This is a genomic window from Acinetobacter sp. MF4640, assembly GCF_002018895.1.
GTDB classification, from domain to species: Bacteria; Pseudomonadota; Gammaproteobacteria; order Pseudomonadales; family Moraxellaceae; genus Acinetobacter; species Acinetobacter johnsonii.
In genome coordinates this window covers 1-53,390 of record NZ_MVOM01000028.1, presented here as the reverse complement: position 1 = coordinate 53,390, position 53,390 = coordinate 1, and the positions used below count along the sequence as shown (strand labels likewise).

At 42.9% G+C, this 53,390-nt stretch carries 55 protein-coding genes and 3 pseudogenes; 27 read left to right on the top strand and 31 right to left on the bottom strand.

The features are described from left to right. A pseudogene (locus MF4640_RS10810) lies at positions 1–127 on the bottom strand (IS5/IS1182 family transposase); the annotation flags it as partial. A gap of 192 nt (positions 128–319) precedes the next feature. On the opposite strand from MF4640_RS10810, the gene MF4640_RS10805 reads away from it, so the two are divergent. The 4 genes from MF4640_RS10805 to msrA all read left to right on the top strand — a co-directional run bounded on the left by MF4640_RS10805 (position 320) and on the right by msrA (position 3,107). Further along, positions 320–832: a dihydrofolate reductase gene (locus tag MF4640_RS10805; protein WP_005400837.1), complete on the top strand. Its 513-nt coding sequence runs from the start codon at positions 320–322 to the stop codon at positions 830–832. A 26-nt stretch (positions 833–858) separates the two neighbouring features. Next, positions 859–1,911 carry a DUF4105 domain-containing protein gene (locus MF4640_RS10800; RefSeq protein WP_078389566.1) on the top strand — a complete coding sequence of 351 codons (1,053 nt, stop codon included), beginning with the start codon at positions 859–861 and terminating at the stop codon, positions 1,909–1,911. A gap of 95 nt (positions 1,912–2,006) precedes the next feature. Further along, positions 2,007–2,465 carry an META domain-containing protein gene (locus tag MF4640_RS10795; RefSeq protein ID WP_078389565.1) on the top strand — a complete coding sequence of 153 codons (459 nt, stop codon included), beginning with the start codon at positions 2,007–2,009 and terminating at the stop codon, positions 2,463–2,465. Positions 2,466–2,579: 114 nt separating this feature from the next. After that, a complete protein-coding gene (gene msrA / locus MF4640_RS10790; protein ID WP_010325870.1) occupies positions 2,580–3,107 on the top strand; it encodes a peptide-methionine (S)-S-oxide reductase MsrA in 528 nt (175 codons plus the stop codon). A 55-nt stretch (positions 3,108–3,162) separates the two neighbouring features. On the opposite strand, the gene MF4640_RS10785 is transcribed toward msrA, so the two are convergent. From MF4640_RS10785 to MF4640_RS10765, 5 genes are all read right to left on the bottom strand, one after another. Continuing rightward, positions 3,163–3,567 carry an ExbD/TolR family protein gene (locus tag MF4640_RS10785; RefSeq protein ID WP_004692473.1) on the bottom strand — a complete coding sequence of 135 codons (405 nt, stop codon included), beginning with the start codon at positions 3,565–3,567 and terminating at the stop codon, positions 3,163–3,165. After that, positions 3,567–4,190 (bottom strand): MotA/TolQ/ExbB proton channel family protein, encoded by a 624-nt coding sequence (locus MF4640_RS10780; RefSeq protein ID WP_078389564.1) that lies wholly within the window; start codon positions 4,188–4,190, stop codon positions 3,567–3,569. Before MF4640_RS10780 ends, MF4640_RS10785 begins: the two co-directional genes overlap by 1 nt. A gap of 19 nt (positions 4,191–4,209) precedes the next feature. Further along, a complete protein-coding gene (locus MF4640_RS10775) occupies positions 4,210–4,977 on the bottom strand; it encodes an energy transducer TonB (protein WP_078389563.1) in 768 nt (255 codons plus the stop codon). A 216-nt stretch (positions 4,978–5,193) separates the two neighbouring features. Further along, positions 5,194–6,060, bottom strand: coding sequence for a formyltetrahydrofolate deformylase (gene purU, locus MF4640_RS10770; protein ID WP_004692478.1), 867 nt, complete (start codon positions 6,058–6,060; stop codon positions 5,194–5,196). 71 nt (positions 6,061–6,131) lie between these two features. Further along, positions 6,132–6,833 carry a TetR/AcrR family transcriptional regulator gene (locus MF4640_RS10765; RefSeq protein WP_005400842.1) on the bottom strand — a complete coding sequence of 234 codons (702 nt, stop codon included), beginning with the start codon at positions 6,831–6,833 and terminating at the stop codon, positions 6,132–6,134. A gap of 116 nt (positions 6,834–6,949) precedes the next feature. Between MF4640_RS10765 and MF4640_RS10760 the strand changes: the two genes are divergently transcribed. The 4 genes from MF4640_RS10760 to MF4640_RS10745 all read left to right on the top strand — a co-directional run bounded on the left by MF4640_RS10760 (position 6,950) and on the right by MF4640_RS10745 (position 10,822). Then, entirely contained in the window at positions 6,950–8,398 is a 1,449-nt protein-coding gene (locus tag MF4640_RS10760) for a coniferyl aldehyde dehydrogenase (RefSeq protein WP_078389562.1), read from the top strand. Between the two features lie 159 nt (positions 8,399–8,557). Beyond that, a complete protein-coding gene (rpmB, locus tag MF4640_RS10755) occupies positions 8,558–8,794 on the top strand; it encodes a 50S ribosomal protein L28 (RefSeq protein WP_000048256.1) in 237 nt (78 codons plus the stop codon). A gap of 12 nt (positions 8,795–8,806) precedes the next feature. Next, positions 8,807–8,962, top strand: coding sequence for a 50S ribosomal protein L33 (gene rpmG / locus MF4640_RS10750; RefSeq protein WP_003654787.1), 156 nt, complete (start codon positions 8,807–8,809; stop codon positions 8,960–8,962). Positions 8,963–9,106: 144 nt separating this feature from the next. Then, positions 9,107–10,822 carry a cation:proton antiporter gene (locus tag MF4640_RS10745; protein ID WP_058868887.1) on the top strand — a complete coding sequence of 572 codons (1,716 nt, stop codon included), beginning with the start codon at positions 9,107–9,109 and terminating at the stop codon, positions 10,820–10,822. A 57-nt stretch (positions 10,823–10,879) separates the two neighbouring features. On the opposite strand, the gene MF4640_RS10740 is transcribed toward MF4640_RS10745, so the two are convergent. The 6 genes from MF4640_RS10740 to MF4640_RS10715 all read right to left on the bottom strand — a co-directional run bounded on the left by MF4640_RS10740 (position 10,880) and on the right by MF4640_RS10715 (position 15,903). Next, a complete protein-coding gene (locus MF4640_RS10740; protein ID WP_004692486.1) occupies positions 10,880–11,158 on the bottom strand; it encodes a hypothetical protein in 279 nt (92 codons plus the stop codon). A gap of 105 nt (positions 11,159–11,263) precedes the next feature. Beyond that, positions 11,264–11,767 carry a DUF6586 family protein gene (locus MF4640_RS10735; protein WP_004978994.1) on the bottom strand — a complete coding sequence of 168 codons (504 nt, stop codon included), beginning with the start codon at positions 11,765–11,767 and terminating at the stop codon, positions 11,264–11,266. A 75-nt stretch (positions 11,768–11,842) separates the two neighbouring features. Next, positions 11,843–12,205 carry an ASCH domain-containing protein gene (locus MF4640_RS10730; RefSeq protein ID WP_202970032.1) on the bottom strand — a complete coding sequence of 121 codons (363 nt, stop codon included), beginning with the start codon at positions 12,203–12,205 and terminating at the stop codon, positions 11,843–11,845. A 40-nt stretch (positions 12,206–12,245) separates the two neighbouring features. Continuing rightward, positions 12,246–12,506: an RNA recognition motif domain-containing protein gene (locus MF4640_RS10725; RefSeq protein ID WP_078389568.1), complete on the bottom strand. Its 261-nt coding sequence runs from the start codon at positions 12,504–12,506 to the stop codon at positions 12,246–12,248. A gap of 98 nt (positions 12,507–12,604) precedes the next feature. After that, the gene (locus tag MF4640_RS10720; RefSeq protein WP_005400847.1) at positions 12,605–14,593 is read right to left on the bottom strand and encodes an ATP-dependent helicase; all 1,989 of its coding nucleotides are present in this window, start codon (positions 14,591–14,593) and stop codon (positions 12,605–12,607) included. A 149-nt stretch (positions 14,594–14,742) separates the two neighbouring features. Then, complete coding sequence (locus MF4640_RS10715) at positions 14,743–15,903, bottom strand: glycerate kinase (protein ID WP_171263876.1); 1,161 nt, start codon at positions 15,901–15,903, stop codon at positions 14,743–14,745. Between the two features lie 302 nt (positions 15,904–16,205). Here MF4640_RS10715 and MF4640_RS10710 point away from each other — a divergent pair, with 302 nt between their 5' ends. Then, a complete protein-coding gene (locus tag MF4640_RS10710) occupies positions 16,206–16,655 on the top strand; it encodes a carboxymuconolactone decarboxylase family protein (RefSeq protein ID WP_078389559.1) in 450 nt (149 codons plus the stop codon). An 83-nt stretch (positions 16,656–16,738) separates the two neighbouring features. Here the strand turns inward: MF4640_RS10710 and MF4640_RS10705 are convergent, their stop codons facing one another. The 7 genes and pseudogenes from MF4640_RS10705 to MF4640_RS10675 all read right to left on the bottom strand — a co-directional run bounded on the left by MF4640_RS10705 (position 16,739) and on the right by MF4640_RS10675 (position 23,626). Further along, entirely contained in the window at positions 16,739–17,308 is a 570-nt protein-coding gene (locus MF4640_RS10705) for an HdeD family acid-resistance protein (RefSeq protein WP_004978978.1), read from the bottom strand. Positions 17,309–17,427: 119 nt separating this feature from the next. Next, complete coding sequence (locus MF4640_RS10700) at positions 17,428–18,186, bottom strand: hypothetical protein (RefSeq protein WP_078389558.1); 759 nt, start codon at positions 18,184–18,186, stop codon at positions 17,428–17,430. 283 nt (positions 18,187–18,469) lie between these two features. Beyond that, positions 18,470–18,916: pseudogene (locus MF4640_RS10695) on the bottom strand (NYN domain-containing protein); the annotation flags it as partial. A 96-nt stretch (positions 18,917–19,012) separates the two neighbouring features. Beyond that, positions 19,013–21,655, bottom strand: a complete 2,643-nt coding sequence (topA, locus tag MF4640_RS10690; RefSeq protein WP_078389556.1) for a type I DNA topoisomerase — start codon at positions 21,653–21,655, stop codon at positions 19,013–19,015. 36 nt (positions 21,656–21,691) lie between these two features. Next, entirely contained in the window at positions 21,692–22,141 is a 450-nt protein-coding gene (locus MF4640_RS10685) for an ammonium transporter (RefSeq protein ID WP_004692510.1), read from the bottom strand. A 70-nt stretch (positions 22,142–22,211) separates the two neighbouring features. Continuing rightward, complete coding sequence (locus MF4640_RS10680) at positions 22,212–23,201, bottom strand: hypothetical protein (protein ID WP_078389555.1); 990 nt, start codon at positions 23,199–23,201, stop codon at positions 22,212–22,214. A gap of 179 nt (positions 23,202–23,380) precedes the next feature. Beyond that, a complete protein-coding gene (locus MF4640_RS10675) occupies positions 23,381–23,626 on the bottom strand; it encodes a SlyX family protein (RefSeq protein ID WP_004692513.1) in 246 nt (81 codons plus the stop codon). A 35-nt stretch (positions 23,627–23,661) separates the two neighbouring features. On the opposite strand from MF4640_RS10675, the gene MF4640_RS10670 reads away from it, so the two are divergent. After that, entirely contained in the window at positions 23,662–25,557 is a 1,896-nt protein-coding gene (locus MF4640_RS10670) for an ATP-binding cassette domain-containing protein (protein ID WP_078389554.1), read from the top strand. A gap of 253 nt (positions 25,558–25,810) precedes the next feature. Continuing rightward, a complete protein-coding gene (locus tag MF4640_RS10665; RefSeq protein ID WP_078389567.1) occupies positions 25,811–26,749 on the top strand; it encodes a lauroyl acyltransferase in 939 nt (312 codons plus the stop codon). Between the two features lie 289 nt (positions 26,750–27,038). Here the strand turns inward: MF4640_RS10665 and MF4640_RS10660 are convergent, their stop codons facing one another. After that, a complete protein-coding gene (locus MF4640_RS10660) occupies positions 27,039–28,148 on the bottom strand; it encodes an endonuclease/exonuclease/phosphatase family protein (RefSeq protein ID WP_078389553.1) in 1,110 nt (369 codons plus the stop codon). A gap of 185 nt (positions 28,149–28,333) precedes the next feature. Between MF4640_RS10660 and asd the strand changes: the two genes are divergently transcribed. The 5 genes from asd (at position 28,334) to truA (ending at position 34,162) form a co-directional block, all read left to right on the top strand. Continuing rightward, the gene (asd, locus tag MF4640_RS10655; protein ID WP_004692521.1) at positions 28,334–29,452 is read left to right on the top strand and encodes an aspartate-semialdehyde dehydrogenase; all 1,119 of its coding nucleotides are present in this window, start codon (positions 28,334–28,336) and stop codon (positions 29,450–29,452) included. A 141-nt stretch (positions 29,453–29,593) separates the two neighbouring features. Then, a complete protein-coding gene (locus tag MF4640_RS10650; RefSeq protein WP_078389552.1) occupies positions 29,594–30,961 on the top strand; it encodes a FimV family protein in 1,368 nt (455 codons plus the stop codon). 65 nt (positions 30,962–31,026) lie between these two features. Then, positions 31,027–32,334, top strand: a complete 1,308-nt coding sequence (locus MF4640_RS10645) for a hypothetical protein (RefSeq protein ID WP_078389551.1) — start codon at positions 31,027–31,029, stop codon at positions 32,332–32,334. Positions 32,335–32,383: 49 nt separating this feature from the next. Further along, entirely contained in the window at positions 32,384–33,352 is a 969-nt protein-coding gene (locus MF4640_RS10640) for an asparaginase (protein ID WP_078389550.1), read from the top strand. 12 nt (positions 33,353–33,364) lie between these two features. After that, positions 33,365–34,162, top strand: a complete 798-nt coding sequence (truA, locus tag MF4640_RS10635) for a tRNA pseudouridine(38-40) synthase TruA (RefSeq protein WP_078389549.1) — start codon at positions 33,365–33,367, stop codon at positions 34,160–34,162. Positions 34,163–34,219: 57 nt separating this feature from the next. Here truA and MF4640_RS10630 read toward each other — a convergent pair whose 3' ends face one another. Further along, positions 34,220–35,227 (bottom strand): AraC family transcriptional regulator, encoded by a 1,008-nt coding sequence (locus tag MF4640_RS10630; RefSeq protein ID WP_004692528.1) that lies wholly within the window; start codon positions 35,225–35,227, stop codon positions 34,220–34,222. A gap of 230 nt (positions 35,228–35,457) precedes the next feature. Between MF4640_RS10630 and infA the strand changes: the two genes are divergently transcribed. From infA to MF4640_RS10615, 3 genes are all read left to right on the top strand, one after another. After that, a complete protein-coding gene (gene infA / locus MF4640_RS10625) occupies positions 35,458–35,679 on the top strand; it encodes a translation initiation factor IF-1 (RefSeq protein WP_004692529.1) in 222 nt (73 codons plus the stop codon). Positions 35,680–35,835: 156 nt separating this feature from the next. Further along, complete coding sequence (locus tag MF4640_RS10620) at positions 35,836–36,210, top strand: hypothetical protein (protein WP_227518646.1); 375 nt, start codon at positions 35,836–35,838, stop codon at positions 36,208–36,210. Positions 36,211–36,327: 117 nt separating this feature from the next. Next, the gene (locus tag MF4640_RS10615; protein WP_078389547.1) at positions 36,328–36,756 is read left to right on the top strand and encodes a hypothetical protein; all 429 of its coding nucleotides are present in this window, start codon (positions 36,328–36,330) and stop codon (positions 36,754–36,756) included. Between the two features lie 54 nt (positions 36,757–36,810). Here the strand turns inward: MF4640_RS10615 and leuB are convergent, their stop codons facing one another. From leuB to leuC, 4 genes are all read right to left on the bottom strand, one after another. Then, complete coding sequence (gene leuB / locus MF4640_RS10610; RefSeq protein WP_004692535.1) at positions 36,811–37,890, bottom strand: 3-isopropylmalate dehydrogenase; 1,080 nt, start codon at positions 37,888–37,890, stop codon at positions 36,811–36,813. Between the two features lie 37 nt (positions 37,891–37,927). Then, positions 37,928–38,488, bottom strand: a complete 561-nt coding sequence (locus MF4640_RS10605) for a hypothetical protein (RefSeq protein WP_078389546.1) — start codon at positions 38,486–38,488, stop codon at positions 37,928–37,930. 99 nt (positions 38,489–38,587) lie between these two features. After that, entirely contained in the window at positions 38,588–39,238 is a 651-nt protein-coding gene (gene leuD, locus MF4640_RS10600) for a 3-isopropylmalate dehydratase small subunit (protein WP_004692538.1), read from the bottom strand. Between the two features lie 21 nt (positions 39,239–39,259). After that, positions 39,260–40,693, bottom strand: a complete 1,434-nt coding sequence (gene leuC / locus MF4640_RS10595) for a 3-isopropylmalate dehydratase large subunit (RefSeq protein ID WP_039890271.1) — start codon at positions 40,691–40,693, stop codon at positions 39,260–39,262. Positions 40,694–41,189: 496 nt separating this feature from the next. Between leuC and MF4640_RS10590 the strand changes: the two genes are divergently transcribed. Both MF4640_RS10590 and MF4640_RS10585 read left to right on the top strand, forming a co-directional pair. Next, positions 41,190–41,426 (top strand): DUF2061 domain-containing protein, encoded by a 237-nt coding sequence (locus MF4640_RS10590; RefSeq protein WP_004692541.1) that lies wholly within the window; start codon positions 41,190–41,192, stop codon positions 41,424–41,426. A gap of 160 nt (positions 41,427–41,586) precedes the next feature. Further along, complete coding sequence (locus MF4640_RS10585; RefSeq protein ID WP_010325840.1) at positions 41,587–42,444, top strand: LysR family transcriptional regulator; 858 nt, start codon at positions 41,587–41,589, stop codon at positions 42,442–42,444. Between the two features lie 57 nt (positions 42,445–42,501). Here MF4640_RS10585 and MF4640_RS10580 read toward each other — a convergent pair whose 3' ends face one another. The 3 genes from MF4640_RS10580 to MF4640_RS10570 all read right to left on the bottom strand — a co-directional run bounded on the left by MF4640_RS10580 (position 42,502) and on the right by MF4640_RS10570 (position 44,154). Next, positions 42,502–43,008 (bottom strand): DUF2628 domain-containing protein, encoded by a 507-nt coding sequence (locus MF4640_RS10580; RefSeq protein WP_078389545.1) that lies wholly within the window; start codon positions 43,006–43,008, stop codon positions 42,502–42,504. A gap of 70 nt (positions 43,009–43,078) precedes the next feature. Next, positions 43,079–43,324 (bottom strand): DUF2789 family protein, encoded by a 246-nt coding sequence (locus tag MF4640_RS10575; protein ID WP_004978928.1) that lies wholly within the window; start codon positions 43,322–43,324, stop codon positions 43,079–43,081. A gap of 179 nt (positions 43,325–43,503) precedes the next feature. After that, positions 43,504–44,154 (bottom strand): HAD family hydrolase, encoded by a 651-nt coding sequence (locus MF4640_RS10570; protein ID WP_058868868.1) that lies wholly within the window; start codon positions 44,152–44,154, stop codon positions 43,504–43,506. A 182-nt stretch (positions 44,155–44,336) separates the two neighbouring features. Between MF4640_RS10570 and MF4640_RS10565 the strand changes: the two genes are divergently transcribed. Beyond that, positions 44,337–44,819, top strand: coding sequence for an RNA pyrophosphohydrolase (locus tag MF4640_RS10565; protein ID WP_004692547.1), 483 nt, complete (start codon positions 44,337–44,339; stop codon positions 44,817–44,819). An 81-nt stretch (positions 44,820–44,900) separates the two neighbouring features. Next, the gene (gene ptsP / locus MF4640_RS10560) at positions 44,901–47,198 is read left to right on the top strand and encodes a phosphoenolpyruvate--protein phosphotransferase (RefSeq protein ID WP_078389544.1); all 2,298 of its coding nucleotides are present in this window, start codon (positions 44,901–44,903) and stop codon (positions 47,196–47,198) included. A 6-nt stretch (positions 47,199–47,204) separates the two neighbouring features. Here the strand turns inward: ptsP and MF4640_RS10555 are convergent, their stop codons facing one another. Both MF4640_RS10555 and MF4640_RS10550 read right to left on the bottom strand, forming a co-directional pair. Next, positions 47,205–47,393: a hypothetical protein gene (locus tag MF4640_RS10555; RefSeq protein WP_004978921.1), complete on the bottom strand. Its 189-nt coding sequence runs from the start codon at positions 47,391–47,393 to the stop codon at positions 47,205–47,207. 188 nt (positions 47,394–47,581) lie between these two features. Continuing rightward, positions 47,582–48,196 carry a LysE family translocator gene (locus MF4640_RS10550; protein WP_078389543.1) on the bottom strand — a complete coding sequence of 205 codons (615 nt, stop codon included), beginning with the start codon at positions 48,194–48,196 and terminating at the stop codon, positions 47,582–47,584. Between the two features lie 150 nt (positions 48,197–48,346). On the opposite strand from MF4640_RS10550, the gene MF4640_RS10545 reads away from it, so the two are divergent. Both MF4640_RS10545 and MF4640_RS10540 read left to right on the top strand, forming a co-directional pair. Continuing rightward, complete coding sequence (locus tag MF4640_RS10545) at positions 48,347–48,799, top strand: Lrp/AsnC family transcriptional regulator (protein ID WP_010325833.1); 453 nt, start codon at positions 48,347–48,349, stop codon at positions 48,797–48,799. 281 nt (positions 48,800–49,080) lie between these two features. Further along, entirely contained in the window at positions 49,081–50,217 is a 1,137-nt protein-coding gene (locus tag MF4640_RS10540; protein WP_078389542.1) for a DUF389 domain-containing protein, read from the top strand. 6 nt (positions 50,218–50,223) lie between these two features. Here the strand turns inward: MF4640_RS10540 and MF4640_RS10535 are convergent, their stop codons facing one another. Then, positions 50,224–51,876, bottom strand: coding sequence for an acyl-CoA dehydrogenase family protein (locus tag MF4640_RS10535; protein ID WP_078389541.1), 1,653 nt, complete (start codon positions 51,874–51,876; stop codon positions 50,224–50,226). Positions 51,877–51,954: 78 nt separating this feature from the next. Between MF4640_RS10535 and MF4640_RS10530 the strand changes: the two genes are divergently transcribed. Next, positions 51,955–52,575: a TetR/AcrR family transcriptional regulator gene (locus tag MF4640_RS10530; protein ID WP_078389540.1), complete on the top strand. Its 621-nt coding sequence runs from the start codon at positions 51,955–51,957 to the stop codon at positions 52,573–52,575. A gap of 194 nt (positions 52,576–52,769) precedes the next feature. Next, a pseudogene (locus MF4640_RS10525) lies at positions 52,770–53,295 on the top strand (PAAR domain-containing protein). Positions 53,296–53,390: the final 95 nt, after the last annotated feature.

The following is a 53,390-nucleotide window of genomic DNA, read 5'->3' as shown; positions in this document are numbered from 1 at the left end:
CTGATTTCTTTTTGAGTGATTCTGCTTTTTCTAAAACCTCTACCATTTCAGTAAAAACATGTCGAGGTACGCCAACCAAGCGTTTGAATTCAGAATCTGAAAAACGATTTAATTTCTGATATCTCATGAAATTTATATTGAGGTGGTTTTTACTTTCGCAAGAGGTCTAATAAATATCTACTATTCTTAAGCGAACTTAAAAAATCGTAACTATTTAATTTCCTATTTTATAGTTACAATAACTAAATCCCATTTTATTAAGTTAAAGTGGGATTTATTTTGCTTTGCGTTGTTTAAATTTGGCTTGGATTTTAGAGTTATGACTTTCAGTAATTATGAAGTAGTACATGTGGTTGCTATGGACAACCAACAATGTATTGGTAAAGATAACGATCTTCCTTGGCATATTTCAGCAGACTTAAAACACTTCAAAGAAATTACGCAAGGTGGCGTAATTATCATGGGGCGTAAAAATTTCGACTCAATTGGGCGTGCTTTACCTAAACGCGTGAACTGGGTAATTACTCGTAATCCAAACTGGAGTTTTGATGGAGTCAAAGTTGCTCATTCAATTGAGGAAGCTTTAGAAAATTCTATTAAAGACGTTCAATCTTCCGAGAAACCTACAACTATTTTTATCATAGGTGGCGGCGAAATATTTCAACAAACCATTGATATTGCAGACCGTTTAGAGTTAACACATATTAATATAGATGCTATGGGGGATGTCTTTTACCCTGCCATTCCAGCAGCATTCAAAAAAGTGGCGTCAGAACAACATATTGATGACAAAACTGGAATTGCTTTTGAGTTCGCAACCTATCAAAAATAAAGCATATTCTTTTTGCTAAAAGCACGATGCACAACATGATCAAAATAGAATTTTGGCGGGCACTGGGCTTTGGATTACTCCACACCCTGTTTAGTATTTTTGTCTTGTTCAGTTCAATTTGGCTGTGTTTTGCATTGTGGATTCAAGAGCCTTTGGGCTGGTTGGTCAGCCGTATTTTTATTGGGATCTGGATTGCTTTTGCACTCAGCATTTTGGGTATCTATATCACCCAAAGCTTTTTTGGTCGTCGCCTCGATATCATTCTTTATCTCCTTGGCTTTTTACTGGCGTTGTCTTGGTATTTTATTTTAGATGCTCGCCAAGACCGCGACTGGCAACCTGAAGTAGCAAAAATCTTGCATTATGAAAAACAAGGCGACCATGTCACCCTTCATAATGTCCGCAATTTCACATGGCACCCTGACGGCTCCTATACTGAACATTGGGATACCCGCTCTTTCGATCTAAATCAAATCACTGGGGTCAATATCATTACCTCATACTGGATGGGGCCACAAATCGCGCATACTTTGGTCAGTTTTGATTTTGCCAATACCGCACCGCTGACCTTTTCCATTGAAATTCGCAAAGAGAAAAATGAAGAATTTTCAGCGATTGGTGGTTTTTTTAGAAAATATGAGCTGAGTTTAGTGGCCTCAGACGAACATGATATTGTCTATACCCGTAGCAATATTCGTCATGAACAAGTCTATTTCTTTCCTGTTCGCCTCGGACAGGCTGAAAGTAAAGCACTGTTTGTAGAGTATTTACATAAGGCAGACGAGCTCGCCAAGCATCCTAAGTGGTATAACACCCTCACCAGTAATTGCACCACCTTGGTGTTTGATATGGTTCAAGCCGTTTCACATGACGCTTTACCAACCGACTATCGTATTTTAGCCTCAGGTTATTTGCCGAATTATTTGTATGATTTAGGCGCGATTAGCCCACAGTGGAATATGAAAACATGGTATCAAAAAGCCTATATCAACCCACGTGTAAGCAAAGAAACAGAGTTAACCAGTCGTGAGTATTCACAGCTCATTCGTCAGGGCCTACCCGTTGACCAAACACGCTAAAGTCTGCAACGAAAAGCTGCAAGTTAAAACTGGCAATCAAGGACAAAATTTGCTTTGATAGTTCAGACGATACATCACAATAAGAGTCTGATCCCATGTTAAAAAAACTGATTGCGAGCAGTCTTTTAGCGAGTAGCTTAATCATGACTGGCTGCCAAACTACACCACCTCCATCCGACACCATTGAAATGGCCAACATTCAACAACTCCAGCAACGGACTTGGATTTTGACGCAAATGGGCAATACCGAAATTAAAACAGCACCCAATGAACGTAATATTCCAAGCCTTCAGTTTTCAGCTGATAACCGCATCAGTGGTGTAGATGGCTGTAACCGCATTATGGGCAGTTATACCGTCGGACGCGATACGCTCACCTTGAGCCAGCTCGCAACCACCCGAATGGCCTGTATCAATAACAGTGCTGTCCCGCAACAGTTCCAAGAAACGCTGGCAAAAGTGACGCATTACCAAGTATTTGGTAAAACTCTGAAACTGCTCGATCGACATGGTAATTTGCTGCTACAGTTTGGCTCTGCCATTCAACCACGTTAAATTGTTTCTATAAAAAGCCTGTAATCACAGGCTTTTTTAATCTGTAACAGACAACATTGTACTGAACAAATCAGCCCTTATATAAACAGATATAAACACAATTAGGATTTTAAAATGCAACAAGCACTCTTTGGTGGTGGATGTTTTTGGTGTGTAGAAGCGGTTTATTTAGAGCTTCAGGGCATACATAAAGTGACCAGTGGTTATGCAGGTGGAGATACCGACAACCCAACGTATGAAGACATTTGTCGTGGCGATACCAACCACGCCGAAGTTATTTTAATTGATTTTGATGAAACTCAAATCAGCTATGCTCAGCTGCTCGATGTGTTTTTTGCCACTCATGATCCTACGACACTCAACCGTCAAGGCAATGATGTCGGAACACAGTATCGTTCAGTCATTTACTATTTTAATGATGCACAACGTGCTGACGCAGAGCAAGCGATTAACGACTTAAAGGCAGAAGGTCTCGATATTGTGACCGAACTCAGTCCTGTACCAACGTTCTATTCGGCTGAAGACTATCACCAGAACTTTTACGCTCGTAACCCATCTCAAGGCTATTGCAACTTTGCCATTCCGCCAAAACTGATGAAGCTGCGCTCTAAGTTTCAAGCTTTATTGAAAGACAGCAAATAATTCAAGAATTCACAATAAAAAAGCGACTTCAAGAGTCGCTTTTTTTAACATCAACTTAGTTATCGCTGACGAAAGCAATATCTGCCAGTCCAGCTTCACTCGCACGAGACATCACTTGTGCGACCATATCGTAACGAGATTCTTTATCTGCACGAAGTTGAACCGTTGGCTTGGTTTCCAACTCACCCGCTTCATTAAAACGCGTTTGTAGTTCTTCCAAGCTAATCACTTGATTATCCCAAGCCACTTCGCCTTTTGCATTAATGCTCACCGTAATGGCTTTGGGTGGAGGATCTACAATATCAGCCGTCGTTTTTGGTAAAGTTAATGGAATTGATGGGTTGGCAACGGTCGCTGTCACCAAGAAGATGATCATCAAAACCAGCATAATATCGATCAGCGGAATGAGGTTCATCTCATTCATGCCAGCATCGTTATCGTCACCCAATTGAAAAGCCATTAAGCTTGACCTCCAACTAAACCTTGTTGAGTCGCTTTACTTTCTACTGCCGCAGGTGCTGAGTCTTGTTGCAACATGGCATCAATGAGCAAGCCGTGTGCTTGGTCTTGAAGCTCATGTGCCAAAGTACGGTTCACACGTGCACAGATGTTATACGCTAACACCGCAGGAATCGCGACAGCCAAACCTAAACCCGTCATGATCAGTGCTTCACCTACAGGAGTTGCAACTTGCGCTAGGCCTGCTTGACCACTTTTGCCAACAGCAACCAGGGCATGGAAAATTCCCCATACTGTACCAAACAAACCAACGAACGGTGCAAGCGATGCAATCGTACCTAGAACTGAAACACCTTTCTCAGCATTCGCTTTTTCAGCAGAAATTTGACGAAGGAGTGCTTGTTCTGCAACTGATTTACGTTGTTCAAAGTTCAATACAGCAAACTTTGATTTTAACTTAGCTAAAGCTTGCGAAAGTTGAGCATAAGCTTGTTGTTTCAATTGACGTGTACCCATGATACGTAAAACAAAGATGGTCCACGTTGCAATCGACATTGCCAACAAGATGAAATACAGTGTTTTACTGACTGCATCAGCATGTTGCCAATAAACTGAAAAGTTCATACTCGAACTCCTGATAAAGTTAGCGTTTTGTATTCAATTCTAAATCAAATGGTTGCTCAGCCCGAATTGGATAAGCCACACCATTTTCTTTATAAGGTTTAAATTTAGCGCCTTTGACAGCTCTTAAAATCTTTTCATCTAAAGCAGGTACACCACTTGAGCGCGTAATACGGGCATTCACAATCGACCCTTTTTCATTCGCCTCAATCAGCACCACGACTCGACGGTTTTCACCTTGTAAATCTTGATTACTATAAACTGGTTTTGGAGAGCGGCTCCATTGCACACCTGAACCACCAATCGACACCGACTTCGGTGAAGTATCGGCAGGTTCAGCTTGAGTAACAGGTTTCGCTTGCTCTGGTTGCACGACAGGTTTTTCGACTTTTTTCTCTGTAATCATCGTGGTGACTGTCGGTTTTACTGGAGTTTCGGTTGGTTTAACAACCGGTTTAACCACTTCTGCTTTTTTAACTTGTTGAACCTTTTCTACCTTTTTCGGTGGGGTCGGTTGTGGTTTTTCCACAATCTTCACTTCCTTCGGCTTAGTCGGTTCCTTTTTCGGTTCTTCCTTCGGCTTAGGCGGTAGCGGTTTTGGTGGTTCTTGAATTTTAACGAAGCGAACCTTCAATGGTTCTTTTTCAATCGGTTTGAGTTCAGGAGCTTTCATGTGGTTCACTGCCCACAATACGCCCATATGGCCCACGACAACCGCGATCAAAGCAGCAAGAACTTTCTTTTTCATCGGGTTGGGAGTCTGCATAGGAGAAATAACTGTTGAACTCATTAAAATCGGTGACCTAATTTAAGCGGAGTGGCCACTAGGTTGGTTTCCACTATAACGCTTATCGGTTAGTACAATAAAGTAGCGCAATGATAAATGAGAAGTGTTTTCATTTGCAACTATTAATTTGTCACTTTTTATGGTTTTTTCTAATCATACCCAAACAAAAAAAGGCATACTTAATGTATGCCTTTTTCAATCTTGCTTGCAACCAATTTTTTATTGGAAAACGACTGTTTTGTTACCATCAACAATAATACGGTCTTCTAAGTGCCACTTCACTGCACGTGCCAAGACGTTACGTTCAACATCCTGACCCAATTCACGTAATTGATCAACCGTAAAGTCATGGTTCACGCGCTCTACATCTTGCTCAATGATCGGACCTTGATCCAGATCCGCAGTGACATAGTGCGCGGTTGCGCCAATAAGTTTTACACCTTTTTCATGCGCTTGCTTATATGGGTTTGCGCCAACAAAAGCAGGTAGGAAGGAGTGGTGAATGTTGATCACTTTCATTTCCCACTTCTCGACAAATGCTTCATCTAGAATTTGCATATAACGCGCAAGTACCAATAAATCATTGCCTTGCATTAATTCATCAATTTCAGCATAAGCTTCGCGTTTATTGTCCTTCGTTACAGGGACAACTTCAAACGGAATACCAAAGTTCTCAACCGCTTCACGTAAAGTTTCATGGTTAGAAATCACTTTGGTAATTTCGCACGGCAAACCACCACGCGCATGACGCCATAATAGCTCAAGTAAGGCGTGGTCTACTTTAGACACCAAAATCCCGACTTTTTTCACGTCGCTGACCAGCGCCAAACGCCATTGCATTTCATAACGCTCTGCTACATTTGCAGCAAAAGTTTGAGTAATGCTTTCTTTACGAGACTGTAAATTATCTAGTTCAAACTCAACACGCATAAAGTAACGTCCGCCCTGAGCTTCAGTCGCGTATTGATCAAGCGCAGTAATATTCGCGCCTTGATGATACAAAAAGCTCGATACAGCTTGCACGATCCCTGGCTTATCTTCACAAGTAATCAGTAAACGTGCCGTGTTAGCAGTTGTCATATTCATGTCAGTTTAAATCAGTAAAATGAAAATCAAGCCGAGTATTCTAGCGCTTTTTACTCAGCTGTCAAAACACCTTATGGCTTATCATCCGATTTAAATGACGCCAAGCTCGAAAACAGTTCAGACGGCCCCATCGTATCCAACAACCGCTCATACGTCTCACGACTTTCACCACGCAAATAGGCCCCTTCTAAGAACACCATTTGACGGAGTGCCTGCCAGACCCACTTTTCTTCTAATGTATTGGAATCAGTGATATGACCCGACATATAAAGGAAGTTGGTCCAGTTGGTCAGTACAATCCATAAATTGATAATCAGGGCTTCAATTTCTGACGACGTCATTTGCATCAGACCGGCATCAACAAAGGCCTGATAGATCTTTTGCCCTTGTTGCATCACTTGCCCTGCAAAACGCGGATACATCTTGCGGAAGTCTTCATTGTTTTCAACCAAATGATAGACATCACGGTGTAAAAAGCGATAAGCCCACAACTGGCTGCTTAGCACCTGAAAATAACGAATTTTATCATTGGCATCTAACAGACGGTCATCGGGCAAAGCCAGCATCTGTAGCGTTTCGCCTTGATACTGTTCCATGAGCTCTTTGATAATTTCACTTTTATTGCGAAAGTGATAATACAAATTGCCCGGACTCATATTCAATTCAGCGGCAATATGATTGGTCGTAACAGAACGTTCTCCACGCTCGTTAAAAAGCTGCAAACTGAGTTGCAAAATACGTTCTTTGGTTTTCAACGTTTTAGTTTGAGACATCCTAAAATAACCATTCATTCAGTGCATTAGAAGACTAACACATAAAGTAACTTGACTAATTAGAGCAATTACTCTAAAAATTAAACATAAATTGAAATTTGAAATGGTAGTGCGGCATGAACAGTCAAACAAAAACAACTTCATTGACACCACATTCTTATGATATTCAGCACCTACATGATGTGCTTGAACAGCAAAAGCACGCTTATTTACGCTATCCATTGCCAACCGCAAAAGAGCGTATTGACCGTTTGGCACGACTTAAGCGTATCTTAGTTAAGTATCAAGATCAATTTGCCGAGGCAATTAATCAAGACTACGGCAACCGTTCCACCAGTGAAACCAAAATTGGGGAATTGCTCACCTGCCTTGAACACATCAAATATTATAGCAAGCATTTAACCACGTGGATGAAACCCTCGAAACGTCACGTTTCCATCATTCACCAGCCGGCTAAAGCATGGGTGCAATATCAACCTTTAGGTGTGATCGGCATTATTACCCCTTGGAACTATCCTTTATTACTCTCGATTGGCCCCTTAATTTGTGCTTTGGCAGCAGGCAACCATGCCATGATCAAGATTTCCAGTTCATCGGGCAACTTTGGTCGCATCCTTGAAAAAGCGCTCTCCGAAGCCTTTCCTCAAGAATTAGTTTCCGTGACCAATGGCGGTGGCGCGATCTCGGATGCCTTTTGTCGTCTGGCTTTTGACAAACTGATTTTCACAGGTTCAACCAATGTCGGTAAAACCGTCATGTCTGCTGCGGCAGAGAACCTCGTTCCATTGATTCTCGAACTTGGCGGAAAATCACCAGTATTAGTACATCCTTCTATTCATTTACGGGATGTTGCGCAGCGGATTGCTGCAGGAAAACTGTGGAATGCGGGTCAAACCTGTGTGGCACCTGACTATATGTTCTTACCTAAAGGTAAAACTGCCGAGTTCATTGATCACTTCCGCGAGTGTGTGGAAGAGATGTATCCCGACATTCTGCATAATCCAGACTACACCTCGATTATTAATGACCGTCAATACAACCGCTTACAAGGTTATCTCGAAAATGCACGTGAACATGGTGCACAAGTGGTTGAAATCAACCCAGCCCATGAAACCTTCTCCGATACACGTAAAGTGCCCCCTACACTGTTAACTGGGGTCACGCCTGACATGCGTATTATGCAAGAGGAAATCTTTGGGCCACTGCTGCCGATCATGGAATATGATCAAATAGACGATGTTATCGAGTTTATTAATAGCCGTCCGCGTCCACTTGCATTATACTACTTCGACTTTGATCAGGCGCGTGCAGATTATGTTGCACAGCGTACTCATTCAGGGCATTTCGGACAAAACACGGTTTTGACCCATGTCGCACAAGACGATTTACCATTTGGTGGCGTTGGTGCATCAGGTATGGGGAAATATCATGGTCCAGAAGGTTTCTTCAGTTTGTCGCATGAACGGTCAGTGATGTCGAATCCCAAGTTATATAGCTTGAAATTCATTCTCCCACCGTTTAACAAACCAATTCACAAGTTGATTTCAAAGACCCTTCTTCGTTAAATGATCAAGGCATGACCTATCGCACGGGTTCATGCCTAGTTTTAATGAAAATCGCTTGTCTTTTAAGCGCATTTTTGGTATAAAACGCCCCTTGAATGATTTCATCCGTTTACTTAATAACTAGCGCACAATCGGTGCTGTCTAGCAATGGAGTTCACCATGTCTAAGGTTTGCCAAGTTACCGGCAAGCGTCCAGTCGTTGGCAACAACGTCTCGCACGCCAATAACAAAACCAAACGCCGGTTCGAGCCGAACCTGCATCACCACCGTTTCTGGTTAGAAAGCGAAAAACGTTTCGTACGTCTTCGTCTAACTACAAAAGGTATGCGTATTATCGACAAATTGGGTATCGAGAAGGTTGTTGCTGACCTACGTGCTCAAGGTCAAAAGATCTAAGGAGTCTGAACCATGCGTGATAAAATTCGCCTAGTTTCTACTGCTGGTACAGGTTATTTCTATACCACAACTAAGAACAAACGTACTATGCCGGAAAAAATGGAAATCAAAAAATTTGATCCAAAAATCCGTCAACACGTAATCTTCAAAGAAGCTAAAATTAAATAATTTTAGTTTTTTGGAAAAAACGACCTGCTTTAGGTCGTTTTTTTTTGCTTTTTTTTCGTTCGACTTGTTAAACTTTTAATCTCTTTTGGCACCTTTTGTGCTTTGCTTCTTTTTCACCCTTAACTTTTGCTTAAGGAGTTTTTAGTGCCTCATGACGTAGATCTCATTATATTACTTGCTGTCGGTTTTGGGCTCGCGCTCATTTTCGGCTATCTTGCCGTACGCTTACGCCTTCCCCCACTCATTGGTTATCTGATTGCGGGTATCATTATTAGTCCCAATACCCCGGGTATTGTCGCGGACATTCATCTAGCGAACCAATTGGCTGAACTTGGGGTCATGTTCCTCATGTTTGGTGTGGGCATGCATTTTTCTCTCAATGACTTATTACAAGTTCGACGCATTGCACTGCCTGGTGCTATTTTACAAATTGCTGTCGCGACCCTGCTCGGAATAGGCGTCAGTATGATCTGGGGTTGGAGTTTTGGCTCTGCCTTGGTCTTCGGCTTAAGCCTGTCCTGTGCCAGTACAGTGGTATTACTCAAAGCACTGGGAGACCGTGGTCTACTCAATTCAGTCAACGGTAAAATTGCCGTAGGTTGGCTCTTGGTTGAAGATCTGGTCATGGTCTTGGTGCTGGTACTCTTACCCGCTACAGCAGTGCTACTCGGTGGAGAGGTCCTTGCAGGCGGTGCTGATGATAACATTTGGCTTACCTTAGGCATCACCTTACTTAAAGTGGTAGGTTTCATCGCTTTTATGCTGATCATCGGGAAACGTCTTGTTCCAATGATCATGCAATTTGTCGCTCGTCTTGGTTCACGTGAACTGTTTACCTTAACCGTGGTGGCTGCTGCGGTCTCAATCGCCTTTGGCGCGTACAAAATTTTCGGTGTTTCCATGGCACTGGGCGCTTTCTTTGCCGGGATGGTCGTTAAAGAGTCTGACTTTAGCCACCGTGCCGAAGAAGAAACCCTTCCTCTACGTGAAATTTTTGCCATTTTGTTCTTTGTTGCAGTGGGTATGTTATTTGACCCGCGCATCTTAGTGGAACAACCGGTGCATGTGCTTGCAGTCGTTGCAATTATTATGGTCGGCAAAACTATTGCCGCTATGGCACTAGTACTCTTTTTCCGCTACCCCATCAATACTGCCCTCACCGTCGGTGCGTCACTGGCACAGATTGGTGAGTTTTCCTTCATCTTAGCGACACTCGGGGTTTCACTTAAACTCTTGTCCTTAGAAGGGCAAAACCTAATTTTGGCAGGAGCACTTATCTCCATCACCTTAAACAGTTTTGTGTTCTCCGCAATTGAGCCTGTACAACGTTGGATTCGTGAGCGCTCACATCTAGCACGCTTACTTGAACGTAGTGGTGACCCATTGGCAATGCTGCCTGATGAAGTCTCTCAAGACTACTTACGTGACCAAGTGGTAATTGTTGGGCATGGTGAAGTGGGCCGTCGCATTACCAAACAATTGATGGCTGAAGACATTAAAGTAGTGATTGCGGAAGAAAACCGTGAAATTGTAGAAAACCTGCGTGAAAAAGGCATTGCGGCAGTTTCTGGGATGGCGACAGACCCTGGGGTACTGATTCAAGCCCATATTCAGCATGCGCGCCTGTTGGTACTTTCCCCGATGGATATTTTAGATATTCATAAAATCGTGGATATTGCCAAAACCCTCAATCCTGAGATTCAGGTCTTAGTATGTGCGGAAAGCAAAGAAGAAGCCGAAGTGATTCGCCGCGATCAAATTGGTGAAGTTTATTTTGCAAAAGAGGAAATGGCGAAAAATATGAGCAATCATATTTTAAATCAAATTCAGATTGCACATCATCAAGCACCCACCCACTAACCAACCAACACTGGATACAAAAAAACGCACTGTTCAGTGCGTTTTTTCATATTCGGCTTAGCTGAAGAACTGTGGCTTTTCGTCCACCACTTCAGCCTGCCATTCGCCCACTTGTTTTTCAAGTAAGCCGTATAAAGCCGCTTGCACCATCTGCTGAGCAACGACTGTTGTCTGGTCGCCCAATAATGCTTTGAGCTCTTCATTAAACTGGATCGTGACTAAAGGCGCACTCTCCGAACCTGCGTTACGTAGTGCAAGCTCACCACCTTCAAGTTGAACCAATTCTAAAATGGCTTCTTGATTTCCAAATAATTCTTTCAATTGTTCTATAGACATATTTCCTCCATGTTCAACATGGTGGCAAAGGCAGTTGCACTTTGCTTCGCTTAGACTTATTGATATAAGGACAAATTTTCAAACTTCAAGCGTTGGTCATCGCTTTTAGAATTCAACCATCTCATTCCGAAAGCCATCGATCAACGCCGTTAAGTCTCGATGCCACTCGCGTAAAATTTTGGTATCGGGTAACCATGCCTGAGGGGTTTGAGTTACTTTGATGATCAAATTGGATGAAGTTTCTGACTCAGGTTCAGGTGTACTCGGCTCTGGCGCATACTGACACAAGCGATAAGCACGTTTTAACTCGGCAATGAAACCTTCTTTCGAGAGTTGTTGCATTACAGTCACTTCAGGCGAGACTTGGCCCTTAGCTGCCATATGCTCCTCTATGGACTTCAAGGTCGGGGTAAAGTCATTTAAGCGGTAGTAACGGACCAACTCTTGTAGAAACGCAAGCACTGCGCCATGCAAGTGAAACACAGCAGCCTCACGGTAAGCCTGAGCTTGTTGCACATGATCAATTTGTTCTGCTTGTTGACATGAAAGTCGAGCAAAGTAGAGTTTTTGGTTAGTGCGATCAGCATGGTAACGGGCAACACGAGTCATGAAGGGTGTTCCTAAGTTTTGGCGTTTATAACAATTCTAAGAGTAATCTTTCTATACAGCAGTGCATAATAAAAATTATGCATGATCTATTTCAATAAAATAAATCTTTCTTTTTGCTATGACAGGCATCGAAATATGCATGGGACGCACATTTGTGAGTACCCAAGCCCAATATCCCTCTTCCCAATATGATGCCATCGCCGAATCAAGCTCATCTTCTCTCCATGAGTGAATCGACTCAACATCAACCATAGCAACAGCATACCCCAACTCTTCATCGTCCTCGTGGGTTAAATAGTGCTTATTTTCCACAATAATCAAATCTTTGAGTGGCCATTGCTCTGGTCGCCAAGAACGGATCTCTAAGGTTTTATTTCCTTGAGAAATTTGTCGTCCCATCGGCGCAACAATCGATAAAGCTGGATAGAATTTTTTCATTTTATCCCATAAAAAAGGAGCATCCATTGCTCCTTTTTATTTATGCTTCTGGCTTCTCAGGTTTATCTTCCGCCTGTTTGACGCGGATACCAGTGCCATGCAAACGTAGTGTATTAAGCCCTTTAATGGCTTTAATCGCTTCACGTACATGCGGCATTTCAACAAAAGCAAAACCTTTCGATTTACCTGTTGCTGCATCAAGGATTAAATTACATGATGCAACTGTGCCGTATTGCTTAAATAATTCAAGCAGTTCAGCTTCAGCCACTGTACGCTCTAAATTACGAACTAAAATTTTCATCTTACAACCTTCAAAAATAGGCAAAATCATCAAAAAGCAATCGCCTACGCTACTTTCTGAACATTGCACAACAAATACCACAATGTAATCTGTTTAGTTTAATCGAGATTAATACCAAAATCTAAATTAATCGATTGGCGCTCAATTAAAGCACTCTTTACCGTTTGCTGACGAGGTTTATGATGGGTTTCCATGCTACACAAATTTCGCGTCAGATCATTCAAAAAATAACTTTCGACTTTACGCCCTTGCTCATCAATCACGTCTCGCGCCCACAGACTTAAATTTTGCTTGGTTAAAATCAGCTCATTCTGAGCACGGGTCAGTGCCACATACAAGACCCGACGCTCTTCTTCGACATCATTAAAATCACCTTGGGCACGTGCATGCGGATATTGCCCCGGGGTGACATTGACGACATAACAGACTTTTTGCTCTGTACCTTTGGCCGAGTGAATGGTAATCAGGGTGACGACATCGCTATCGGACTGGCGTTCAATTTCCGAAATCGACACAGGATCAAGCACATATTCCTCTAAGAACTCACCTAACTGGTTATGTTTAGACGCCAATTGTTTGACCAGTTCAAAGTCCCCTTGGCGGCGGTTCCAGTCTTTTTTATAATTTTCCGCCAATTGTGCTTCAATCGCCTGAACACCCAAACTGACACAAGCCTGTACTTCCTGTTTCAGTACCGTCATTTGCTTCATGATCAACAAGGTTTCAGCTGGAATCCGCCCAAATTTTTCTAATTTATCAAAAATCAAATTAAACTCAGGCTCCAGTAAAAGTTGCTGAGCAAGACGGCTTGCCCCCACATCTCCCACCCCATTCCACAGGGTGAGAAAACGCATCCATGCAATATCATCCAGAGGATTGGCAATCACGCGCAGCAAGCTCAGTAAATCTTTCACATGCGCGGTTTCAAGCAGTTTCATGCCCCCAATAAATCGATAGGGGACATTGGCTGCAATACATGCTGCCTCAATATGCCGTGCTGCAAAGCTGGAACGCACCAAAACCATATGATCCGACCATTTACTGCCTTGTAAGTAATGGCGCTCTTTAATGTCGATCGCAATCCATTTTGCTTCATCAAACTCATTTGGGAAAATGTGCATGCAAGGCTTCACACCCTCCCCCCGATGAGCATCTAGGCGTTTGTTATATTGAATCTCAGATTGATCGAGCAGCCAATTTGAAAGGTCTAAAATTTCTTGGGTTGAACGATAGTTTTGCTCCAATTTAAACACCTGAGCATTCGGCACACGGTCTTTAAAATGATGAATATTTTCAAAATCTGCCCCACGGAAACCATAAATTGACTGTGCATCATCGCCGACGCAGAACAGGCTCACTTTGTCTTTGAGAGGTTCAAGCAAGGCCCACTGCAAAGGGTTGGTGTCCTGCATTTCATCGACCAGCATGTGTTTGCAGAGCGATGCCACATAGTCGGCTAAACCATCTGACTGGTCGAGTGCTGAAGCCACGATCGCAAGAATATCGTCATAATCTAAAAAGCTACGGGCACGCTTGCGTGTCTCGTACTCTTTCATGATTTCCGCAATTTGATCTTTAAAAGCCAAATGCTCAGGATGCTGTTTTTCTAAGGCATCACTCAGCTTCTGACGCGTATTTCGTGCAAAAGAATACAGATCACACAGTTCTTGCGGTTTAGGCAGTTGATTGGGATTTTTCTTGTCATCTTTCCCACGAATCAGACGGAACATCATCAGCTGATCATCACGATCAATAATTGAAAACTGCTCTAAACCAAAGGCTTTCGGTACACGGCGCAGCAGATACATACAAAAAGTATGAAAAGTAGAAGCACGCAGCCCTTTTGCCTGCTCACCTAAAGCCAGCTCCACTCGCGCCACGATCTCGCTGGCTGAACGACGAGTAAAGGTTAAAATCTGAATTTGGTTGGCAGGAATCCCTTGATCAATTAGGTACGCCGCTCGTGCCACAATGGTTTTCGTCTTGCCACAGCCAGCCCCTGCGAGCACCAGACTGTGTTGCGACTCAGTCGTGGCAGCTTGTTTTTGTTGCGGGTTTAATTCATCAATTAGGCTGGCTAAACTCATAATCACTCATCAATTCGTGGATGCTGCTAGTCTAACAAATCTATGACGTCAATATGAGGCTCCAGCAATGATTATCCATTTCTGTCTGAAATACACCTTCAGATCTATGACCCAGACCTTATGCTCGAACCGCTTACTGCCTCAAAAAATTAAAACTCACCTTGCTCAGTATGATTTAAAAGCAAAAGTCGGGTGATGTCCTCACAACTGTTTTGCAAATTCTGCTCTGCATTTTTCAATGCTGTTGCTAAATCACAGTTGAGTTCATTGATCGAAACAATTTGACTAAACCCTTCATCAAATAATGCCTCAATATCCTCTCCGACACGTCCAGCAAAGGCAATCACAGGTTTATTCAACTGCTGGGCTAACTGAGCCACCGCCCACGGCGTTTTACCAAACTTGGTTTGGAAATCGATACTACCTTCACCAGTAAACACATAATCAGCTTGCTTTATTTTCTCAGCCAGTTGAGTTTGCTCAATCACCCATGTCGCGCCAGACTGAAGCTTAGCGCCTGTAAAAGCCATTAGACCAAATCCTAGCCCACCTGCGGCGCCTGCCCCTGCAAAATTACGTATCTGTAGATTAAGCTGTGTTTCCACCACATCTGCAAAATGACTCAAATTTTGATCCAACTGCTCAACTATCTCTGCGCTCGCCCCTTTTTGCGGGCCAAACACATACGATGCACCCTGTGCTCCACACAGCGGATTAGTGACATCGGAGGCAATCAAAACTTGAACCCTTTGCAAGCGTGGGTCTAAAGCTTGCATATCGATCTGTTCAATATCTTGTAAATGGCCACCACCAACGGGCACTTCCCGCCCTTGTGCATCTAAAAAGCGTACTCCAAGCGCCTGTGCCATGCCACTGCCTGCATCATTGGTGACACTGCCTCCAAGAGCCAAAATAATTTTGGACACGCCTAGATCCAATGCATGGCAAATCATTTCGCCTGTCCCCAAAGTCGTAGTCAGGAGTGGATTGCGTTGCGTAGGTTCAAGCAGATGAATACCATTGGCTTTGGCCATTTCAATAACAGCCGTTTGCCCACTATCAAATAGGCCCCAATACGTTTTAACTTGTTGTGATGGCAATGGCCCCGTTACTTCACATTCGACTTTTTGGCCTGCTAAAGATGTTAATAAAGCATCGACTGTGCCTTCGCCGCCATCTGCCATGGGTACATGTATACATACAGCATCAGGGATTATGTTTTGAATTCCACGCTGCATCGCCGCACAGGCCTGTTCTGCTGTCATACTTTCTTTGAATGAATCGGGCGCTAAAATAAAAGTTGTCATCATCCATAATTTTTTTAGAAAATTTAATTTATTAATAACACGATTTATAAATTTCCCGCCCGCATTTTTCTCTTTTCATTGTCCTTGACACAGTTCGTTGTGATTGAAACTGAATACATCTCGATAAAGTCAAAATAACCTCAATGATTTTTTAATTTTAAACATAGAAGAGCTTTACTGTGCTGTCACCAAAACGACCACCATAGTTCATTTGGTTTTAATGCATAAATTAAACAAAGTGCGAATCAATTAGCCGATAAAATCATCATTAAACATTCAACGCTCTTTAAAAAAATAGGTGATGTATGCAACGAATTAACTTGGGAAAAGCCGCACCTGAACTGTATAAAACGGTTTTAGAACTCGAAAATTTATCCATGCAAAAAGTCCAACAAGCAGGTCTTGAGATTGGGTTTTCACACTTGCTGAAACTAAGAGCCTCACAGATTAACCAATGTGCGTTCTGTGTGCGTATGCATACACAAGATGCCATGAAAGCAGGCGAATCAATGGAACGGATTGCCCTCATCAGTGCATGGCAAGAAAGTGGATATTTTTCCGAAAAAGAACGCGCCGCGCTGATTTTAATTGAAGAAATTACACTCATTGCTCAGCAGCATTTCCCCGACTCGGCGTATCAACAAGCAGCAAAAAACTTATCCGATGCAGAAGTTGCTGCTATTGAATGGATCGCGATTGTGATTAACACGTGGAATCGTATTGCGATTTCAAGTCAATATGCCGTCAATCCATAAGCCTGCCATTCAGCTTTTCAAATGATAAAAGCACACGAAAAAGGGAGCCTGCATGAGGCTCCTTTTTATGTTTTAAGAATGCTTTATTCAGATTGGCTTGCTGGTGGAATCTGCTTAATGGCTGCCGCTAGAGTCAGATAATTAATCCCTTGGAATAAAATATCAAAAGCAAGGAATAAGCCCAGCACCCAAAATGGGGCATCTGGTGTGGTTAAAATCATAATGCCTGCCAGCAGAGTTAAAACACCAGAAAAAAGTGTCCAGCCCCAACCTTGGAATGCTCGAAATAAGATGGCATTAAAGATGCGAATGACCCCTGCAATAATCAAGAAAACCGCTAAAACACTGGTCAAGACAATGGCTGTTTTCACAGGTGTAGTAAATGCATAATAGCCCGCGACCAAATACAACACACCAAACAGTGCCCATAGCCAGCGGAAGCCACCCTCAAAAATCTTAAAGGCTGCGATGAAGTGCAGAACACCACCTATCATCATGAGCACGCCAAAGATAAACACCACCGATAAGGTGGCAAAAGGCAAAGCGGCCAAAAGGACGAAACCAAACAACACCAATAAAATCCCTAAACCCAAATACCATTTACGATTTTCATGGAGTTGATGGCGAACTAAATCATTACCGACTGTTTTCATCTTCTTCTCAAGTTTGATTTTCGTTCACTTAGTTTTAACATGTTTTGCAGCGAACTTGTAGGTTTGAGTTTATCCACACAATCAATCCATACTGTGGATAAACTCAGCATTATCCACAGTTACTTTTTCCACCCAATTTCAATCGCAGTGATCTCATTCACCAATGTTTCATCAATCGATTCAGGCATTTTACTCTGTGTTTGTGAGGTTGGAATGTGCCCGGCCATTAATTCAGCTTTGGCTTGAGGGAACAGTGGTTGTTGATTTGGATAAGCATAACCCACAGGATACATCGGCTGACCTGTGGCTAAGTCGTATTTATCACTGGCACCAAAGGCATGTAAAAGCTCATGTGCAAGAACGACTTTGTTTTGCTCGGTTTGCTTGTTAGATGCAAATAAATTCACCGAACCGATGCGACCTTTTTGCAAAGCTGTCGAGTGTTTCAGCTCTTTGGTCAGTGCTGGGTCATAATAGTTCAAATACAAAGTAACAGCTGGTGCACCATCTGAACCTTGATGGTTTTTCCATGCATAATAACGGAACTTTAAACTCCACAAGACCGTATCTAATAAACTTGCCTGCTCAGGCACTTTCGGTGGTAGCTGTTTGAGTTCACGCCCAAGTTGGAAGTAAATCGCAATCGGTTGACCGCGATATGTCGCCGACATCTGCTCTAAATAACCTTGTACCCCTTTTAAGTTCGCAGGCGTCAATTGCTGTATATATTGCTGAGTTGTACCTTGCCCATCTGCATTAACTGGATGCAGTAATACAATAATGGGCTTACTCCAATCTTGGTTCTGATCCCGATAAGCATTCAAAGCAACCACAAATAAAATCAGCAGCAAGATTAAAATACGAAGTTTTTTCCACATATCCCCAAAATCCAATTTTCTTAATCACTTATCTAAAAATATCAACTGATTTAGTACGCCAATAAAATCTAAAGCAGAACTCTATTAATTTTTACAAACTTATTATTATCTAATTCTTTAAACTCAAGCCAACCAGAGTGTATTGATTCTACAGCTTCTTCATAATTTCGGCTTTGTTGCATAAATATGTAAGCATCTGATTTAAATAAATTTAATTTTGGATCAAAAAATAATCAAAACTTTTAAAATCATATAGTTATGAAATCTTTGTGCAACAAAGCCGATCACTATCTGAAATTAAATTTTCTATATAAATGAATTTATCACAAGCTTTCTTAAAAGCCTCTGGAGTTTTCTTTTTCCCAAATCCATAAACACTTAAGCCATTTTCACGGATACGAGATGCTAAAGGGGTAAAATCACTATCGCTAGAAACGATACAAAAACCATCCAAGGCCCCAGCATAAAGTAAGTCCATCGCATCAATAATTAAAATCATATCTGTAGCATCTTTACCTTTTGTATAGGCAAACTGCTGAACTGGCGTGATTGCATGAGGTAAGAGAACCTCACGCCAATTTTTCAAAGTGTCGCTGCTCCAATCACCATACACACGTTTAACACTTGCAATACCATATTTAGCCACTTCTTCAAGTACTGATGGAATTGCACTAATAGATGAATTATCAGCATCAATTAGCACTGCAAATTTTTTTGTTTGTATTTCCACATACACCCCAAATATTATGATTATTTAAAAATTATTTTGACATAAAAAATGCCCACCAAAGTGAGCATTTCTTGATTATTTCTAAGTAATTAGAACTTAAGCTTCAACCCATTTTCCATCATTGAACACCAATGACCATTTGGTTTGCTTACCTTCAGGCGTTTCAGAACCAATATATTGCGCTTGATTCTTACGGCTAAATTTCACCAAAGTTGGATTCCCTTCAGGGTCAACATCAGGTGCTTGCAAAATAAACTGATACTTCGGATCAAGCTGATCGGCAACACTACGAAGTTCCGAAACTTTTGGTGCACGTGTTTCACGTACTTTCGGGAACTTACTTGCTGCCAAGAATAAACCAGCCGCCCCATCACGTAATACAAAAAAGTCATCATGCTTAGTTGAACGTAAGTGTTCCATCTTAATCGGGTCTACACGCGGAGGTGCAGGTTGGCCACTTTTTAAGACTTTCCGTGTGTTATCGCAGCTTGAGCAAGCAAAATAAGGACCAAAACGACCCGTCTTCAGCTGCATTTCCCCATCACACTTATCACATGGAATGGTTGGACCATCATAACCTTTGATTTTGAACTCACCTTCTTCAAGTTCAAAACCAGCACAGTCTGGGTTATTACCACAGACATGTAGCTTACGACCACCATCGATCACATAACTATCCATCGCAGTTTCACAGATTGGACAGCGTTTTTTCGACATCAAATCTGCTGTTTCTGCTGCATCATCATCAGAAAGTGCGGCAAGTGATTCAACTGGGGTTAAGTTCAACGTACCTTTACAACGCTCTTTCGGCGGTAAGTTATAGCCAGAGCACCCTAAGAAGACACCTGTGGTTCCCGTACGAATCTGCATTGGACGGTCACATTCTTTACAGTGAACCGCTTCCACCTCTACAGGTTGATTGCGGCGCATACCGCCTTCACCTTGTGCATTGGTCAGGCGTTTTTTAAAGTCGCCATAGAAACTGTCGAGCAACTCTTTCCAGTTGCGTTCGCCATCAGCCACTTTATCGAGCTGACCTTCTAAGTCCGCGGTAAAGTCATAGTTCATGAGGTTATTGAAACTTTCATCTAAACGATCAGTAACAATCTCACCCATTTTTTCAGCAAATAGACGACGGTTTTCCAGTTTGACATAACCACGGTCTTGAATGGTCGAGATAATCGCCGCATAGGTCGATGGACGACCAATGCCCTTTTTCTCAAGCTCTTTCACCAATGACGCTTCAGTAAAACGTGCAGGTGGCTTGGTAAAGTGTTGCGATGGATCTAATTTTTCAAGCTTCAGAATTTCACCGACTTTCACCGCAGGCAATAACACATCATCATCTGACTTGTTTTGACCACGGACTTTAGTGAAACCATCAAAGACTAAGGTGCGACCTTTGGCTTTAAGTTCAACACCGTTGGCATCCACTAAAATAGTCGATGACAAGTATTCGGCTGGTGTCATTTGACACGCTACGAATTGACGCCAAATCAAATCATACAAACGTTGTGCATCACGTTCCACACCCACCAAGCTGTCGCCTTTTAATGCCACATTCGATGGACGAATCGCTTCGTGGGCTTCTTGTGCACCCGCTTTGTTACCATAGCGGTTCGGCTTAGCAGGCAGATATTTCGCACCAAACTCGGTCTCAATATGATGACGCACCATATTCACCGCATCGTCACTCAAAAAGGTCGAGTCGGTACGCATATAGGTAATAAAACCCGCTTCATACAAACGCTGCGCCAACATCATGGTTTTCTTCACAGAGAAACCCAAACGTGTACTGGCTGCTTGTTGTAAAGTCGAGGTGATATACGGCGCGCTCGGATTCACCTTGGTTGGTTTATCTTCGCGTGCTGAAACTTTGTAATCTGCGTCTTTAATGAGCTTCAATAAAGCATCGGTATCGGCTTTATTGCGTAGCTTTAAGGCTTTACCTGCTTGTTTGACGGCTTCTAAACGAATCTCATCGGTCTGTGACTTAGTGTCTGCAAAAACTTGCCAGTATTCTTCGGGAATAAACGCACGAATTTCACGCTCACGCTCAACTACCAGTTTAACTGCGACAGACTGAACACGACCTGCCGATAAACCACGAGCAATTTTTTCCCAAAGTAAGGGCGAAATCATAAAGCCGACAACACGGTCTAAAAAGCGGCGTGCTTGTTGCGCATTAACTTTATCGATATCAAGGCGTGCTGGATGCTTGAATGCATCTTGAATGGCATTTTTGGTAATTTCGTTAAACACCACACGTTGATAACGTGAGTCATCCCCACCAATCACTTCTTTTAAATGCCAAGCAATTGCTTCTCCTTCACGGTCCAAGTCCGTTGCGAGATAGACCTCATCAACTTGCGATGCAAGCTTTTTCAGTTCAGCAACCACATGCTCTTTGCCTGGAAGCACTTCATAATGTGCTTTCCAGTCATGCTCAGGATCAACCCCCATACGATTGACCAGTGCATTTTGTGCTTTTTCAGCTTTCTGAGCATCGGTCAGTTTGGTTCGTGTTGCTGGCTTCTTTTCTGCAGTCTTACTAGAACCACCTGTAGGTAAATCACGCACGTGACCCACAGACGACTTCACAATGTAATTCGAGCCTAAATATTTATTGATTGTTTTCGCTTTTGCAGGCGACTCCACAATCACTAAAGCACGCTTTTTCCCAGCCTCAGGAGAATCTGCTGTAGTACTTTTGGATGTGGACCGAGGAGCTTTCGCCATATTAACCGTTAATCCTGTTTCAATGGGTCTGTAAAATTAAAGTTCAGCCAAAGACTGTAAATATGCTTTCATGGCATCTAACTGGGTTGCTCTTAAGTCAGAATGCTCATCCCAATAGAGTCCCACGCAGTTTGCTTGCATATCAATAGCATAAATACCCTTTAATTCAATGGGTAAATGTTTAAACTTGTCATCACCTGTAATGAGCTCAAGCTGCTGATCAACAACGCGAGCGCGCATTAAAGGCAAGCGTGCTTCTGGAATCAGGACACTGTAGTACGCCACCATGCTGGCACGGTTTTCCGAAGCCATTGGTATTTTCGTCCAGTCAGGTGCTGCGACTAAACGCGGGTGTAAACCCATCTTGCGCGCTTTATCACGCATTTCACCTAAAGCTTTCTCTCTTGGACTTACACGAAGTCCAAAAATCGAGCCGAGGATGAATAAGATGATAAATCCGACAACCCAAATTCCAGTATTTTCCATAGCACAACCTTTTTATTCCTTTATTAGAGTTGCATAAGCACAATATAAAACGCAAGTTTGAACGATAAAATTAATTTAAGAACATTTCATGACTATATAGAACTTCATGTCCATTCCAGTAAATATAGCCTTTATCGAGTAACTCTTTCAGTAACATACGCACATCTGACTTCGGAAACATTTGCTCAAGCAAATCACGGAGTGCATAGATATCTTTGGGTTTATTGGTTTTTAACTCGCGCAGTTTTCGTGCAACCTCAAGCTGTACAGGGTCAATCTGTGCAAAGTTTTTAAACAACTCTTGTTGCGCGGACTGCGTATCTACAGTTGGTTCAAGCTTATCCACGACACTGTCTTTTTGCAGTTGCTGTAGCGCTTGCTGCATGCTTTGCGGCTGTGAAATTGGGTCTTGTTCATCTAAATTCAGTGCCAACCACTGCTTCAACACTTTTTTACGAAAGCGAATCTGTTCATCATAACGTTTGATGATTTTCAGATTAATCAACATCCCCACTACCCGCTGCGTCTTTTCAGGTACGAGTTGCAAAATATTACTTATTGAATTTTTTAGACCGTCCAATGTGGACGGCTTGCCTGACATTTTTCCCAAAGCATCACAATATTTTTTGACCATTTTTAAATAAGGCTGATTTTTGATGCTGTCTAAACTGGGAAGGTGACGTTGACTCGGTACAGCTTCAGACTGAATGAGGATCAAATTGCTCTGAATATCCGAAGATTGCATTAAGTCCAAAAGTATTTCTGTTGTATTGACCGCAGAGATAATTTCAACCTGCGTCTCTGGCTCAAGCAAAGCCATTAACTGCCCCACCACCACGGCATATTCGAACTCTTTTTGCTCGGCTTTGGGCGTGTCTAAAATCACCACTTGACCACTACTGATCCAAGCAGCCAGTTCCGTCAAATCTTGCAATGCATACTCGAATTGACCTTGGCAATGAAACAAATACAAAGTCGGATAATGCTCCACAATCTCGCGCAACAATTTGGCCGTCGGAACATTATTTTCAAGGTCAAGAAGAACAACTTTTTGAGTCATAGGACAGTTTTTATGGGATGCACCAGAAAGCGGGTATTAGAGTAGGAACTGCATCAAAGGTCAAATGATTTTGTCAGTCAAATCGAGCTTTGAGTTGGGTAAAACAAAAAAGAGACAAGACTCAGCAATATCTGAATCCCACATCACAGCATTTTTTTAGCCCAAGACAGCAAATGAACTTAATAATGTGGTGGACGATCAGCCATCGGGTCAAATGTCGCAATTCCATCGGACAAATCTGAAGATTCAACACGTTGATACAAAATTTGCATTTGTTTTTTTAAATCAGCAATTTCCAGCCCTTGAATCACCAATTGCTCATTGAGTTGTTCAACTAAATCATCTAAAAATGCAATTCGGACTTGCAAATCTTCAATGGGTGCGGACAATGGCGCTTGATTATCAATATTTTGTTGTTTAGACACTTCAAGTCCTCATTTGAGATTTTTCAGGAAACATTATGGCCTATATTACTTTAAGGGATGTCCAACTTGCGTTTGGTGGACCTGCCTTGCTCGACGGCGCGAACTTTTCATTGGAGCGCGGTGAACGAGTGTGTTTAATTGGTCGTAATGGTGAAGGTAAGTCTACTTTACTTAAACTGATCGAGGGAAGTTTATTACCCGATTCTGGTGAAGTTTCTCTACAAAATGGCATCACCATTTCCATGTTGGCGCAAGACGTGCCGATGGACTCAGGCAAAGTGGCGGATATCGTGGCGGACGGCGCAGGTGAAGCCGCAGATGTGCTCAGAGCCTATCATGAAGCCAGTGATGCTTGTGTATTGGGTGATATGGATGCATGTGACCGTATGGGTAACTTGCAACATAAAATGGATATGTTAGATGGCTGGGCTTTAGAAACCAAAGTCAATTCCATTTTAAGCAAAATGGGCCTAGACCCAGATGCCGATTTGGCCGATTTATCCGGTGGACGTAAGCGCCGTGTCTTACTTGCACGTGCACTCCTTACCCAACCCGATGTGCTATTACTAGACGAACCAACCAACCACTTGGACGTTGAAAGTATTGAATGGTTAGAAAAATTTCTACTCGATCAAAATAATTTAACTTTACTGTTCATCTCGCATGACCGTTCATTTGTTGACAGTATTGCAACTCGTATTGTAGAGCTTGACCGTGGCACTTTGCGCAGTTACGAGGGTAACTACTCACGCTACCTCGAACTAAAAGCACAGCAAATGGAAGCTGAGGAAAAGCAGAATGCACTGTTTGACAAACGTTTAGCTGAAGAAGAAGTGTGGATTCGCCAAGGGATTAAAGCGCGTCGTACCCGTAACGAAGGTCGTGTACGTGCCTTAAAAGAATTACGTGAACAGTCGAAAGCGCGCCGTTCGCAGCAAGGCAAAGTCAGCATGGCAACACAAGACGCTAGCCGTTCAGGTAAAGTAGTCTTTGAAATTGAAAACTTAAGTGTTCGCTTTGGTCATGATGCACCTATCATCAAAGACTTCTCTGCATTGGTGCTCCGTGGTGACCGTATTGGTCTTGTTGGTGACAACGGTGTCGGTAAAACTACCCTCATTAAAGCCATTTTAGGCGAACAAGAACATACGGGTACGGTGAAAACAGGTACGCAATTGGAAGTGGCTTACTTCGACCAATTACGTAATGCTCTCGACCTTGAAAAATCTGTCAAAGATAACGTGTCAGAAGGTTCTGACCATGTCGATGTGAATGGCAACCGTCGTCACATTTACAGCTATTTGCAAGATTTCTTGTTCTCACCAGAACGTGCGCGTACACCAGTCAAAGCTCTTTCAGGCGGTGAGCGTAACCGTATTCTTTTAGCCAAGTTACTACTTAAGCCATCGAACTTAATCGTGATGGACGAACCCACCAATGACTTGGATATGGTGACACTAGAGCTGCTAGAAGAAATGTTGTCCGACTACAAAGGCACCTTACTGCTTATTTCGCATGACCGTGCCTTTATGGATAACGTGGTCACCTCAACTTGGGTGTTTGATGGTAAAGGCAATATCGATGAATACATCGGTGGTTACCAAGATTACTTACAACAGCGACCAGACCAAACTGCGGTTGATCAAAAAAGTGCTGTGAAAAAAGCAGCAGCGAAAGCTGAAGCGAACGCAGCACCTGCTAAAAAAGTCAAACTCAGCTATAAAGATCAACGTGCGCTTGAACAACTGCCTGCCGAAATGGAAGCACTGGAAAAAGAGCAAGCGGAAATCAATGCCTCACTTGCAGATGGTTCATTATTTATTTCAGATGCAGACAAGGCCATGACGTTGTCGAATCGTTTGACTGAAATTGATGAGCTATTGCTGGAAAAACTGGAACGTTGGGAAGAACTGGAAAATTTAACCAAATAATTTCTCATGAGTTCCATAAAAAAACTCCGCGTCACGCGGAGTTTTTTTATGGAACTCAGCTGAGGGTGCCCACCACCATCGAGAAGATGTGCATCTCTTCCATTTGCATATGGGTGCGTTCGTCTACATCATCCAAGCCTATATAACATCACATTTGCAGAGTGCCGACATCGGGTTGATTCTGAACATTGACCCTTCATTCTTGCTTCATGCTAAACTCGAAACATTCTTTTTTCAGCCTTTATCGCAATTTATGAGTTCGAAGCCAGACTATCAACCCGGTGAATTTCAGTGGTCTTTTCTGCACCCCAAATATTGGGGCGTTTGGATTGGTATCGTCTTTCTCATGATATTGGCGATTCTCCCATGGGCAATTCAACACCGACTGGCCACCCTCTTAGGCAATCTCAGTTTTAAATATCTGAAGTCGAGGCGTAAAACCACCGTTCGTAATCTGGAGGTGTGTTTCCCTGAATGGTCGGCCCAAGAAGTCCTTGAAAATGCCCGTTTAGTTTTTGTCGATCAAATGCTGGGCGCATTTGAAACGCTGAATGCGTGGTATAGCCCAAAGTGGTTTACTGGCCGTGTCAGTATTGAAGGTTTAGAACATATTCAAAAAGCACAAGCAGAAGGTAAAGGCGCACTGCTTTTAGGCACCCACTCTACTTTGCTCGATGCGGGTGGTTATCTATGCGCGCAGTATTTTGAACCAGATGTGGTGTATCGCCCACAAAATAATCCACTGCTGGATATGCTCATCTACCGCTGCCGTGCCACCATTTATGCACATCAAATTGATCATGATGACATGCGTGGTTTAGTCCGTAACTTAAAAAATGGCCATGCCATTTGGTATAGTCCAGATCAAGACTTTGGTTTAAAACAAGGTGTTATGGCGCCATTTTTTGGCGTTCCCGCAGCGACCGTTACAGCACACCGTCGTTTATTGAAAATGACCAAAGCCGCAGCCATTCCTCTGTATTTTTATCGTGATGGGGATATTAAAAACCCACAATACAAAGTGTTGATTGAACCTGCGGTGGAAAACTTACCCAGTGAAGATGAAGTCGATGATGCGACACGAGTGAATCAAATTATTGAAAATCAACTCCGTATTGCTCCGACTCAATATATGTGGTTCCACCGTCGCTTTAAAACTCGCCCTGCAGGCTATGACAAGATTTATTCTTAACAAAAAAAGGGCTGCTTAAAAAGTAGAACCCGAGTTCTGCGTCCTGCAAAACTCGGGTACATGAGGTTGTGCTTTCAACGTTATTCTTGTTTTATTCGGTGGCATTCCATACCTACATCATATCCATGATGATTTCCATCAGCTTCAACTTCCATACTGGGATGATCCATTCCCGCTCCATCTGCTGATGAGACTAGAATACGGGGATACCAAATGACTAACCATTCGTCAGATTCCCAAATCCCTGTAAGCCATATCCTACACTGATGAAATCCGAGCGCCCGTATGTTTACTGGTAATCTTTAGCAATTTTATCTGTAACCTGCTTACCTTCTCGTTCCGCTTTCTCAATTCCATCTTCAATCGCCTCCTGCGCCTCTTGCTCATCGGCTTCGGTTTTTTCCAGCTCTTCTTGTACTTGCTCAAACACCCGACCTGTTTGAAGCACCACATATACAGGGAAATGATCTGAACCAATATGTGGTAAACGCTGCATCTGCACTAAGGCAAAATCCCTACTGTGAAAAACATGATCCAGTGACCAGCGCAACAAAGGATAGTCGGCATGAAAAGTATTGACAAAATGTCGTCCGACTCGGGGGTCTAGCAGCCCACTGATCCGTTGAAAAAGCCGTGTCGTGCGCGACCATGCCACATCATTCAAATCCCCCATCACAATGCAACTTTCATCCAAATCTTTAATCTGATCCCCGACTATCAATAATTCAGCATCACGTAAAGTAGAGTCTTTGGCTTCTGTCGGACTTGGCGGTTTCGGGTGTAAGCAATACAGTTGCACTGGTTGTCCTGACCTTAAGATGACTGTGGCATGAATCGAAGGAATTTCATCGCTCAAAATAAACTTAACGTCAATATCTTTAAGCGCTAAACGACTGTACAAATGCATGCCATACAGATTATCCAAAGGCACTGCAACCCGATAGGGATAGTCATCTTCTAATACACTCAAGGCTTGTTCCCAATCTGCATCCGACTCTAAAGTCAAAATCAAGTCTGGTTGATGCTTACGAATCTGTTGCAGCAATAAGTGGTATTGCGTATTGGGCGTTAGTACATTCGACACAATTAAAGAAATCTGACATTCTGGCTGTAACTCTGTTTTGGCAACCGTTTTGACCTGCTTTTTCCATACAAAGGTATAAGGCAACACCATTTTGAGTTGGTACGCCACTGCCGCAATTAATCCCAGAAAAATAGCTTCACGTACCCAATCCCAAGGCGCATCCCAAAGCAACATCAAGATAAATGCAATCAACCCCAATGCCAAAATCTGTAAGCGTGGAAAATCTGCGCCTCGAAACCACCATTCATCTCGTGGAATCAGTGACCAGAAGCTTAACCAAATCACAACACATGCTAGCAACTCAAACCAGATCATAGATACCCACTCTTATATTCTTAATTTTTTGTAGATTCATAAATTAATATCAATTTTGCATGTAACATAAACAAGATATATTGCACAATATAATTGCTGTTTTCATTGTGTAGTGCTTGCAGTTAAGCGCTCTTTTGATACACTCGAATCCCCTTTTAATTTTTAACGCACCGAGGCAAAGTGACATGAAAGTAGGTCTGGTCGGTTGGCGCGGGATGGTTGGTTCCGTCCTAATGCAACGTATGGTTGAAGAGAATGATTTTGCTCATTTTGAGCCATTTTATTTCTCTACCAGTAATGCAGGCGGTGAAGCGCCTGCGTTTGGCGGTAAAACTGCCCCAGCACTTATGGATGCATCAGACATTAACAGTCTGAAGCAAATGGATGTCATTATTACCTGCCAAGGCGGCGACTATACCTCAGAAGTTTTCCCGAAGCTCAAAGCGGAAAACTGGACAGGCTATTGGATTGATGCGGCATCTACACTTCGTATGGAAGATGAAGCCATCATCGTACTTGACCCTGTCAACATGAACGTGATTAAAGATGGTTTAGTGAACGGTACCAAAACATTCGTGGGCGGTAACTGTACAGTTTCACTGATGCTGATGGGCTTAGGTGGTTTATTCCAAAACAATTTAGTGGAATGGGCAACCTCGATGACTTATCAAGCAGCATCGGGTGCTGGTGCGCAAAATATGCGTGAACTGATCTCTGGTATGGGCTATTTGTACAACAACACCAAAGATTTGTTAGATGACCCACGCTCTCCAATTCTAGATATCGACTCTAAAATTGCGGAATTACAACGTGGCGAAGGTTTCCCTTCAGCAAACTTTGGCGTGCCATTAGCAGGCTCACTCATTCCTTATATCGACAAACAATTAGACAGCGGTCAGTCGAAAGAAGAATGGAAAGGTCAAGTTGAAACCAACAAGATCTTGGGCAACCAGCAAATCGTTCCGATTGACGGTCATTGTGTACGTATTGGTGCGATGCGTTGTCACTCTCAAGCTTTAACATTAAAGCTGAAGAAAGACGTGCCTCTCGATGAAATCGAAGATATGTTACGTAGCGCAAACCAATGGGCAAAAGTGGTTCCAAATACCCGTGAAGCGTCTATGACTGACTTAACACCTGTGGCTGTAACAGGCACATTAACTGTTCCTGTTGGTCGTCTACGCAAATTGAATATGGGCAAAGAGTACTTAGGTGCTTTCACTGTCGGTGATCAATTGCTTTGGGGTGCTGCAGAACCCTTACGTCGTATGCTCCGCATCCTGATTGACTACAAAAATACTTAAGCATTTACCCGCTAAAGTATTAAGCCGATCACACTTGATCGGCTTTTTTTTGTAACCCTGATGTTAACGTTTTACAAATAACACACAACTCGCTAATCTATAATTTTCGCTTTGCGATCTGTGACCGAGCTAAAGATTAAGATGACCGTAAATAACAAATTAAAGATAGCCATTTTAGCCATTATTGCTTCGCAAAATGTGAATGCGATCACTGTTGATCCTATTCAAATTCAATCTGCACCTGGGGAACTGTTGTATGCAGAATTGAACTTTCACGATGCCGATCCGAATGCTCCGATTCAAGCCAGTCTAGCTAGCGCAGAAGATTTAATGTCTCTTGGTGTCATGCATCAGCCGCCCAGTAATCTGAACTTTTTTATCCGTCGTACCAGCGCCAGTACAGGTGTGATTACGATTACCTCTTCACGTCCTTTAACGGAAGCAGAACTCAACATTGTCGTCAAAATCAAAGAAGGCAATGCGGCACGGCTACAACATATTAAAACAGCCAATAAACGCTCGGCAGCACTTCAAGCCCGCACGAATAATAATGAAAAAGCGTTAAAACCGGTGGTGATTGTCAACGAAAAAGAGATTGCGCTGAACTTACCTGTCAGCACACAATTCAATAGCTTAAAAACAACAGCTGCGCCGACGACAAACACGACGCCCCTCAAACTCAATAACCATACCCCACCGAGCATGAGTGCGACCGCTATTACAGCGCCAACGCAAGTTATCTCAGTAGCCTCTACGCAAATTGCAGCAACTGCTCAAACATCAGTTCCACGTGTTGAACCGATTACTCAAGCAAAAAAATCGGCAGATCCGTTGGTGCAAAAGTATGCCGATTCAGTTCAAAAATCAGATACACCCATTTCTGCACAGGCTAACCCTCAAGCCACTCCATCGACAGCAAAAACAATACCTGCTGCCCCTGCAACTACTGCACGCCAAGCCGCACCTCAAAGTGCCCATGTAGTTCGGTCGAATGAATCTCTATGGGGCATTGCATCGCGTATTGCTGCTGAAGAAAACCGTCCTGTCGGTGAAGTCATGCAACAAATTAAAGCCAAGAATGAACATGCCTTTATTCAAGGTGACGTAAACCGCTTACGTCGTGGTGCCAACCTCAATTTAACAGGTCTACAAACGGTAAAATCAGAACAAAAAGTCTCCGTTTCATCACTTTCAAAACAAAGTTCACAGCAATCCGGCAAGGCGAAATACCGCCTCAATCAAGCAGAGATGAGTTTGGTTGCAGAGAAAGAGCAAGATTCAAGCCACGGTTCTGCCAAGAAGTCGACAGAAAAGAATCAAACATCAAACGAGTTGTCATTAAAAGTTATGACATCCCGTGAAAAAACCGTTAAATTACAGAGAAACGTAACACAATTAGAAGTGGCACTTAATCAGAAAGATCAGAGAATTCAATTACTAAACGCTCGTCTTGCACAATTGCAACAACAATTGAAAGCACAACAAACTGAGAAAAAGCCAACACACTAAAGTGTTATTTTGATTATTTGATTTTGGATGAACTTGCACAAAGACAAGTTCAAAAGGGGTAAAACATGCTTATTTATGTGATTCCATTTATCTTACTATTGGTTGTTGCCATAGTCTTAAAAAAGCGTGAGGCGAGTAAAGAAGCAGAACCAAAAACTCAAAAAGCGGTTGCTGCAAAAGACAAAGCCAAAAAAACCAGTTCGTCTAAAAAATCCCCACAACAAACTCAAGTCGTTGAAGATGTTGTCGCTAAAAAAGCCACGACACCACTCGCCACAGATCTACGTAATAAAATTGAAGGTCAAATTCGCGACCGCAATTTCTTCTCAGCTGAAGCGCAAATCAACCAAGCCCTAAATAAAGACAATTCACAACACGAATTATATTTACTGCTGCTCGATATTCACTTGCTCCAAAAAGACGAGTTTGCCATCAGCCAATTGCTGAATCATTTACGTTCTTTAGAACTGGATGATATTTTGGCGCAAGCAGAAGCCAAAAAATCGGATTACGACCAATTAAATCAAAACCCTAGCGACGACACACTTGAATCAAAATCAATAGGAGTTGTTCCATCACCCCCTAAGTCAATAGAAGCCATCAATACTGCTGACTTCGATGCCCTGATGTCATCAAATAATCCTGCTCCCACTCCTGTGCAGGCTTCTGTTGTTGAACCAGTTCAAGACCTTAAACCGCTTGATTTTGATACCTCAGCATTTACCACCACAACACCTGCTCAACCTGAACCGAGCATCGAAGTTCAAAGCTTAGAATTTGATATCTCTAGTTTAAATACACCAACAGCAGAACCAACCAAATCTGCTGAAGAACTTAAACCGCTCGATTTCGGTTCACTTTCTTTAGAAAGCACGCCTGCTCAACCAGCAGAAACTTCTGCAGCCGACATCCAACCTTTAGATTTTTCGTTCAATCTCGACACGGCGCCTACAACAACGCCAGGAGCAGAAATTTCGCTGCTTGCTGCGGATGAGCGTCCTGAATTTACATTTGATTTTTCAAGCGAATCCACGGCTGAAGCTGCAAAAGACATCCCTGCTTTTTCTTTCGATACGGTTAGTCCAAGTCAAGCGATAGTAGAAGAAACACCAGCAGTTGTTACGCCAAGCCTCAGTTTTAGTCTAGAGTCTACTGCACCTGCCAATACGGTGGATCAAAGCGATCCTCTGGTACAGTCTTTCCCTCAACTGAGCGAAGTCAACGAAATACACTTAAACCTTGAATTGGCTGAGCAATACATTCAACTTGGCGCTTTCGAAGCTGCACGTGAAATTTTGGTTGAACAAGAACCAAATTACTCTACGGAACAACGTCAGCAAGTAGAACAGTTACTGAGTCGCATAGCATCCTAAGCCATTTCGTTTTAAACTAAAGCAGTCATCACCGACTGCTTTTTTTATAATGAAAAAAATTGCGCTTATCTATATGGGTGGAACCTTTGGCTGTATTGGCGAACCCTTACAACCAATGCCTGCCGAAGACTTTATTCCCAAGCTCACACATGTCTTGCCGATTCATCTCGACATTGAATGTTTTATTGCACCTGTCATTAAAGACAGTAGCGCCTGCACGGCTGAAGACTGGTTATTGCTAATTCAGCAGATTCAACAATTGCAACTGCAACAATTCCAGCATTTTGTCGTGATTCATGGCACAGATACCTTAAGCTATGCCAGTGCTGTCGCGGCACACTTTATTGCAAACTCCGCACGTGTGGTTTTCACAGGTAGCCAATATCCATTACTTAATGTACAAGGTACAGATACGCGTGAATTTAGCGATGCGATTAGTAATTTGAATTTTGCCTTAGATGCGGTGATGAAACATCCTGTCGGAGTGTATCTAGCTTTTCATCAACAGGTATTGCATGCGCAAACCGCGTTAAAACGACATACCACAGAACTGGATGCTTTTACAGGCGTCATGGCTGAACAGCCGATTCCACATAGCTTAAAAACACACATAGTACAAACAGGTGATGTAGAACAATCCCACCAGTTCAATTGCCTCAATCTGATGATGCAACCTGTTGCCTTAGCTCAACAATTGCAGAATTTGAAAAACCTGCTTACAGCCCCACCACATTTCCTCATTTTGCAAGGTTTTGGAACGGGTAATTTAGCTGTGAATGCCGAGTTGATAGCACTTTTCGATGAATTTTACGCACAAGGCTGTGTTGCTATCTTAAGCACCCAAGTCCCTTTCGGCCGTACTGATCAGCGCTATGCAGTTGCCGCGTGGACAACTCAGGCCAAAATAATTGTCAGTGATTGCCTCGGGCATGCAGATCTGTATGCCAAAGCCCTTAAAATGTATTTACAATACCCCAGCGCTGAAGCACGCTTCAGCCATTGGCATGATTTGGGTTAATTTGAGGTACATATGCAACGTTTTGCGATCGGCATTGAGTTTTGTGGAACACACTATCGTGGTTGGCAAACCCAGCAAACAGGTGTGATCAGCGTACAAGAGACGATTGAAAAAGTACTCTCTAAAATTGCCAATGAACCGATTAGCTTACATGGTGCAGGTCGTACCGATGCGGGCGTCCATGCCACCAATATGGTGGCGCATTTTGATAGCTCAGCACTTCGTTCAGAGCGCGGTTGGTTGATGGGCAGCAACAGCCAACTGCCCAAAGATATCTCGATCCAGTGGATCAAAGCGATGGGGCAAGACTTTCATGCACGCTTCAAAGCGCAGGCACGTCGTTATCGCTATGTGGTCTATAACCGCCCGCAACGCCCTGCTCTTATGTATAAACAAGTCACACATGCCTATTATGCATTAGATGTAGCGAAGATGATGCAAGCTGCTCAAAAGTTCGAAGGCACGCATAATTTTGAAAGCTTCCGTGCAGCCGCATGCCAATCCAATCAACCTGTGCGCCATGTCAGCCATTGTCGCTTAATTCAACATGGTCCATATTTGGTACTCGACATTCAGGCCGATGGTTTCTTGCACCACATGGTCCGCAATATCATGGGCTGCTTACTTGAAATTGGTCAAGGTCTGTATGAAGTCGAGCATATTGAGGCTATTTTCGCAGCAGAAGACCGCAAAGCCGCAGGCATTACAGCCCCTCCTGATGGGCTGTATTTCATTCATGCCGACTATCCAGTACAGTTTGAGCTACCAAAGCAGCCGCTTGGGCCGCACTGGCTCAATATGCCTGAATAATTTATTTTTGAATCCTCCCCCTAGCCTGCTTTTTCAAAGAAGGCTAGGGGGGATTTCTTAACGCTGCTTACGCTTGCGATATTCCACTGGGGTTTCATTGGTCCAGCGTTTAAATGCACGATAGAAGGTACTTGGCTCAGAAAAGCCAGTCAAATAAACGATACGCTCTACACTTTCAGCCGTATTGGCCAAAAGTTTTTTCGCCAAACGGCAGCGATAATCAGACAAAATTTGCTGGAAGCTGGTATTCGCCTCACTAAGCTGTGTGCGTAAACGCCTTGGGGTAATACTGAGCTGAGAAGCCACTGTTTCAAGTGTGGTTTCGCCACTTTCTAGGGTTGAACCTATCGCGCGACGCACTTCCCCCACCAAATCATAGCGGGCTAATTCTTGAAGTTTTTCAATCGCTAACTGCTCATGCAGTTGCAATAATTCAGGTTCCGCCTGCCACAACGGATAAGCCAAAATACTTGGGTCAAAATATAAGCGGGTTTCTTTTTGCCCTAGACTAACAGGGCACTCATATACGCGAAAATACTCATCATCAAACGCGCCTTTACTGAAGTTAAAATCAATATAGATCGGTTCAAAGCGCCCTTCAGTAATAAATTTAAAGAACCGTAAAATACCGGACATCGCACATTCAGAAAAATGTCGATTGACCAAATTTTCAGCCCAAGGTTGTTCCCCATTGGTCAAATAACACCGGTCATCTTCAACCACCAACTTGGCATGAAAGGCATCACTGATCAAGCGCTGATAAGCCAAAGCACGCTTCAATCCCTCACCGAAGTTTTCGGATGAAATAAACAAATGCTCAATCACTTGGCCACGGTATAAAGGCAGATTTTCACCCAAATGTAGACCGATGTCTGGATCTCGGCTCACCTCTTCTGCCGCCACCCAAAAAGCGTATTGTGCGCTCAAAGGCGTACGCTCATTGGTTTCCATCTGATTTAATGCAACACCAGCCTTTGTTAAAATCTCTTCTGTTGGCAACCCTGAACGACGAATCGCTTGGTAGCCTAATCGCAATACAACCGATGCATCCGTTAGCTGACCCACGCTAGAACCTTCCTTGTATGTTCTTCATTTATACATAAAACATTAAAATTAGATTAACTGCGATTGACCGAACTGACAACAACTTATACAGTTTTTTTGTTGAAAATATTTATTCCGCTTGTTCGCTTATTTTACTGACAGATGATCAGGCAACCGCCCATTCCGCCTTGTTTTATGCAAAAAAATTGACTATAATTTGCGCCTTTCCAATTTATTCATTCAGGTAGGCTATGGCCAATAAAGAGGAACTCATCGAGTTCGAAGGCGTTGTCACCGAGACGCTTCCTAATACTATGTTTCGTGTACGTTTAGAAAACGGTCATGAAGTGATTGCTCACATCTCTGGTAAAATGCGTAAACACTATATTCGTATTTTGACTGGCGACAGTGTTAAAGTAGAAATGACACCTTATGATTTGTCTAAGGGTCGTATCACTTATCGTGCGCGCTAAGTTTTAGCGAAGCGAAAAAGCCACTTTTTAAGTGGCTTTTTTAATGTCTGCGCTCAGACTAAACGTTATACATCGACTATATTTAAACCAACAATCAAACTATAATTAAATGCAATAACAACCTAATACGCCAAAACAATAATGAAAATGACTACAATGAAGCGAGCTATTTTACTGTTCCCAATACTCTGTGTTGCTTGTGCCACAACAAGCCAAACGCAGCTCAACCAAACCTTACAACACTACATCGGACAATCGTCAGATCAAGTTCAAAATCAACTCAACCTCAATAGCATGGGCTATAAAGTACTCGGTGCTCCTGTACATACCCCCGAGAAACTAACCTACACCCTGCTACGCAATATGCCTATTCCGATGGGCACTCCCAATCTTGGGGCCAGTGTCAGTATGGGTGCGCCCATTCCAACACCTTCCAGCGGTAGCCTGAATATTGAAATGAAATGCAACATTGAGTTCAGACTGCATGATGATCTTGTGGAATCTATTCACTACATCGGCAAAGCATGTTAACAGCTATGTTATGTTGAACCATCTATATACCGTTTATCTCAAATTACTCGAAGCATACTCAAACGAACGTTCAGATATACAATACTAAAAGGGTCTTTCTCTGCTTAGGGGATGATCATGAAGCCCTTTATTGTCAGTTTCTTTAGTTCCATCTGCTTTCTACTGCTTCAAGCTTGTGGCAGTTCTCCAACGCAACACCAGACCGTCGTTTCACCCGCTAAAATTGCGCTCCCTGACTATTTAGAACAATATATCGGTCAAGATGTATCGAGCATTCGGCGCGAACTCAACTTACGTCAACTCGGTTATGAAACCTTAGGTGCGCCGATTCAAACACCAAACCAACTGAGTTACACCATTGTCAGACGGATTCAAATTCCAACCCCTATGCCCACTATGCGTAGCGACAGCAGTGTCGGTGCGATTCCTATTCCCACACATACACCATTTTATGATGTTCAGTTAGAGTGCCAAGTCCACTTCTGGTTAAAAGATAATATTGCGCAATCAATTCAATATCGGGGTAAAGCTTGCAAAGATTATTAAATCTTGAGCATAAAAAAACGCAGCGGATGGCTGCGTTTTCAAATTATTTTTGGCTTAGTTCAGTGCAGCCACAACCGCCTGCCCCATTTCCGCAGTACCTACTTTGCTCATGCCTTCAGACATAATATCAGCGGTACGCAAGCCTTGATCTAGGACATTGCCTACTGCATCTTCAATCGCTTGAGCAGCAGCTTCTTCACGGAAGGTATAACGCAACATCATAGCCACTGAAAGAATAGTGGCTAATGGGTTGGCAATATTTTGTCCTGCGATATCAGGCGCCGAACCATGGCATGGCTCATACATCCCTTTCGCATTTTCATCTAAGGATGCTGATGGCAACATCCCAATTGAACCTGTCAACATCGCGGCTTCATCAGACAAGATGTCACCAAATAAGTTACCTGTCACAATCACGTCAAACTGTTTAGGCGCGCGCACCAATTGCATTGCAGCATTATCGACATACATATGCGATAAGTTAATGTTTGGATAGTCAGCTTCTTTCATCGCCGTTACGGTTTGCTTCCAAAGCTCCGTCACTTCAAGGACGTTGGCTTTATCAACAGAACAAACTTTACCACCACGTAAACTGGCCATTTCAAAAGCCACTTTCGCAATACGCTTAATTTCAGACTCAGCATAAACGTCGGTGTTAAAGCCTTGTTTTTCACCATTCTCAAGTTCACGAATACCACGTGGCTGACCGAAGTAAATCCCGCCTGTTAATTCACGAACGATGAGAATATCAAGACCCGCTACAATTTCAGGCTTTAAGCTTGATGCATCTGCCAATTGCGGATATAAAATAGCTGGACGTAAGTTCGCGAATAAGTTTAATTCACTACGAATTTTTAACAAACCACGCTCTGGACGAATCGAACGCTCAATGTTGTCCCACTTCGGACCACCCACCGCACCAAGTAAAATCGCGTCTGCATTTTTGGCTTGTACTGCGGTCACATCTGGATAAGGTGAACCGTGTGCATCAATGGCAGCCCCACCGAGTAGGCCCTGTTCCCACGTTAAACCTAAATTGAATTGATCATTGACTCGTGTAAGAACCTGTTCTGCGGCTTTTACAATTTCAGGACCAATGCCGTCACCAGCCAAAATCAAAATATGTTTAGACATGAAATATTCCACTGTTGGTGAGTTCTGACTCACACGATTAAAGTTTTTGTTCTACAAACTCGCCCAAGCCATTTAAGACATTGTAAGGTTTGCAAAAACGACGAATTGTTCTTTGGTTTTGCTTTAAATCGACACACAAAGGGTCAGGTGCAGACATATTCAACAAGCTTCCCTGATGTCGACTCCGTGCACGAAACATTCTAAAGGTGTAGCGTTCCGCAGGCTTAAAACGATGAATCACATGCAGCGTTTCAGCGCGATCGACCGAAACAGGATAGAAGCGAATCACCAGTTCATGTTGCCCCGCTGGCACTGACAGAAACAAGGCATTCGCTTCATTCAAATCATCTCGTTTTAACCGCACAACCTTCTCTCGAATAGCCTCACGGCTGACACGATGATTGTCCACATCCACAATTTGGATCTGATTCCATCGTTCAAATTCGCAGTTCACCGTACCAGTACAGTAAAGCTGCACATTATTTTTACTCGCTGGGGTATCCTGAATCCGCTTTATACTTGCCGTATTCATGCTTTGGCAGGCAGTTAATGTTCCCACCAACGCCAGTAGAGCGATACGACTGTAACTCGTCACCATTGTTCAAGCCCAACCTTTACCAGTAGCAAAACGTTTAAAATTCTTTTGCTCGATATTAACAAGAGATGGACTCAAGCACTAGATGCATCGAATTTTCAATTAAGCATGAATTTCAGCAAACACCCACGGACGTGATGCTTTGGTCTTTTCTTCATAGGCTTTGATGTCATCTGCAACCTGTAAAGTTAACCCAATATCATCCAAACCATTTAACAAACAGTGCTTACGAAATGGATCGACTTCAAATGTGAAGGCTTCACCCGATGGTGTACGCACTTCTTGCGCGTCCAAATCAATCGTCAGTTGGTAACCTTCTGTTGCTGCACATTCTTTGAAAAGTTGATCAACAATTTCTTCAGACAAAATCACAGGTAACATGCCATTTTTGAAACTATTATTAAAGAAAATGTCGGCATAGCTGGGTGCAATCACAGTACGGAAACCATATTCTTCCAATGCCCAAGGCGCATGTTCACGGCTTGAACCACAACCAAAGTTCGCACGAGAAATTAAGATGCTGGCTCCTTGGTAACGTGGCTGATTCAATGCAAAATCAGGGTTTTTAGGACGTTTAGAATTGTCTTGTCCTAAAAAACCTTCATCTAAATAACGCAACTCATCAAATAAGTTTTCACCAAAACCCGTGCGCTTAATGGATTTCAAAAACTGTTTTGGAATGATCAAGTCTGTATCGACATTGGCACGGTCTAAAGGTGCAACGATACCCTGTTCAACGGTATATTTTTTCATGTCTATGCTCCCAAGCCCGAATTAAAATGAACGCACATCGACAAAATGACCTGCAATCGCTGCTGCGGCTGCCATTGCTGGACTCACCAAATGCGTACGACCACCATTGCCCTGACGACCTTCGAAGTTACGGTTAGAGGTCGATGCACAGTGCTCACCGGGTTGTAATTTGTCTGCATTCATGGCTAAACACATTGAACAACCTGGCTCACGCCATTCAAAACCTGCTTCAATCAAAACTTTGTCTAAGCCTTCAGCTTCGGCTTGCGCTTTGACTAAACCAGACCCTGGAACCACCATGGCTTGTTTAATGGTACTTGCCACTTTTTTGCCTTTGGCCACTTCAGCCGCGGCACGAATATCTTCAATGCGAGAGTTGGTACATGAACCAATAAAGACACGGTCTAACTGAATATCTGCCAACGCCTGACCTGCGGTTAAACCCATGTAGTTATAAGCACGCGTCCAATCATTGCGTTGCACTTCATCTTTGGCTTGTTCTAAAGTTGGTACAGCTTGAGTCACTGGAATCACCATTTCAGGCGATGTACCCCAAGACACTTGTGGCTCAATCTCTTCACCTTGCAATACAACTACTGTGTCAAAATGCGCATCTGCATCCGAATGTAAGGTATTCCAATATGCAACAGCAGCATCCCACTGTGCGCCCTGTGGTGCATATGGACGGTCTTTGACATAGGCAATGGTTTTGTCATCGACAGCGACCATACCCACACGTGCGCCGCCTTCAATCGCCATATTACACACCGTCATACGACCTTCGATCGACATATCACGGAACACTTGACCACCAAATTCGATGGCATGACCTGTACCACCCGCAGTACCAATTTTACCGATGATGGCTAAAACCACATCTTTCGGTGTTACGCCCTGACCCAATTGACCATCAACACGTACCAACATGTTTTTCATCTTCTTTTGAACCAAGCATTGGGTTGCCAATACATGCTCCACTTCAGATGTCCCAATCCCGTGCGCCAAACAGCCAAATGCACCATGTGTTGCCGTATGAGAGTCTCCACACACTACCGTCATACCCGGTAAAGTCAAACCTTGCTCAGGCCCGACCACGTGTGCAATCCCTTGACGGACATCATTAATGTCAAACTGCACCACATTAAAGGTTTTACAGTTGTCGTCTAAGGTCTGAACTTGGATACGTGAAGTATCATCTTCAATACCTGCGATTCCTTCTGAACGCTCTTTGCTCGATGTTGGAACGTTATGATCAGGGGTTGCCACATTCGCACTTAAACGCCATGGTTTACGACCCGCAAGTTGTAAACCTTCAAAGGCTTGCGGAGAAGTCACTTCATGTAATAAATGACGGTCGATATAGAGTAAAGCCGAGCCATCGTCGCGTTGTTTTACTAAGTGGTCATCCCACAATTTGTCATACAATGTTTTTGCTTGTTGGTTTTCGCCTGCCATGTCGATTGACTCCACTGGACTGGGTAATTCTTTCATTAAAATCGATTATAACGACGATTTCACATAAATCTAATTTATCATTTTTATTAATTTAAAAACTTTTTGGAATTATTTTAAATTCATACCTCTTTGTTTCAATCCCTTTGATTGCAAGCCCTCACTGCTGGTTTTAATTCAAGCCCTATACGCCTATTTATCAACCTGTTGTAGACCTCACAGTATATGTCCCAGCTCAGCCATGCAAGGTTTATCCCCTCTAGACCGATGCTTTTGAAGTCCCCCTTCGTTGATGTGAATAGAAAGACAGCGACCTATGCATAGACTAAAGAGTGAAATCTACAGAAGCTTGTTTTCTCAAGTCAAACATCCCAAACAATCTACTCCGTCTCCTTGCATTCAAAAGCCCAATCACGAGCAATTAAAATTTCATTTTGACTTTATTAATGATAATAATTACTATTTACAAATGAAAAGCATTATTGAGAGGGTATTTATCATGGCGAACATTCAGAAATTTGTAGCGAACAATCAGCGCATATTCAAAAAAACCCTAAGCTATTACATCATGCACATTACCGTGGCCATGATTGTGGCTTACTTTGTCACAGGTAACTTATGGATGGCGGTCACCCTCAGCTTATTAGAACCAACCGTTCAAGCCTTCGCATTCTTTTTCCATGAACGTATTTGGGAGAAAAAGAACCGTACCACCGAAGAAAATATTCCCGCTTAAGCCTTTATATCAAGCGCCCTCTCAACTCTCCAAAAGATCACATCAAGTGATCTTTTTTTATTTTAGTCCAGATCCAATAAGCTCCCGTTCATTTTAAAGATCGCAATTCATATAAAATTATTTTATAATTTAATTATACTTTCATAACTAGATTATCCTTATGAATCTTGCAGCCTTCGAAGCTTTTGTAAAAGTCATGGAAACCGGCTCTATTTCTTTAGCCGCAGATCAACTCTTCATTACGCAACCTGCTGTAACCAAACGTATTCATAGTTTAGAAGAATATTTTGGTGTGAAACTGTTTGAGTCTGCTGGTCGTGGTGTACAAGCCACACATGCCGCACATTCACTGCTGCCTAAAGTTAAAAACTGGCTCAATGAACTGGGTGACATTCATCACACCTTGAGTCATGAACAAGGCATGGTCCAAGGCAAACTCAAAATTGGCACCAGTCACCATATTGGTTTACATCACTTGCCGAGCCATTTGCGTAGCTATGTGCAAAGCTTTCCAAATGTCACCTTAGATGTGCACTTTGTCGACTCCGAGCAAGCGCATGAAAAAGTACTGGCTGGCGACTTAGAATTGGCTTTTTTAACGCTTCCACCCAAACTCGATGAACGTTTGCAGTACATCACCATTTGGGAAGATCCTTTAGTTTTTGTAGCAGCACCGTTTCATCCGTTGGCACAAATGCAAAACTTACAACTCGAAGACCTGATTCAGTACCCAAGTTTATTGCCTGCATCACAAACCTATACCAGCCAAATCACACTAGCAGAGTTTGAAAAACAAGGGCTGAAACCTAAAATCACCATGAGCAATAATCCACTCGAGTCGATTCGTATGTTGGCCTCGATTGGACTGGGTTGGTCAGTACTTCCAAAAACGATGATTAACCAAGACCTACAGCAGTTGAATGTGAAGTTCGAAATGAACCGTCAACTCGGTATGGTTTGGCATCCGGGCAGAACCCAATCTCGTGCGGTGCAAGAACTGATTGCAATGATGAACTAAGCTTTACAGGCATAAAAAACCATCCACAAGGATGGTTTTTTATTTTGCGCGAGCGAATTAAGAAGCACTTATAGCCAATGCAACCAGCCCAAGCCAAATCACCAGCAAGATCGAACCTGCTACGATATTTGTACCCCCACGATTTTCTAATTCCGTATTGACGTTGCTATTTCCAAATTGGCGAACTTTGGCAATCTGCTGATCGACATGATGCTTGTACAAGGTATTCCCAAACATTCCAAATGCTACGGCCAAGCCAATATTTGCACCAGAACTTTCAATCCCCAAAAATATTTCAACCATCCCTATCGCCACAATCAAACCAATGGCCATAAAGCCATAACGGTACATTTTTCGATAAAACAACCAGACCAAGCCTAAGAAAAAGGCGGCAATATTAAAGCCTGCATATTGTTTCTTTGGCGTGATTTTTTCAAATTGAGCTTGATAGTAAGACGCATATTTCGCACCGACAAACAGGGCACGATCTTGTTCTAATTGATTAACTGAAGGGACGTGTTCTAAAGACGTAGAGTCAGGAAAAGCTGGATGATCGAAAGACATAAATTTCTACTTTTATCTTATTTTTATAAACAGAGGCAAAGCTTCGACGCTCAGCCTCTTTGAGTTCTACTTATTTTTGGATCAGTGAATCTTCATGCAGGGATTCATTCAGCTGATCTACAATAATGGCCCACTCACCGTCCGATTTAATTTTTTCTGCCAAAAACTGACGTTGTGCTTCAGTCCAATACTCTGCGTCAACAATCGTGGTTTGTGCGTTGAGCTGATGCGTTACAATAAACAACGCGATGGCCTCTTCACTCGCATCTAAACCGAGTTGCTCAAACAGGTGGGTCATTCTTGGTCGTACACTCATATTTTTCTCCACGCTTATGTTCTAATTTTTCATAGTCAAAATAGTTTTAGCTAAGGTTCAACATAGCATATTTGGTTAATTTTCCAAGATCAACCCACTTATTAGCCCTACTATTTTATCTCTTTCAAATAAAAAAGACTGCCCGAAAGCAGCCTTTTTAAACAACGAAAGACAGATACTTAAATCGACCAGTCTTGAATTTCCCATGCCTGCTCTTTAGCCAATGCTTCTAGGCGGTCATCTGGATTGACGGCAATGGCATGGTCGGCATATTCAAGTAAAAAGCGATCATTGATGGAATCCGAATAAGCCCAAGACTCGCTAACATCACGCCCTGCAAGCCATTGATCTAAACGCGTCAATTTGCCTTTTTGGTAGCACGGCGTGTTGATCACTTTGCCCGTGTATTTACCCTCAACCACTTCGGCATTGGTCGCAATAATTTCACTAATCCCAAACTCACGGAAAATCGGTGCGGTAATAAAATCAGAGGTTGCGGTAATGCCAACCAAAGCATGTCCAGCATCGCGGTGTTTTTCAATGGCTGTAAAACCTTCAGGACGCATTTGCGGGCGAATCACTTTGTGCATGAACAGTTCATGCAGTTCAGTGAGGTAGGCATTGTCATGTTGAGTCAAAAATTCAAACACAAATTCATTATAGGCAATCGGGTCGAGCTGCCCTGCTTTGTAGTCTTCATAAAATTTATCGTTCATGGCGCGATGGCGAACTGGGTCGACCAAGCCCTCATTCACCAAAAACTCTCCCCAAGAATGATCTGAATCGGTGTTTAACAAGGTGTGATCGAGATCAAATAGCGCCAATTTCATGAAAATACTCGTAAAAACTGAAATTTAAGAAAAAATTTGTAAATCTATCTCCGCTAGTCGATAGAAATTCGTTAAGATCATAGCAATTTTAACATTTTTAAACTTTGCTTTTTTCGAGTTGGATACAGAAATAAAAATCCCCGATCGCAAAGTCATAAATTACACAATATTTAGGTAGCCAAATGATCGATTCGGAAGGTTTCCGACCCAATGTCGGGATCATTTTGGCAAACGAGTTTGGACAAGTTTTATGGGCAAAACGCATTGGACACAATGCTTGGCAATTTCCACAAGGAGGTATCCAATATGGAGAAACCCCTGAACAGGCACTTTATCGTGAGCTGAGAGAAGAAGTTGGCTTACTGCCCGAACACGTCCAAATTGTAGCGCAAACTAAAGGTTGGCTGCGTTATCGTTTGCCGCACCGATACATTCGTACAGATTCCGATCCCGTATGTATTGGACAAAAACAAAAGTGGTTTTTACTCAAACTCACTGCTCCCGCTCAGAACATTCGTTTGAATTTGTCTGATCCGCCTGAGTTTGACCAATGGCAGTGGGTCAGTTATTGGTACCCGCTGGGGCAAGTTGTAAATTTTAAACGCGATGTATACCGCAAAGCGATGGTGGAGCTGTGCAATCAGCTCCCTCAAAAAAAGCCTTAAAAAATCTAGACGTCCTACAGATTTTTTAAGGATCTCTTGTTATAAATAAGTTGGACGCACATTATTTTTGGAGTAGACGCGATGTCGAATATGCAACTGGATACCCTTCGACGCATTGTACAAGAAATCAATGCGTCCACCAGTTTGCATGAATCACTCGACATTATGGTCAACCATGTGGCAGAAGCCATGCATGTTGACGTTTGCTCCATCTATTTACTCGACGAACGCAATCAACGTTATTTGTTGATGGCATCGAAAGGTTTAAACCCCGATTCGGTCGGCCATGTTTCACTGCATACCAGTGAAGGCTTGGTCGGTCTGGTGGGACAACGTGAAGAAATCGTCAACCTAGACAATGCACCGAAACATGAACGTTTTATGTACTTACCTGAAACAGGTGAGGAAATTTATAACTCGTTCCTCGGTGTACCGGTCATGTACCGCCGTAAAGTGATGGGCGTGCTCGTGGTGCAAAACAAAGAGTCGCAAGACTTTAGTGAAGCCGCAGAATCCTTCCTCGTCACGCTCTGTGCTCAGCTTTCAGGGGTTATTGCGCATGCGCATGCGGTGGGCAATATCGATGTTTTTCGTAAACCGAGTAATTTACCTGCCTACAAAACTTTCCAAGGGGTACCGGGTTCTGGCGGGATCGCCTTAGGTCGTGCTGTCATTCTCTATCCCCCTGCGGATTTGGCGGCTGTCCCTGACCGTGAAGCCGATGACATCAGTGAAGAATTAGAACTGCTGGATCGTGCCCTCACCTCAGTGCGTGATGAAATCAAATCGCTTGATGACAAAATGCAAGATGCCCTCATGGCGGAGGAGCGCGCCTTGTTTAGCGTGTTCTTACGCATGTTGGATGAAAATGCACTACCCGCGGAAATTAAAGAACAAATTCGTGATGGTAACTGGGCACAAGGTGCGGTGCGTATCGTCATCGATAATCACATCGATCTGTTTGAACAGATGGAAGATGACTATCTCCGTGAACGTGCCGCGGACTTAAAAGATCTCGGGCGACGGATTTTGGCCTATTTGCAAGAGGCCGACTCCAGCCACCGTGAACTTACCGATGAAAGTATCCTGATTGGTGAGGAAATCTCAACCGCAGCCTTGGTTGAACTGCCAGTCGATAAAATTGCAGCCATCGTAACCACCGAAGGCGCCATGAACTCGCATATGGTGATTGTGGCTCGCGCACTCGGTATTCCAACCGTGGTCGGCGTGACTGAACTGCCAATTAATACCCTTGATGATGTGGAAATGATCGTCGATGCTCACCAAGGGCGTGTGTTTATTAATCCGCCTCGTCGTTTACGTAGTCGCTATAAAGAAATTCAAAAAGAAGAAGAACAAATAGCCAAAGATTTAAAACAGTATGAAACCAAAGATGCCATCACCCCTGATGGTGTCGCAGTCAAACTGTTCGTCAATACTGGCTTGATGATTGATGTAGTCCGTGGTGTACAACGCGGTGCCAAAGGCGTTGGTCTATATCGCTCTGAAATTCCGTTCATGCTGCGTGATCGCTTCCCAGGTGAAGAAGAACAGCGTGCGATTTATCGTCAACAGTTGAGCCACTTTGCCAACAAACCTGTGGTGATGCGTACCCTCGATATCGGTGCCGATAAAGACTTGCCTTATTTTTCAATTGAGGAAGAAAACTCCGCACTGGGCTGGCGCGGCATTCGCTTTACGCTCGACCATCCTGAAATTTTTTCTTCACAAATTCGTGCCATGCTCAAAGCCAGTATTGGTCTCAACAACCTACACATTCTACTGCCGATGGTGACCAGTGTCAGCGAAGTAGAAGAAGCGTTGTATTTACTGGAGCGTGACTGGGTCGCGGTACAAGAAGAAGAACAGGTCAAAATCACCAAACCCAAAATCGGGATCATGGTCGAAGTACCAAGTGTCTTATTGCAGATTGAAGAATTTGCCGAGTTGGTTGACTTTTTCTCGGTGGGTTCAAACGACCTAACGCAATATTTACTGGCCGTTGACCGTAATAATCCACGTGTTGCCAATGTCTATTCACATTTCCACCCTGCGGTTTTACGTGCGCTCACCCGCTTAGTTAAAGAGTGTCATAAGTACAACAAACCGGTCAGTATTTGTGGGGAAATGGCGGGCGATCCTTTGTCTGCGATCTTACTGATGGCGATGGGCTTCAATACCCTATCAATGAGCTCAAGTAACATTCTGCGTGTACGCAAAGCCATTTGTCATGTCCCAATGCCAGATGCGGTCGAATTGTTAGAGCGTGCCTTGAAAATGAGTAATCCACTCATTGTGAAAAGTCAGATGGAATATTATTTTAAAACCCATGGTTTGGCCGATATGGTCAAATCCGCAACACGTATCGTGACGGCTTAAAGGTCTTTAAACCCAAAGAACGGACATTAAAAAAGGGAGATAATCATCTGAATATCTCCCTTTTTTGTGCTTGTCATAGCCTCGTTTTGCATTTTTCTTTCGGTCTACAAAGACTTGGCTTTGGTTAACTTCATGCATATGTTTAGCCACGAAGTTGTGAATCACAACTTTTGGCTCAGCTTTCTTCTTTGCCATTTTTTTCACCTTGTTGATGTGATCATCTCACTGATGATGCGCTAGAAATTTTACGCCTTTTTGAACGTATTACAAGCGATTTTGGCTGAACCTATATCACCAACTCATCCGCTATTTTCCAATTCAATTACAGGTTATGGCAATGCTTTATTTTGCACTGCCTTTGATCCATATACTTAAAATGTCGCTTAGCCATAAAGCTGCTCTAACAATAAAATCATCGCAATCAACATCATCAATGCCCCTGACACTCGACTGACCACCCTAGCAGCCTGTGGGCGTGTGCCCAAAACTTTTTGCGCACTAAATCCAACCAAAAAATAAACAGCCGCACAACTCATGAGGTGAATCCCCGCCAATAAAACAATTTGTGACGTGGGTGACCAAGCCGCTCGCGGGTCGATAAACGGCGGCAATAAAGCTAAAAATAGCAGCAGAACTTTCGGGTTTAAACCACTTAAATAAACGCCTCGAATGTACCATGACTTTGAAGATGCAATGGCAACCTGATCGCTGCTAATACTCGCAGGACGCATCGACAGGCTCAGCCCCATCCACAGCAAATAAACAGCCCCAGCACCCGTGAGCACTTGAAGCAATATCGGCTGACTGGTCACCAATGTGCCCACACCCGCTGCAACAATCAGTGCCGCCATCAAATGCCCTGTTAATAAACCGGTTACTGCCGGCAAGACTCTTTTGCCCTGTATTCCGGACGAAATGGCATAGGCCCAATCTATACCTGGGGTCATCACAAACAGGATCGAAACACCCCAAAATGCAATTAAAATATTCGGTGACATCCCTTTCCTCTCTTATCTATCATCATTTTGAGGTTTAACCCAATCAAAACATGATCTGTATCAAATAATTTTGAAAGGATATCCTTTAGGCTCTAAAATGTGCTTTTAAATATTTGTGCAATAACGCCTAAAAAGAGGAGCTTCTTCCACATGGATAAAATTGATAAGAAGATTCTTGCTGAACTACAAGCCGATGGTCGTTTATCTGTTACGGAGTTGGCGCATAAGGTAGGGCTTAGCCTCTCTCCCTGTCACCGTAGAGTCAAAGCCTTAGAAGATGCAGGTATTATCAAAGGCTATCGCGCACAGTTAGATATTTCCCAACTCGGCTTGAATTTCTCCACCATTGTTTTTGTGACACTCAAAAATGGCGATAAAGATTCGGTGCAGAGTCTTGAAGAAGCGATTCTTAAGGTTCCTCAAATTGTGAAAGCGCAGCGGCTTTTTGGTGACCCCGACTACTTGCTGCATGTCGTGACCTATGACTTGGAAAGTTATCAAAAACTCTATGATGAGCACTTGTCAGCACTCCCAAATGTGCAACGTCTCATCTCCACCATGGTGATGAAAAATATTATTTCTAATCGTAGTGTTTTGTTCTAAAAGAACATGTTCTAAGGTCAGCTAAACATCTGTAATTGATCTGTCTTTTTATGGATAATTTCGCGATTTCAAGAAAATCTGTCCTGCTCGGTGCTAAAAAGTCCTTGTTAATGAATGATGTTCAACAAAATCGAGAAGCCTCGCTTCAATAAAAAGAAAGTGGCTAGAACATATTTTAAATTGAAGCGTGAATCATATTATTTCTCACCATTTTTTTGTTTGCTTCCCTTGATAAAAGCGCTAGATTAAATCTTAATCACAGACAAAATAAGAGCATCGCCATGCCACTCGGAAAAGACAAAGATGCAACCATTGTGGTCAAAGATACGCCAGACCAAGAAAAGTATGAGTTTCTAAAAGAAAAAATTCGTTATAAGCAGGCCTTGCGCGAAAACTCCAAAAAAATTGACCACCAAAAAGTCCGATTAAACATCCAAGCGGATGCACTGCCAAGCAAAACCTTTTTTATTATGAATGCCTTGGCTGCCGTTATTGCAGGCTATGGACTGCTGTCCAACTCTGCTGCGGTGGTGATTGGCGCGATGTTGGTTGCCATGATGCTGGGGCCAATTTCAGGTATTGCCTTGGCTTTAATTGATAACCGATGGCTGCTGTTTAAAACCGCGTTGTCGACCTTGTTACTTGGCGTTGCAATGATTTATAGCATTGGGATCATTTTAGGGCTGGTGAACTATGACCTACCTATGACCAATGAAATTTTATCGCGCACGCAGCCAACCATTTTGGATTTGATGATTGCTTTAGCAGGAGGTGCCGCAGGTGCTTTTGCCTCAGTATCCCCTCGCCTATCTGTGGCCGTAGTGGGCGTCGCCGTTGCGACAGCCTTAGTTCCACCCTTGGTGGCCAGCGGGATTTTATTTGCACATATGGAATGGAAAAACTCAGCCAATGCATTTTTACTGGCGGTGACCAACATCTTCGCCATTCAGATTAGCTCATCTTTAGTCCTTTGGATTGCAGGCTTTAGACGGGGTTCCACCGAAGAAGTGCAGAGTAATGTCAAAGAATTTCTCAAACGTAATGCTGTTAGCCTAATGTTCTTGGCACTTTTAGGGATTTATCTCTCACTCAACTTTTATGCGCTGCTCAATACACGGCTGTACGAAAGCAGTACCGAGGCGACCATTAGCACAGAACTCAACCACGCCAATAATATTATTGATACCATCCAATACGATAAAAAAGAGGGTTTCACTTTAGTCCGTGTCTCTATCCGTGGAGATATTCCGCCTAGCCCAGCGCAAATTGCCGCACTCAATCAAAAGCTATTGCCAGACTTGAACGATAACCCAAGCATTGTTCAAGTCCGCTTTATTCCGATTGATATTATTCAGGCTGAAGACAGCCCCAACGTCAAACTCGAACAAGATGAAGCGCAAAAGCTTTCCGTACAATAAAGAGCTTTAAGCTGCAAATGCTCTATGCAGCAGTCGTTCTACGTCGGGTTGTTTCATCTCAAGCATCCCGACAACACGACCATGAAATGGACTATAACGGCTTTGAATAAAGCCATCAGCCACATAGTTTGGTGCATGCCGTTTTAGCAGGACTGCTTGTGCCAAAATCACCAAACGGCTGACCAAACTGCGCCCCATAAATTGTAGTTCATCAGATTTCTGCTGGAACAACTGAAATAGATTTTGCAGCTCTTGTTTCAACTGTTCATCTTGCATAGCCGTGGTGGCCAAATCTTGAAACAGAATTTCAATCGACTCTACATCACGGCTGATAGCACGCAGCACATCCAAACACATGACATTGCCTGAGCCTTCCCAAATGGTATTGACTGGGGCTTCTTTAAAAATACGTGCCATGATGCCGTTGTCGACATAGCCATTACCACCAAAGATTTCCATCATTTCCCCTGTCAGCTCAACTGCACGTTTACATATCCAGAACTTCGACGCTGGGGTCATAATACGTTTCCATGCTACGGACAGCGCATCATCCGTTTCATAGCAGTGTGCCAAATGAAAACTGAGTTGCATCGCCGCTTCTGTTTCTAAGGCTAAATCTGCCAATACGGCGCGCATCAGCGGTTGTTCAGCCAAATGCTTACCAAAGGCTTTGCGCTGACGGGTATAGGCAAGGCATTGCACCAAGGCTTGTCTAAGCATGGCAGTACTGCCCACCGAACGGGTCAAACGGGTATAGTTCGCCATTTCAATGATGGTGGGAATACCGCGTCCAGCTTCCCCAATCATGATGCCCCACGCCTCTTTAAATTCGACTTCCGAGCTGGAGTTACTACGATTGCCCACTTTGTCTTTCAACCGCTGGATATGGATCGGGTTCTTGGTGCCATTCTCCAACCAACGTGGTACAAAGAAACAGGCCAGACCATCCTGTTCCGTCTTCGCCACCACCAAATGCGCATCACACATCGGTGCAGAAAAAAACCATTTATGCCCTGTGAGTAAATAGGCTTGACCGCGCCCTGACTCTGCGACTGGCACAGCAATGGTTTCATTGGCACGCACATCCGAACCACCTTGCTTTTCGGTCATGCCCATGCCTAGCCAAATCGATTTTTTCTGGCTAATCGGTACATCACGTTCATCGTATTCTGTCGAAAGTAACTTATCGCCGATTTTAGCCCACAGTTCAGGTTCGCGTTGAATCAGTGGAATACTGCCTAAGGTCATCGAATTTGGGCACAAATTCCCACACTCCACCTGCCCTGCCAAATAAAAACGCGCTGCCCATTCGACCCATTTTGAGGGTGAATTGGGCTGATTAAACGGATGTGCGTGGGTATCGAACTGACGATTTAATCCCATCCATTTATGCCATGCGGGATGAAACTCGATAGAGTCTTTACGGCGTCCACGGGCATCAAAGGCATGTAATATGGGCGTATGCCTATTGGCGAGCTCGGCATAATCATAATATTCCGCTGAACCAACGGCTTTTCCCATCTCTGTGAGTCTTGCCTGATCCTGACTGCCATAACGAGTGAGAATTTCTTGTAAAACGGTATCGGTTTCAAACAGGTTATAATTTTCCAGTTCATCGAACTGATTACTGATTTGATGGGTCATCCATGCGGTATTCATGTCACTTTGCTCTTGTTATGCTGTACTTTTCATTTCAGTATAGAGAAAAATTGAGTCTGCCATGTTCAGCTTTGTGCTATGAAGAATCCTGAGATCCAAGTCCGCCGTAGGCCACGCCAATCCAGAGCTAAACTCACCCAAGAGGCTTTGCAAGAAAGTTTTGTTCGGCTTTTGCATGAGCGCCATGCGCACGAAATTACCATTCGGGAAATTACCGATGTGGCGGGAGTCGGTTTAGGTACCTTTTATGAGTACTTTTCAAAGAAGGAAGATTTGGTTGCATTGACCATTCATCAGCATGTGAAAACTAATGCGGAGCAGCTAAAAAGTTATGCACAAAGCCTGATGGAGTTATCCACAAAATTAACTTTTGAGTGCTATTTACAGCAGATTATTCACTTTCAGCTTGAGCAGATTCAGGCCCGACAGTTTCTTTGGGCGCAGACTTTTTTGCTGGAACGACAGGTTTCAAACATTGAAAGTTATCGCAAGAGTTATGAAATGATGGTGCAAATGTGGCACAGCATTTTAGAGCCATTTATACAAGATGAAGAACAGCTCAAGCAGATGGCTTTAAATATGCAACGAGTGTGTTATGGCATTGTGTCGCAGACCTTGTTGGTCGAGCCTGAGTTTGAGGAGTGGAAGGAACTTGAAAAGGATATTGTTCAAAGTTTAGGAAAACTTAAGTTTGAATAAAAATAGGCGTTCTATTCATTTTCGCGCTTACATTTAAGTTTTAAATAATTGATATATATAATAATATTAAAATTAGGATCGTGTAAGCCCTATAATCTAAAATGGAATCAATATTTCAGGGTATTCCTTGGAATTTTGTATCGTTTAATTCTTATGGTTTAATAACAATATCGTTAAAAAATTATAAAAAATAAATGAAAGCATTAATCACAGTAGGTTGTAAAACAGATCATGGTGGAATCATTGTTTTAGGTGACTCATCTTTTTTAGTCGAAGGTAAGGCAGTACATCTTGATGGTATGACTCATTTTTGCCCTAAATGTAAGGTTCAATCACGTGCAATAGCTTCTAATCAAGGTTTTATGGTCGTGGGTGGAAAAAGCATTGTTGCTGTTGGTGATACCTCTAGTTGTGGATCAAAATATTTAAAAATTTCTGATTTAGCTGTGATGAGTAGTGGGGCTAGTAGTCCAAAAATTGTATCTAATAATACTAATAGTTTTGTAGCTGAACCTAATTTTAAATACGGACAAAAATTTGTACTACAGGATGAGTTAACAGGAGAACCTTTAGCTAATGTATGTTATGAAATATACATGAATGGTGAAACTTTCCACGGTAAAAACGGATAAAGAAGGGTTTACTCATTTTATTACTAGTGAAACAGAAGAAGAACTAGAAATAAGAATAATTTTAGAGGATCATGAACATGGCGAATAGAGTAACAGGCAGAGGAAATCCTAAAAATACTGTTTTAAAGAGTATAACTTCTAAATTACAAAGGCTTTGTTGCATAAATATGTAAGCATTTGATT

Coding starts and splice junctions, on each gene's coding strand:
- MF4640_RS10530 (WP_078389540.1), top strand. CDS start 51,955: ATGAAGAATCCTGAGATCCAAGTCCGCCGTAGGCCACGCCAATCCAGA.
- MF4640_RS10700 (WP_078389558.1), bottom strand. CDS start 18,186: ATGTGGAAAAAACTTCGTATTTTAATCTTGCTGCTGATTTTATTTGTG.
- MF4640_RS10760 (WP_078389562.1), top strand. CDS start 6,950: ATGAACAGTCAAACAAAAACAACTTCATTGACACCACATTCTTATGAT.
- MF4640_RS10670 (WP_078389554.1), top strand. CDS start 23,662: ATGGCCTATATTACTTTAAGGGATGTCCAACTTGCGTTTGGTGGACCT.
- MF4640_RS10570 (WP_058868868.1), bottom strand. CDS start 44,154: ATGAAATTGGCGCTATTTGATCTCGATCACACCTTGTTAAACACCGAT.
- MF4640_RS10730 (WP_202970032.1), bottom strand. CDS start 12,205: ATGAAAAAATTCTATCCAGCTTTATCGATTGTTGCGCCGATGGGACGA.
- leuD (WP_004692538.1), bottom strand. CDS start 39,238: ATGAAAAAATATACCGTTGAACAGGGTATCGTTGCACCTTTAGACCGT.
- MF4640_RS10580 (WP_078389545.1), bottom strand. CDS start 43,008: ATGTCTTTCGATCATCCAGCTTTTCCTGACTCTACGTCTTTAGAACAC.
- MF4640_RS10615 (WP_078389547.1), top strand. CDS start 36,328: ATGAAGCCCTTTATTGTCAGTTTCTTTAGTTCCATCTGCTTTCTACTG.
- MF4640_RS10710 (WP_078389559.1), top strand. CDS start 16,206: ATGCAACGAATTAACTTGGGAAAAGCCGCACCTGAACTGTATAAAACG.
- MF4640_RS10800 (WP_078389566.1), top strand. CDS start 859: ATGCACAACATGATCAAAATAGAATTTTGGCGGGCACTGGGCTTTGGA.
- MF4640_RS10705 (WP_004978978.1), bottom strand. CDS start 17,308: ATGAAAACAGTCGGTAATGATTTAGTTCGCCATCAACTCCATGAAAAT.
- rpmG (WP_003654787.1), top strand. CDS start 8,807: ATGCGTGATAAAATTCGCCTAGTTTCTACTGCTGGTACAGGTTATTTC.
- MF4640_RS10620 (WP_227518646.1), top strand. CDS start 35,836: ATGAAGCGAGCTATTTTACTGTTCCCAATACTCTGTGTTGCTTGTGCC.
- MF4640_RS10780 (WP_078389564.1), bottom strand. CDS start 4,190: ATGAACTTTTCAGTTTATTGGCAACATGCTGATGCAGTCAGTAAAACA.
- infA (WP_004692529.1), top strand. CDS start 35,458: ATGGCCAATAAAGAGGAACTCATCGAGTTCGAAGGCGTTGTCACCGAG.
- MF4640_RS10660 (WP_078389553.1), bottom strand. CDS start 28,148: ATGATCTGGTTTGAGTTGCTAGCATGTGTTGTGATTTGGTTAAGCTTC.
- rpmB (WP_000048256.1), top strand. CDS start 8,558: ATGTCTAAGGTTTGCCAAGTTACCGGCAAGCGTCCAGTCGTTGGCAAC.
- MF4640_RS10720 (WP_005400847.1), bottom strand. CDS start 14,593: ATGAGTTTAGCCAGCCTAATTGATGAATTAAACCCGCAACAAAAACAA.
- MF4640_RS10725 (WP_078389568.1), bottom strand. CDS start 12,506: ATGAAAATTTTAGTTCGTAATTTAGAGCGTACAGTGGCTGAAGCTGAA.
- MF4640_RS10645 (WP_078389551.1), top strand. CDS start 31,027: ATGCTTATTTATGTGATTCCATTTATCTTACTATTGGTTGTTGCCATA.
- leuB (WP_004692535.1), bottom strand. CDS start 37,890: ATGTCTAAACATATTTTGATTTTGGCTGGTGACGGCATTGGTCCTGAA.
- MF4640_RS10545 (WP_010325833.1), top strand. CDS start 48,347: ATGGATAAAATTGATAAGAAGATTCTTGCTGAACTACAAGCCGATGGT.
- MF4640_RS10550 (WP_078389543.1), bottom strand. CDS start 48,196: ATGTCACCGAATATTTTAATTGCATTTTGGGGTGTTTCGATCCTGTTT.
- MF4640_RS10735 (WP_004978994.1), bottom strand. CDS start 11,767: ATGACTCGTGTTGCCCGTTACCATGCTGATCGCACTAACCAAAAACTC.
- purU (WP_004692478.1), bottom strand. CDS start 6,060: ATGAATATGACAACTGCTAACACGGCACGTTTACTGATTACTTGTGAA.
- msrA (WP_010325870.1), top strand. CDS start 2,580: ATGCAACAAGCACTCTTTGGTGGTGGATGTTTTTGGTGTGTAGAAGCG.
- MF4640_RS10795 (WP_078389565.1), top strand. CDS start 2,007: ATGTTAAAAAAACTGATTGCGAGCAGTCTTTTAGCGAGTAGCTTAATC.
- MF4640_RS10715 (WP_171263876.1), bottom strand. CDS start 15,903: ATGATGACAACTTTTATTTTAGCGCCCGATTCATTCAAAGAAAGTATG.
- MF4640_RS10555 (WP_004978921.1), bottom strand. CDS start 47,393: ATGGCAAAGAAGAAAGCTGAGCCAAAAGTTGTGATTCACAACTTCGTG.
- MF4640_RS10640 (WP_078389550.1), top strand. CDS start 32,384: ATGAAAAAAATTGCGCTTATCTATATGGGTGGAACCTTTGGCTGTATT.
- MF4640_RS10650 (WP_078389552.1), top strand. CDS start 29,594: ATGACCGTAAATAACAAATTAAAGATAGCCATTTTAGCCATTATTGCT.
- MF4640_RS10685 (WP_004692510.1), bottom strand. CDS start 22,141: ATGGAAAATACTGGAATTTGGGTTGTCGGATTTATCATCTTATTCATC.
- ptsP (WP_078389544.1), top strand. CDS start 44,901: ATGTCGAATATGCAACTGGATACCCTTCGACGCATTGTACAAGAAATC.
- MF4640_RS10805 (WP_005400837.1), top strand. CDS start 320: ATGACTTTCAGTAATTATGAAGTAGTACATGTGGTTGCTATGGACAAC.
- truA (WP_078389549.1), top strand. CDS start 33,365: ATGCAACGTTTTGCGATCGGCATTGAGTTTTGTGGAACACACTATCGT.
- MF4640_RS10665 (WP_078389567.1), top strand. CDS start 25,811: ATGAGTTCGAAGCCAGACTATCAACCCGGTGAATTTCAGTGGTCTTTT.
- MF4640_RS10565 (WP_004692547.1), top strand. CDS start 44,337: ATGATCGATTCGGAAGGTTTCCGACCCAATGTCGGGATCATTTTGGCA.
- asd (WP_004692521.1), top strand. CDS start 28,334: ATGAAAGTAGGTCTGGTCGGTTGGCGCGGGATGGTTGGTTCCGTCCTA.
- MF4640_RS10605 (WP_078389546.1), bottom strand. CDS start 38,488: ATGGTGACGAGTTACAGTCGTATCGCTCTACTGGCGTTGGTGGGAACA.
- topA (WP_078389556.1), bottom strand. CDS start 21,655: ATGGCGAAAGCTCCTCGGTCCACATCCAAAAGTACTACAGCAGATTCT.
- MF4640_RS10785 (WP_004692473.1), bottom strand. CDS start 3,567: ATGGCTTTTCAATTGGGTGACGATAACGATGCTGGCATGAATGAGATG.
- leuC (WP_039890271.1), bottom strand. CDS start 40,693: ATGGCAGGCGAAAACCAACAAGCAAAAACATTGTATGACAAATTGTGG.
- MF4640_RS10680 (WP_078389555.1), bottom strand. CDS start 23,201: ATGACTCAAAAAGTTGTTCTTCTTGACCTTGAAAATAATGTTCCGACG.
- MF4640_RS10535 (WP_078389541.1), bottom strand. CDS start 51,876: ATGAATACCGCATGGATGACCCATCAAATCAGTAATCAGTTCGATGAA.
- MF4640_RS10740 (WP_004692486.1), bottom strand. CDS start 11,158: ATGTCTATAGAACAATTGAAAGAATTATTTGGAAATCAAGAAGCCATT.
- MF4640_RS10575 (WP_004978928.1), bottom strand. CDS start 43,324: ATGAGTGTACGACCAAGAATGACCCACCTGTTTGAGCAACTCGGTTTA.
- MF4640_RS10775 (WP_078389563.1), bottom strand. CDS start 4,977: ATGAGTTCAACAGTTATTTCTCCTATGCAGACTCCCAACCCGATGAAA.
- MF4640_RS10765 (WP_005400842.1), bottom strand. CDS start 6,833: ATGTCTCAAACTAAAACGTTGAAAACCAAAGAACGTATTTTGCAACTC.
- MF4640_RS10590 (WP_004692541.1), top strand. CDS start 41,190: ATGGCGAACATTCAGAAATTTGTAGCGAACAATCAGCGCATATTCAAA.
- MF4640_RS10585 (WP_010325840.1), top strand. CDS start 41,587: ATGAATCTTGCAGCCTTCGAAGCTTTTGTAAAAGTCATGGAAACCGGC.
- MF4640_RS10540 (WP_078389542.1), top strand. CDS start 49,081: ATGCCACTCGGAAAAGACAAAGATGCAACCATTGTGGTCAAAGATACG.